The organism is Brevibacterium sp. Lmc1 (assembly GCF_057654315.1).
Map to the genome: position 1 here is coordinate 1,321,114 of NZ_CM172803.1, position 56,894 is coordinate 1,378,007.

General features: G+C 64.5%; 54 protein-coding genes and 4 tRNA genes (1 of these 58 running past the window's edge). 40 read left to right on the forward strand and 18 right to left on the reverse strand.

All coding sequences use genetic code 11. The features are described from left to right. Window positions 1-171 precede the first annotated feature (171 nt). Complete coding sequence (locus tag AC239G_RS05710) at window positions 172-576, reverse strand: helix-turn-helix transcriptional regulator (protein WP_487490108.1); 405 nt, start codon at window positions 574-576, stop codon at window positions 172-174. On the opposite strand from AC239G_RS05710, the gene AC239G_RS05715 reads away from it, so the two are divergent. Together AC239G_RS05715 and AC239G_RS05720 are read left to right on the forward strand one after the other, a co-directional pair. Beyond that, on the forward strand, window positions 562-1,176 hold the full coding sequence (locus AC239G_RS05715) for a helix-turn-helix domain-containing protein (protein ID WP_487489970.1): 615 nt from the start codon (window positions 562-564) through the stop codon (window positions 1,174-1,176). The genes AC239G_RS05710 and AC239G_RS05715 overlap by 15 nt on opposite strands. 3 nt (window positions 1,177-1,179) lie before the next feature. Further along, entirely contained in the window at window positions 1,180-2,328 is a 1,149-nt protein-coding gene (locus tag AC239G_RS05720) for a tyrosine-type recombinase/integrase (RefSeq protein WP_487489971.1), read from the forward strand. Between the two features lie 7 nt (window positions 2,329-2,335). On the opposite strand, the gene AC239G_RS05725 is transcribed toward AC239G_RS05720, so the two are convergent. After that, window positions 2,336-3,256: a 1,4-dihydroxy-2-naphthoyl-CoA synthase gene (locus AC239G_RS05725; RefSeq protein WP_062861280.1), complete on the reverse strand. Its 921-nt coding sequence runs from the start codon at window positions 3,254-3,256 to the stop codon at window positions 2,336-2,338. Between the two features lie 112 nt (window positions 3,257-3,368). Here AC239G_RS05725 and AC239G_RS05730 point away from each other — a divergent pair, with 112 nt between their 5' ends. After that, a complete protein-coding gene (locus AC239G_RS05730) occupies window positions 3,369-4,529 on the forward strand; it encodes an o-succinylbenzoate synthase (RefSeq protein WP_446655881.1) in 1,161 nt (386 codons plus the stop codon). 52 nt (window positions 4,530-4,581) lie between these two features. On the opposite strand, the gene AC239G_RS05735 is transcribed toward AC239G_RS05730, so the two are convergent. Beyond that, a complete protein-coding gene (locus AC239G_RS05735) occupies window positions 4,582-5,292 on the reverse strand; it encodes a hypothetical protein (protein ID WP_172173690.1) in 711 nt (236 codons plus the stop codon). A 15-nt stretch (window positions 5,293-5,307) separates the two neighbouring features. Beyond that, window positions 5,308-6,834, reverse strand: coding sequence for an alpha/beta hydrolase (locus AC239G_RS05740; protein WP_446655880.1), 1,527 nt, complete (start codon window positions 6,832-6,834; stop codon window positions 5,308-5,310). Between the two features lie 59 nt (window positions 6,835-6,893). Between AC239G_RS05740 and menD the strand changes: the two genes are divergently transcribed. Beyond that, window positions 6,894-8,666, forward strand: coding sequence for a 2-succinyl-5-enolpyruvyl-6-hydroxy-3-cyclohexene-1-carboxylic-acid synthase (gene menD / locus AC239G_RS05745; RefSeq protein ID WP_446655879.1), 1,773 nt, complete (start codon window positions 6,894-6,896; stop codon window positions 8,664-8,666). A 57-nt stretch (window positions 8,667-8,723) separates the two neighbouring features. Here menD and AC239G_RS05750 read toward each other — a convergent pair whose 3' ends face one another. Then, window positions 8,724-10,094, reverse strand: coding sequence for an isochorismate synthase (locus AC239G_RS05750; RefSeq protein WP_139468598.1), 1,371 nt, complete (start codon window positions 10,092-10,094; stop codon window positions 8,724-8,726). An 82-nt stretch (window positions 10,095-10,176) separates the two neighbouring features. Between AC239G_RS05750 and AC239G_RS05755 the strand changes: the two genes are divergently transcribed. From AC239G_RS05755 to AC239G_RS05770, 4 genes are all read left to right on the forward strand, one after another. Continuing rightward, complete coding sequence (locus tag AC239G_RS05755; RefSeq protein ID WP_139468597.1) at window positions 10,177-10,905, forward strand: demethylmenaquinone methyltransferase; 729 nt, start codon at window positions 10,177-10,179, stop codon at window positions 10,903-10,905. 2 nt (window positions 10,906-10,907) lie between these two features. Next, window positions 10,908-12,209 (forward strand): geranylgeranyl reductase family protein, encoded by a 1,302-nt coding sequence (locus AC239G_RS05760; protein ID WP_139468596.1) that lies wholly within the window; start codon window positions 10,908-10,910, stop codon window positions 12,207-12,209. Between the two features lie 94 nt (window positions 12,210-12,303). After that, window positions 12,304-13,314, forward strand: a complete 1,011-nt coding sequence (locus AC239G_RS05765) for a polyprenyl synthetase family protein (protein WP_139468739.1) — start codon at window positions 12,304-12,306, stop codon at window positions 13,312-13,314. Between the two features lie 69 nt (window positions 13,315-13,383). Beyond that, window positions 13,384-14,451, forward strand: a complete 1,068-nt coding sequence (locus tag AC239G_RS05770) for a permease (protein WP_434594370.1) — start codon at window positions 13,384-13,386, stop codon at window positions 14,449-14,451. 41 nt (window positions 14,452-14,492) lie between these two features. Here AC239G_RS05770 and AC239G_RS05775 read toward each other — a convergent pair whose 3' ends face one another. The 4 genes from AC239G_RS05775 to rarD all read right to left on the reverse strand — a co-directional run bounded on the left by AC239G_RS05775 (window position 14,493) and on the right by rarD (window position 17,655). Further along, window positions 14,493-15,236, reverse strand: coding sequence for a hypothetical protein (locus AC239G_RS05775; protein WP_139468594.1), 744 nt, complete (start codon window positions 15,234-15,236; stop codon window positions 14,493-14,495). After that, window positions 15,233-16,150, reverse strand: coding sequence for an ABC transporter ATP-binding protein (locus tag AC239G_RS05780; RefSeq protein WP_434594373.1), 918 nt, complete (start codon window positions 16,148-16,150; stop codon window positions 15,233-15,235). The genes AC239G_RS05775 and AC239G_RS05780 overlap by 4 nt, the downstream gene beginning before the upstream one ends. Before the next feature lie 3 nt (window positions 16,151-16,153). After that, window positions 16,154-16,555 (reverse strand): GntR family transcriptional regulator, encoded by a 402-nt coding sequence (locus tag AC239G_RS05785; protein WP_180345613.1) that lies wholly within the window; start codon window positions 16,553-16,555, stop codon window positions 16,154-16,156. A gap of 188 nt (window positions 16,556-16,743) precedes the next feature. After that, window positions 16,744-17,655, reverse strand: a complete 912-nt coding sequence (gene rarD / locus AC239G_RS05790; protein WP_139468592.1) for an EamA family transporter RarD — start codon at window positions 17,653-17,655, stop codon at window positions 16,744-16,746. Window positions 17,656-17,834: 179 nt separating this feature from the next. Between rarD and AC239G_RS05795 the strand changes: the two genes are divergently transcribed. Then, complete coding sequence (locus tag AC239G_RS05795) at window positions 17,835-19,253, forward strand: FAD-dependent oxidoreductase (protein WP_139468591.1); 1,419 nt, start codon at window positions 17,835-17,837, stop codon at window positions 19,251-19,253. Between the two features lie 230 nt (window positions 19,254-19,483). Further along, window positions 19,484-20,410: a GTP pyrophosphokinase gene (locus tag AC239G_RS05800; RefSeq protein WP_139468590.1), complete on the forward strand. Its 927-nt coding sequence runs from the start codon at window positions 19,484-19,486 to the stop codon at window positions 20,408-20,410. Between the two features lie 95 nt (window positions 20,411-20,505). On the opposite strand, the gene AC239G_RS05805 is transcribed toward AC239G_RS05800, so the two are convergent. Next, a complete protein-coding gene (locus tag AC239G_RS05805; RefSeq protein WP_167194552.1) occupies window positions 20,506-20,997 on the reverse strand; it encodes a YajQ family cyclic di-GMP-binding protein in 492 nt (163 codons plus the stop codon). A 160-nt stretch (window positions 20,998-21,157) separates the two neighbouring features. On the opposite strand from AC239G_RS05805, the gene AC239G_RS05810 reads away from it, so the two are divergent. Continuing rightward, window positions 21,158-21,239: transfer RNA gene (locus tag AC239G_RS05810), tRNA-Tyr, on the forward strand. Window positions 21,240-21,374: 135 nt separating this feature from the next. Then, the gene (locus AC239G_RS05815) at window positions 21,375-21,905 is read left to right on the forward strand and encodes a DnaJ family domain-containing protein (protein ID WP_487489972.1); all 531 of its coding nucleotides are present in this window, start codon (window positions 21,375-21,377) and stop codon (window positions 21,903-21,905) included. Here AC239G_RS05815 and AC239G_RS05820 read toward each other — a convergent pair. The 3 genes from AC239G_RS05820 to AC239G_RS05830 all read right to left on the reverse strand — a co-directional run bounded on the left by AC239G_RS05820 (window position 21,820) and on the right by AC239G_RS05830 (window position 25,797). Beyond that, complete coding sequence (locus AC239G_RS05820; RefSeq protein ID WP_487489973.1) at window positions 21,820-23,199, reverse strand: acyltransferase family protein; 1,380 nt, start codon at window positions 23,197-23,199, stop codon at window positions 21,820-21,822. The two genes, AC239G_RS05815 and AC239G_RS05820, sit on opposite strands and share 86 nt — an antisense overlap. A 139-nt stretch (window positions 23,200-23,338) precedes the next feature. Then, complete coding sequence (locus tag AC239G_RS05825; protein ID WP_139468586.1) at window positions 23,339-24,553, reverse strand: M20 metallopeptidase family protein; 1,215 nt, start codon at window positions 24,551-24,553, stop codon at window positions 23,339-23,341. Between the two features lie 71 nt (window positions 24,554-24,624). After that, on the reverse strand, window positions 24,625-25,797 hold the full coding sequence (locus tag AC239G_RS05830; protein ID WP_139468585.1) for a hypothetical protein: 1,173 nt from the start codon (window positions 25,795-25,797) through the stop codon (window positions 24,625-24,627). A gap of 149 nt (window positions 25,798-25,946) precedes the next feature. Here AC239G_RS05830 and AC239G_RS05835 point away from each other — a divergent pair, with 149 nt between their 5' ends. The 4 genes from AC239G_RS05835 to AC239G_RS05850 all read left to right on the forward strand — a co-directional run bounded on the left by AC239G_RS05835 (window position 25,947) and on the right by AC239G_RS05850 (window position 28,367). Further along, window positions 25,947-26,747, forward strand: coding sequence for a glycerophosphodiester phosphodiesterase (locus AC239G_RS05835; RefSeq protein WP_139468584.1), 801 nt, complete (start codon window positions 25,947-25,949; stop codon window positions 26,745-26,747). Window positions 26,748-26,881: 134 nt separating this feature from the next. After that, window positions 26,882-26,954, forward strand: a tRNA-Thr gene (locus tag AC239G_RS05840). Window positions 26,955-26,981: 27 nt separating this feature from the next. Further along, window positions 26,982-27,055 (forward strand) — tRNA-Met (locus AC239G_RS05845). Between the two features lie 121 nt (window positions 27,056-27,176). Further along, complete coding sequence (locus AC239G_RS05850) at window positions 27,177-28,367, forward strand: M20 metallopeptidase family protein (RefSeq protein ID WP_139468737.1); 1,191 nt, start codon at window positions 27,177-27,179, stop codon at window positions 28,365-28,367. Here AC239G_RS05850 and AC239G_RS05855 read toward each other — a convergent pair. Beyond that, a complete protein-coding gene (locus tag AC239G_RS05855; RefSeq protein WP_139468583.1) occupies window positions 28,353-28,532 on the reverse strand; it encodes a hypothetical protein in 180 nt (59 codons plus the stop codon). The two genes, AC239G_RS05850 and AC239G_RS05855, sit on opposite strands and share 15 nt — an antisense overlap. 280 nt (window positions 28,533-28,812) lie before the next feature. On the opposite strand from AC239G_RS05855, the gene AC239G_RS05860 reads away from it, so the two are divergent. From AC239G_RS05860 to AC239G_RS05880, 5 genes are all read left to right on the forward strand, one after another. After that, window positions 28,813-29,772, forward strand: coding sequence for a prenyltransferase/squalene oxidase repeat-containing protein (locus AC239G_RS05860; protein WP_139468582.1), 960 nt, complete (start codon window positions 28,813-28,815; stop codon window positions 29,770-29,772). A 94-nt stretch (window positions 29,773-29,866) separates the two neighbouring features. Further along, window positions 29,867-30,814 (forward strand): intradiol ring-cleavage dioxygenase, encoded by a 948-nt coding sequence (locus tag AC239G_RS05865; RefSeq protein ID WP_139468581.1) that lies wholly within the window; start codon window positions 29,867-29,869, stop codon window positions 30,812-30,814. Window positions 30,815-30,838: 24 nt separating this feature from the next. Beyond that, entirely contained in the window at window positions 30,839-31,012 is a 174-nt protein-coding gene (locus AC239G_RS05870) for a twin-arginine translocase TatA/TatE family subunit (RefSeq protein WP_139468580.1), read from the forward strand. After that, window positions 31,009-31,833, forward strand: coding sequence for a twin-arginine translocase subunit TatC (gene tatC, locus AC239G_RS05875; protein WP_487489974.1), 825 nt, complete (start codon window positions 31,009-31,011; stop codon window positions 31,831-31,833). Before AC239G_RS05870 ends, tatC begins: the two co-directional genes overlap by 4 nt. After that, window positions 31,821-32,276 carry a twin-arginine translocase TatA/TatE family subunit gene (locus tag AC239G_RS05880; protein ID WP_139468579.1) on the forward strand — a complete coding sequence of 152 codons (456 nt, stop codon included), beginning with the start codon at window positions 31,821-31,823 and terminating at the stop codon, window positions 32,274-32,276. Before tatC ends, AC239G_RS05880 begins: the two co-directional genes overlap by 13 nt. Before the next feature lie 24 nt (window positions 32,277-32,300). Here the strand turns inward: AC239G_RS05880 and AC239G_RS05885 are convergent, their stop codons facing one another. The 3 genes from AC239G_RS05885 to AC239G_RS05895 form a co-directional block, all read right to left on the reverse strand. Next, complete coding sequence (locus AC239G_RS05885; RefSeq protein WP_487489975.1) at window positions 32,301-32,897, reverse strand: hypothetical protein; 597 nt, start codon at window positions 32,895-32,897, stop codon at window positions 32,301-32,303. 203 nt (window positions 32,898-33,100) lie between these two features. Next, window positions 33,101-34,357 (reverse strand): serine hydrolase domain-containing protein, encoded by a 1,257-nt coding sequence (locus AC239G_RS05890; protein ID WP_487489976.1) that lies wholly within the window; start codon window positions 34,355-34,357, stop codon window positions 33,101-33,103. 151 nt (window positions 34,358-34,508) lie between these two features. After that, window positions 34,509-36,233 (reverse strand): biotin carboxylase, encoded by a 1,725-nt coding sequence (locus AC239G_RS05895; protein ID WP_258041904.1) that lies wholly within the window; start codon window positions 36,231-36,233, stop codon window positions 34,509-34,511. A 184-nt stretch (window positions 36,234-36,417) separates the two neighbouring features. Here AC239G_RS05895 and AC239G_RS05900 point away from each other — a divergent pair, with 184 nt between their 5' ends. The 17 genes from AC239G_RS05900 (at window position 36,418) to AC239G_RS05980 (ending at window position 52,315) form a co-directional block, all read left to right on the forward strand. Further along, window positions 36,418-36,867, forward strand: a complete 450-nt coding sequence (locus tag AC239G_RS05900) for an FAS1-like dehydratase domain-containing protein (RefSeq protein WP_487489977.1) — start codon at window positions 36,418-36,420, stop codon at window positions 36,865-36,867. After that, window positions 36,864-37,307: a MaoC/PaaZ C-terminal domain-containing protein gene (locus tag AC239G_RS05905; protein ID WP_487489978.1), complete on the forward strand. Its 444-nt coding sequence runs from the start codon at window positions 36,864-36,866 to the stop codon at window positions 37,305-37,307. The genes AC239G_RS05900 and AC239G_RS05905 overlap by 4 nt, the downstream gene beginning before the upstream one ends. Further along, entirely contained in the window at window positions 37,304-38,413 is a 1,110-nt protein-coding gene (locus tag AC239G_RS05910) for a UDP-N-acetylmuramate dehydrogenase (RefSeq protein WP_487489979.1), read from the forward strand. The genes AC239G_RS05905 and AC239G_RS05910 overlap by 4 nt, the downstream gene beginning before the upstream one ends. A 10-nt stretch (window positions 38,414-38,423) precedes the next feature. Further along, a complete protein-coding gene (locus AC239G_RS05915; protein ID WP_487489980.1) occupies window positions 38,424-40,073 on the forward strand; it encodes a metallophosphoesterase family protein in 1,650 nt (549 codons plus the stop codon). A 122-nt stretch (window positions 40,074-40,195) separates the two neighbouring features. Beyond that, window positions 40,196-40,268 (forward strand) — tRNA-Trp (locus AC239G_RS05920). A 95-nt stretch (window positions 40,269-40,363) separates the two neighbouring features. Then, on the forward strand, window positions 40,364-40,642 hold the full coding sequence (secE, locus tag AC239G_RS05925; RefSeq protein ID WP_101547325.1) for a preprotein translocase subunit SecE: 279 nt from the start codon (window positions 40,364-40,366) through the stop codon (window positions 40,640-40,642). An 82-nt stretch (window positions 40,643-40,724) separates the two neighbouring features. Continuing rightward, the gene (gene nusG, locus AC239G_RS05930) at window positions 40,725-41,558 is read left to right on the forward strand and encodes a transcription termination/antitermination protein NusG (protein WP_487489981.1); all 834 of its coding nucleotides are present in this window, start codon (window positions 40,725-40,727) and stop codon (window positions 41,556-41,558) included. A gap of 411 nt (window positions 41,559-41,969) precedes the next feature. Beyond that, window positions 41,970-42,407: a 50S ribosomal protein L11 gene (gene rplK, locus AC239G_RS05935; RefSeq protein WP_025776636.1), complete on the forward strand. Its 438-nt coding sequence runs from the start codon at window positions 41,970-41,972 to the stop codon at window positions 42,405-42,407. A gap of 64 nt (window positions 42,408-42,471) precedes the next feature. Further along, window positions 42,472-43,167 (forward strand): 50S ribosomal protein L1, encoded by a 696-nt coding sequence (gene rplA, locus AC239G_RS05940; RefSeq protein ID WP_101555448.1) that lies wholly within the window; start codon window positions 42,472-42,474, stop codon window positions 43,165-43,167. Window positions 43,168-43,395: 228 nt separating this feature from the next. Next, window positions 43,396-44,673 (forward strand): helix-turn-helix domain-containing protein, encoded by a 1,278-nt coding sequence (locus tag AC239G_RS05945; RefSeq protein WP_487489982.1) that lies wholly within the window; start codon window positions 43,396-43,398, stop codon window positions 44,671-44,673. Window positions 44,674-44,818: 145 nt separating this feature from the next. After that, window positions 44,819-46,342: an acetaldehyde dehydrogenase ExaC gene (exaC, locus tag AC239G_RS05950; protein WP_139468572.1), complete on the forward strand. Its 1,524-nt coding sequence runs from the start codon at window positions 44,819-44,821 to the stop codon at window positions 46,340-46,342. 128 nt (window positions 46,343-46,470) lie between these two features. Beyond that, window positions 46,471-47,490 carry an alcohol dehydrogenase AdhP gene (adhP, locus tag AC239G_RS05955; RefSeq protein ID WP_139468571.1) on the forward strand — a complete coding sequence of 340 codons (1,020 nt, stop codon included), beginning with the start codon at window positions 46,471-46,473 and terminating at the stop codon, window positions 47,488-47,490. Window positions 47,491-47,845: 355 nt separating this feature from the next. Then, window positions 47,846-48,379: a 50S ribosomal protein L10 gene (gene rplJ, locus AC239G_RS05960; protein WP_062244493.1), complete on the forward strand. Its 534-nt coding sequence runs from the start codon at window positions 47,846-47,848 to the stop codon at window positions 48,377-48,379. Between the two features lie 59 nt (window positions 48,380-48,438). Continuing rightward, entirely contained in the window at window positions 48,439-48,825 is a 387-nt protein-coding gene (gene rplL / locus AC239G_RS05965; RefSeq protein ID WP_101546927.1) for a 50S ribosomal protein L7/L12, read from the forward strand. A gap of 231 nt (window positions 48,826-49,056) precedes the next feature. Beyond that, complete coding sequence (locus AC239G_RS05970; protein WP_139468570.1) at window positions 49,057-50,292, forward strand: hypothetical protein; 1,236 nt, start codon at window positions 49,057-49,059, stop codon at window positions 50,290-50,292. Beyond that, window positions 50,289-51,101: a hypothetical protein gene (locus AC239G_RS05975; RefSeq protein WP_487489983.1), complete on the forward strand. Its 813-nt coding sequence runs from the start codon at window positions 50,289-50,291 to the stop codon at window positions 51,099-51,101. Before AC239G_RS05970 ends, AC239G_RS05975 begins: the two co-directional genes overlap by 4 nt. Beyond that, the gene (locus AC239G_RS05980) at window positions 51,098-52,315 is read left to right on the forward strand and encodes a hypothetical protein (protein ID WP_139468568.1); all 1,218 of its coding nucleotides are present in this window, start codon (window positions 51,098-51,100) and stop codon (window positions 52,313-52,315) included. Before AC239G_RS05975 ends, AC239G_RS05980 begins: the two co-directional genes overlap by 4 nt. 64 nt (window positions 52,316-52,379) lie before the next feature. Here the strand turns inward: AC239G_RS05980 and AC239G_RS05985 are convergent, their stop codons facing one another. Next, the gene (locus AC239G_RS05985; protein ID WP_487489984.1) at window positions 52,380-53,180 is read right to left on the reverse strand and encodes an MBL fold metallo-hydrolase; all 801 of its coding nucleotides are present in this window, start codon (window positions 53,178-53,180) and stop codon (window positions 52,380-52,382) included. A gap of 63 nt (window positions 53,181-53,243) precedes the next feature. Here AC239G_RS05985 and AC239G_RS05990 point away from each other — a divergent pair, with 63 nt between their 5' ends. Beyond that, window positions 53,244-54,338 carry a GNAT family N-acetyltransferase gene (locus AC239G_RS05990; protein WP_487489985.1) on the forward strand — a complete coding sequence of 365 codons (1,095 nt, stop codon included), beginning with the start codon at window positions 53,244-53,246 and terminating at the stop codon, window positions 54,336-54,338. Between the two features lie 229 nt (window positions 54,339-54,567). After that, a protein-coding gene (gene rpoB, locus AC239G_RS05995; protein ID WP_139468565.1) for a DNA-directed RNA polymerase subunit beta crosses the window boundary here: on the forward strand, window positions 54,568-56,894 show its 5' portion. It continues 1,153 nt past the right edge of the window; the window shows 2,327 of its 3,480 coding nt (coding positions 1-2,327); its start codon is at window positions 54,568-54,570; its stop codon lies off the right edge, out of view.

The following is a 56,894-nucleotide window of genomic DNA, read 5'->3' on the forward strand; positions in this document are numbered from 1 at the left end:
TGATTTGCTACCCGGTTGCGGGCTTTTTGTCCGACTCGGGGAGAGGTACCATTGACATAGAGGTCTCGATCCAAGTTCGCAACGGAGAGATGGTCTCGTATCTTTGGCAGCCGCTGCCACGGCAGCCAAAGGCTCGATCTTGAAGGGCGCGTCGGTTCTCCGACGCGCCCTTCAAGCTGTTTGGGTAATTCCGCTACCGCGCTCAGTGCGGGAGGTCTCCGCTTGCACGTAGGCGTTAACGTCATCACTGCGATATACGACCCGACGTCCAAGGCGAAGAGAGCGAGGTCCGATGCCTGCGTGTCTCCAGTAACGCAGCGTTCCTTCTGGAATACGGAGGAACGCGGAGACCTCGCTAGTTGTGAGGAAGGTGAACTCGCCTTCGATACCTGGGAGACCTGCAGGTGCGAAGTCGCCAGGGAAGACGGGGGATGCAATATCGCATCCAACCTCTTTCGATGGTGCTGAAGTTGTTCGTCTCATACCAACACAGTAGATCTTATTATCGAAAATCGCAAGTCGTGATTTGCGAACTTGCGTCAAGTGTATTAGTGTGGACGCATGACAACCAAACATGACAGCCAAACCACTGATCAGCGCTTCGGTGAGCTCATCCGTCGTCGGCGCGAAGCGATCGGGCTGACTCAGGAAGAAGTCGCAGTGGCTGTGGGCGAGGACGGTCTCTCTCTGTCGAACACGAGCCTGGCGAAAGCAGAAGCAGGAACTCGGGCCATTAAGATTACGGAGGCCGTCGCCATAGCCCGAGTCCTATCACTGCATGTTGACCTTCTGGAGTTGACCGATTCGGGCGACGAACTGACTGCACTAACCACACGGGCCTCGGCTGAAGCCGCGACAGCCGTCCGCTTGGCGTCGGAGGCCTCCGCGGACGCCGAACGTCAGCAACGACGCGCGACAGCTCTTGACGTTCTCAGTCGCTCACGGACTGAACCTGCAAATTGGCCACGAGACTTAGCCGACCTCCTCGAATCCGCGTTCGGGAACGAGCGGTCTGCCGCTCGTGCTGGTTTGCAATCGCTCGGTATAGGAGCTGAAGTTCTCGACAAGATTGAGAAAGAAGAGCACGTGGTTCGGGGTGGGCGTTGGGACTGGGCAACTTTTGTGTCGGGCTTTCAGGTTGCGAAAGTTCTTCCTAACCTCACAACTGGTGGATGAGCCGTGTCTAGTATCAAGAAGCGTCCGAACGGGAAGTGGCGAGCACGCTATCGCGATGAGGCCGGACGAGAACACGCGCGGCACTTCGAGCGAAAGGTTGACGCTCAGCGATGGTTGGACGAGGTCACGGCGTCAGTCATTACGGGGGCGTACGTCGACCCGGCGGCTGGAAAGGTAAGTCTTGGAAGGTTCTACGCTGACTGGGCAGACCGGCAGGTCTGGGTTGATTCGACCCGCTCCAACGCGGACCTGAGTATTGCGTCAACAGGACTTGCAGACTTTCCGATCAGGTCGATCCGAAAGTCGCACATCGAGTCCTGGGTGAAACGTTTGGTTGGCAACGGGCTTGCTGCATCCACGATCAAGACGAGGTACGTTGTCGTTCGCTCAGCCTTCCGGGCTGCCGTCGCCGACAGGTTCATTGTCGAAGATCCGTGTACCGGGGTTGCCCTACCGCGCCTCCGGAAGCGCGAGGCGGCTATGCGGATACCGACGCCCGAGCAAGTGGGCAGGCTGGTGGCTTGTGCTGACAGCGGGCGAGCCTCAACGCGGAAGGGCTTTGGCGCATATGTTCAATTAGCAGCGTTTGCGGGGCTGCGTCTGGGCGAGGCCGCGGGAATCCAGGTAGGGGACATTGACTTCTTGCGCCGAGAACTGCGGGTTCAGCGCCAGATTCAGCGTGACGGTTCAACGTTCGTCGTACGAGCGCCAAAATATGGCTCGGAGCGGACCGTCTACCTTCCTGACGCCCTGGTGCATGCCCTAGCGCAACACGTGGCCAAGCATGCACCAGGCGACAATCCTAAGAGGTGGCTATTTCCGTATCGTGACGGTCCACTCTACGACAATGCTGTGATCTGGCGGTGGCGGGCTACCAGGAAGTCAGCGGGACTCACCGAGGTCCGTCTACACGACCTGCGACATTTCTACGCCTCGGGGCTGATTGCCGCGGGGTGCGACGTGGTGACGGTCCAGCGTGCACTCGGCCACGAGTCGGCCAGTACGACGCTCAACACTTACGCGCACCTGTGGCCGAGGGCCGAGGACCGAACACGGAGCGCCGCAGCTAACCTCATGGAGTCAACTTCGGCCGATGTTGCGGACTCTCGGCGGACTCGACCTCGAAAATTAGGCTCTGACCAGGGGCTTTGACCTGTTCCTAGTAGTACCAGGGGAACGGCGACCAGTCGGGATCGCGCTTTTCGAGGAAGGCGTCGCGGCCCTCGACCGCCTCGTCGGTCATATAGCCCAGTCGGGTGGCTTCGCCGGCGAAGACCTGCTGGCCGACGAGCCCGTCGTCGACGAGGTTGAAGGCGAACTTGAGCATGCGCTGCGCGTTCGGTGACTTGCCCAGGATCTCCCGCGCCATCTGCAGGGCTGCGGTCTCGAGATCGGCGTGGTCGACGATTTCGTTGACGGCACCCATATCGGCCATCTCCTGCGCGGAGTAGGTGCGGCCGAGGAAGAAGATCTCGCGGGCTTTCTTCTGCCCGACCATCTTCGCCAGGTAGGCGGAACCGTAGCCGGCGTCGTAGGAGCCGACATCGGCATCGGTCTGCTTGAACTTCGCGTGTTCGCGTGAGGCGATCGTCATATCGCAGACGACGTGGAGGCTGTGGCCTCCGCCGGCTGCCCAGCCGGGGACGACGGCGATGACGACCTTCGGCATGGTGCGGATGAGGCGCTGGACCTCGAGGATGTGGAGGCGGCCGGCACGAGCCGGATCGACGCTTTCACGGGTCTCACCGGAGGCGTACTGGTAACCGGAGCGGCCGCGGATGCGCTGGTCGCCGCCGGAGCAGAAGGCCCAACCGCCGTCCTTCTCGCTCGGGCCGTTGCCGGTGAGCAGCACGGCGCCGACGTCGGAGGTCTGGCGGGCATGGTCGAGGGCGCGGTAGAGCTCGTCGACGGTGTGCGGACGGAAGGCATTGCGGACTTCTGGGCGGTCGAAGGCGATGCGCACACAGCCGATGTCGTTGCCGGTGGCGGGGTCGATGGCCCGATGGTAAGTGATATCGGTGAAGTCGAAGCCGGAGACTTCGCGCCAAGCAGAAGGGTCGAAGATTTCAGAAACCGTCATGACCCCAGCCTAGCGCTTGGTCGTTGAGGTCAGGTTCGGGGCCGGGCGGCGGACGGTGAGGTTCCGAACGGCAGACAGGAGTGGCAGGATCGGCGGAGGTTAGTCTGGGCTCATGGCCGATTTCGCACGTTCGCACCCTGGCGCACTGGACTCAGAGGCTCCGGCTGCCGCACTTCTTGATCTGCCGCGGCGCTTCGAGGAGGTCATCGAGGACCTGCATGTGGTGCGGCTGCCGATGGTCACCCGGTTCCGGGGGATCACGGAGCGAGAAGTGGCGCTCTTCACCGGCCCCTCCGGGTGGGCGGAGTTCTCCCCGTTCGTCGAATACGGCACCGAGGAGGCCAGCCGGTGGCTGCGTGCCTCCCTCGAATTCTCCGGGCTGATCCCGCAGAAGACCGGCCTCGCCGAGGCGGCCCCCTCCACCGTTCCCGTGCGCGGTTCCTTTCCGGCGCAGGTTGAGGCGGGGACGAGCGGTGAGACCGTCGACGTCAACGGCACCCTGCCCGCCTGTCCACCTGATCAGGTCGCACCGATCCTGTCGCGCTATGACCGGGTCGGCACCGTCAAGGCGAAGGTCGCCGAGTACGGATTCGCCTCCCTTGACGAGGATCTGACACGCCTACGGGAATTCCGCAGGCTCTACCCCGAGACGACGCTGCGCCTGGACGCGAATGCCGGTTACACGCTCAGCGAGGCCCTTGATGCCTGTGAGACATTTGCCGAGTTCGATATCCAATACTTCGAACAGCCGGTGCCCGAGGTCGAGCAGCTGGCCGAACTGCGCGCTGAGCTTGCCCGGCGAGGACTGCCGATCGTCATCGCCGCCGACGAATCCATCCGCAAAGCCGAGGACCCGCTGCGCGTGGCCGAACTCGGAGCGGCCGAGGTCATCATCGTCAAGGTCCAGCCGCTGGGCGGGATCGGCGCCGCCCTCGAAGTCATCGGCGCTTCGGGCCTGCCTGCTGTCGTGTCCTCGGCTCTTGAGTCATCCGTCGGCCTGGCCGCCGGAGCCGAACTCGCCGCCAGACTGCCTCGCACCGATCGCAGCCGGGACATCCTCGGCGATCGGGTGGCCTGCGGGCTGGGCACCGGGCGCCTCTTCACCGCCGATGTCGTCGCGGAGGAGGCGGCCCTGACTCCGGTCGACGGCGCCATCCCGGTCACGCGAATCGTCCCGGACCCTGACCGCCTGGAGCAGCTGGCGGTGGATCCGGGACGATTCGCGTGGTGGGCCGACCGGCTCCAGGATTGCTGGAGCGCCCTGCGAGACTGAGCCGATTCTGATTGAACTGATACCGCCTGAATCGACTCGCGGGCGAACCGGGTCAGCCTGCGTTCTTCACCGCGTCGACGAAGGCACCGGCGGTCTTCGTCACGGTGGCCTCTTCGACATCGGCGATATTGGAAACGGCCACGACATTGTTGCCGACGAGGGCGTAGACCATGCGCAGGTTCATGGCTGTCTGTCCGCCGGCCTCGACGGAGGCGACGATTCCATTGGTCTCGTCTGCCCCGTCGACTTTGGCGTCGAAGGTCTTGTACTTCATCGACATCTCGACGCCGGCGGTCTTGATCTTCACATCGCTGCATTCTTCTGCGATCTTCGAGGCGCCCTCGATCTGGGTCTGCGCGCCGTCCAGATCGTCATAGCTCGACAGTGCCGCGGAGAGGATGTTGTCGGTGGAGGTTCCAGCGACCGTGGTGCCTTTGGAAGCGAGGTTGGCGTTGAGGAGGTTCATGGTGATGTCTTTGCACTTGGCCGGTTCGAACTCAGAACTCTCCAGGGCCTTGACGGCCTCGCTGGAGGAATTGCCGGCACCGTCGACGGCCTTGAACGACTGACCCTCGGCCTTGGTCGACTCAAGGATCTCCTTGAGCTTCGCCTCATCGAGTTTGCTTGCCTGCGGGGTCTCTTCGGCTGACGCCTGCGAGGAGTCACCGCCGCCGTCAGCCTGGTCCGGCTTGTCTCCTCCACCCGTGCAGCCGACGAGGGAGAGTCCGGCGAAAAGAGCGATGGCTGGGAGTATGCGTTTCATGGTTGACCTCTCGAGTCAGCGTTCTGAAGAATCAGCGGCCGTCGATTCGCGACCGCTCTCAATATAGACGCCAGTGGGATCGTCCGTGGATTCTGTCTGTGACGGATCTGGAACATCGGCTGTGGACCTTTCGCCATCGACCGTTGCGTCGACCGGTGCCGAGGCGATCCTCACCGTGGTCACCTCGTCCTGTCCCAGCGTGGCGAAATGAGCGGTGCGCTTTCCGGGGATGATCGGATCGTGCATGGCCGCGGCCAGGCGGCCGGTGAATGTCAGCCGCCCTTTCTTGTCGGCCTTCTGCTGATAGGCATTGTCCCCGCTGGGACCGGACACGCTGATGTCGTAGCGGCGGCCGGGATCGAAGAGACCGGGAGTGCGCACACGGAAGCTGCCGGTCCCGGTCAGGGAGAAGCCGGCGGCGCTGACGGCGTCGAAGCGCACCACCTGCGCGCGACGACGGGAGATCTCCACCCGCCACCCATGGATGTCGAAGAGGGCATGGCCGGTGAGGAAGGTGAACTGTCCGCCATCGGCCACGCGATCTGTCCGACGACGATCCGAACTCGCATAGTTGCGCCGCCTGGCGAGGGTCTTCAGCCACGCCCCGAGTTCCCGTTCCCAGCTCGTCCAGTTGTGCAGGCCGCTGGTGCGCGGAAACCAGGAATGGCGGATGCCGAGGGAGTTGAGACGGGCAGAGAAGCGCTCGCCCTGCGAGCTGATCATCGACTCCAGAAGGTCGCGATCCTTCGCCCCTTCGAGGCTGCCGGAACCGGCGCTGAACCACAGGTCGAGGCCGCGGAGGTTCTCGGCCAGAGCGTACGGGGAATTCGCCAGCCATTCGCTGCGGTCGAGAGCGGGATCGCCGAACAGGCTCAGTGATCGCGCGCCTTCGCGCATCGCGATGATGTCGAAGGCGGGCACGGTCGACAGGGGATCCAGAGGAGAGGAGAACGCGGCGGCCGATCCGTACCTGTCGGGATGCCAGGCCGCGTACTTCATCGCCCCGTACCCGCCCATCGACAGCCCCGCCACCAGCTGGCTGGCAGGCGCCCAGTCGACGGAGAAGTTCGCCTTGAGGAACGCCGGGATCTCCTCGGTATGAAATCGCGGCCAGTCGTGGACCTTGCTGCCGACAGCCAGACGCGAATAGGTTCCTGCTCCGCCGTCGGGCATGACGACGAGGTACGGGGAGTCGAGGGTGAGCTCCTCGGCGGATCCGAAATCCGTCCACGACCGGAAATCATCGCCGCCTCCGTGGAAGAGGTGGATGACGGGGCTGACCTCGGCGGGAATCCCCGGCAGCAGCACACGCACGCCGACGGTGCGACCGAGCGCGGGGGAGTAGAGGAAGAATTCGCGCAGCCTCGGCGAGAGTTTCCGTTTGTCCCGGATATGCCAGGTCCGGGCGTCCTTCCCGCGGGGTTCGGGGCCGAGGAAGGAGGTGGTCTGGTCGCGGGCGGGATAGCGTCCGCGATGGGAGCGGGCCGCGGTCAGAGTGCGGATGGCTCGTGCTCCCATCGCAATGATCAACGAGCGGCGCATTTTTCGAGGTTAGAGGGCGGAGGTGAACCACAGGTGGTCAGGTGGTTGAATAACAGGTGATGTCGAATTCGAGCGCGGTGGCGCAGCAGATTGCCCGAAGCCTGGTCCATTCCGGGGTCAGTGATGTCGTCTTCGCCCCCGGTTCACGGTCCGCCCCCTTGGTCTATGCACTGGCTCCGCTCGCCGAGGCGGGGCTCATCCGCACTCACGTGCGCGTCGATGAGCGTGATGCCGCCTTCCTCGCCCTCGGCCTGGCCCGCGGTCTGCGTGCGCGCGGCTGTGAGTCCGCCGTGGCGGTCGTGACGACGTCCGGCTCGGCCGTGGCCAATCTCCATCCCGCCGTCCTCGAGGCCTCGTACGGGCACGTGCCGCTGCTGGCGCTCACCGCGGATCGTCCCGCTCGGCTGCGCGGCACCGGAGCCAACCAGACCATCGATGACCAGTCGCAGGTGCTCAGCGATGTCCGCGCCCGGTTCGATATATCCGCCGGTGAGACCGCGGAGGCGGTCCACCGAGCGATGTCAGACGCCGTGGCCGCAGCATTGGGATCACGCAGGGACACCGGCACCGAGGCGGCCGGCCCCGTCCAAATCAATGTGCAGTTCGACACCCCCTTGGTTCCCACCCCGAACGAGCTGGACACGTGGAAGAACGAGATCGTCGAACAGGTTGGGAACGGCGCCGGGCAACGTTCGACCACGACCACAACCGCGTCGGAGTCTCATCCGAACCTCGGTATCACCGTGACCGAAGGAACCGTCATCGTTGCCGGAGACGCAGGCGGGCATTCGGCCGAGTCCCTGCGCGCGCTCGCCGCTGATCATCATCTTCCGGTGCTGGCCGAACCCTCGAGCCCGCTGGCCCGCACCTCTGCCGATCATTCGAACTCGTCGGCCACAGAAGCGGCCGAAGCGTCGACCCTCGTGCCCGCCCATGCCCGCGTGCTCAGCGAACACTCCGAGCTGCGCGAGTCGATCCGCACCGTCATCGTCCACGGAAAACCGACCCTGACCAGGCCCGTCGCCGCTTTGCTCGCCGACGAAACCGTGACCGTGCAGCGCATTCCCGACGCCGTCGATGCATTCGACCTGACCGTCCGCGACGAGAGAACCGTCGCGGACGACGAGACGGCTGCGGGCGAGACGCAGGGCACCGCCGCCTCGGGGGAGACCTGGGTGCGCGCCTGGATCGACGCCGGGACGTCGCTTGTCGCAGCCGCACGAACAGAGCGGTCTGCGGAACGATCCCCGGAACCGGACAAGGGAGAGAACCCGGGTGCCGCCTCGGCGAAGGATTTCCAGGCGACGGCGCGGAGGGTCACTGAGCATTTGGCCGCCCAGGACATCACTCTCTTCGTTGCCAGCTCGAACTCGGTGCGCTATCTCAGCGACGCCACCGATATCCGCGCCCGCATCCACGCCTCACGCGGACTCGCCGGAATCGACGGACTGATCTCGACGGCGACAGGACTGTCGCTGGGCCTGGGGGAGCCGGTCGTCCTGCTCATCGGTGATATCGCCATGCTCCACGACATCGGAGGACTGCTCACCCCGAGCACCGAGGATGCCGGTGACGTGACGATCGTCGTGCTCAACGACGACGGGGGAGCGATCTTCTCCGGGCTCGAACATTCCCAGCCCCACCTCGAAGGTTTCTTGGAACGATATTTCACCGTTCCCCACGGTCGCGGTTTCGCCGACCTCGCTGCAGGGTACGGATGGGATCACGAACAGGTGACCAGCGCTGAGGAATTCGAAGCGGCTCTCGGCCGCATCGACGGACAGCGAGACGCCGGTGCCCGTCGCATCATCGAGGTGACGGCACCGCACTAGGCGACGGAACTCTCACCGGTCTTCCGACAGCAGGGGAGGTGCGGTGAGCGCGAGAAGTCAGTCTCGGTCGAGACCGAGCGCCCGGCGCATCGGGGCCAGCTTCGCGTTCGTCTCGGCCACCTCGGTGGCGGGATCCGAATCCGGCATGATCCCGGCACCGGCATACAGTCGGATGCGGTTGCGGTCCTCGAGCTGGCCGCAGCGCAGGGCGATGCCGAACTGGCCGTTGCCGCGCCCGTCCATCCATCCCACGGGACCGGAGTAGCGGCCGCGGTCGAGGGGTTCGAGCTCATCGACGCGGGCCACGGCGCTCGCCTGCGGGTAGCCGCCGACGGCGGCAGTGGGGTGGACCGCTGCGGCGACGTCGAGGGCGGTGAGCCCGGAATCGGGGGAGAGGTTCGCCTGCGCATCGGAGGCCGAATGGATGACATTGGCCAAAGGCAGCAGGTGGGGGCGCTCATCGACGGTGACATCCTCGGCGACCGAACCCAGACTGCGCTGTAGCGAGGCGATGGCGAACGCATGTTCGGTGCTGTCCTTGTGCGCGCTCAGCAGCTTCCGAGCCGCCGGCATCTCCTCCATCGGGTTCTTCTCCACCCGGTAGGTTCCGGCCAACACTCGTGAGGTCACTCTGTTGTTCTCGACCCCGATGAGCAGCTCCGGGGTCGACCCGATGAGACCGGCGATGTCGAAGGTCCAACAGCTCGGGTAGCTGCGGTTGAGCGCACCGAGCACCGCACGCACGTCGATGTCCTCTCCGGTGGTGACGACCTCGTCGCGGGCGAGGACGATCTTGCGCAGAGTCGGATCATCCGAGAATGCGTCCACCTCCGCCGAATTGTCGATCGGAGTGAGCATGGCGGCGACCTGCTCGACGAGCCGGGACCATTTGTCGGGATCGAGCTCGCCGGCTTCGGCATGGGCCGAGTGCACGCGCTGCAGCGGTTCGGCATGGAGGATCGGCGGCAGGGGAGGTACCTCGGCCGTCGAGATCGAGGTCAGCCACACGCGGCCGCCGCGGCGGCCGAGGACGAATTCGGGGACATGGATGATCGAATCGACCGCGGATTCCCCCGAATAGGCGACCGTGGCAAAGCACATGAGTCCGGAACCGAGCAGATCGACCTCATCCTCGATCTCAGCCGCCTCGGTGATGGCCTTCCACGCATCCGAGAGTTCGGTGAACCTCTCGGGGCCGCGGGCCCGTATGCGCAGAGTGCGGCCGAAGCCGATGAGGCCGGAGGTGTCACGGACCCAGCAGGAGAAGCCGTCGGTGGGCAGCAGTTCGAGCGTCTGCTCCACGGTCGTGGGCAGTCCCGATTCGAAGGGGAAGCCGGGCCCCGGATCGACATCGTCGACGAAACGGGACCGCACATGCAGGCGCGGAGGGGCGGAGAGGATGTCGGAAGTGCCGAAAGTCGTAGTCATGTCGCCTCGATTCTAGTTGAGGATCGCGAGTACCAGGGATCCGGATTCGCCCTCCCGGTTCGGGTGTTGAGAGAATATGGTCATGAACCGTGCCAAGCTGGACAAACAGCCCGCAGACGTCGCGTCGATGTTCGACGATGTCGCCTCCCGCTACGACCTCACGAACGACGTCCTCTCCTTGGGCTTCGCCCGTGCCTGGAGGCGCACCGTGGCCCATTCCGTGGCCGCCGGGCCCGGTGAGCGCGTGCTCGACCTGGCTGCCGGCACCGGCACCTCCTCGATGACGTTCACCCACCACGGCGCCGAGGTGGTGGCCGGGGACATCTCCACGGGAATGCTCGCCGAGGGACGCCGTCGGCACCCGCAGATCGACTTCATCTACGCCGATGCGATGGACCTGCCTTTCGCCGATTCGAGCTTCGACGTCGTCACGATCTCCTTCGGTATCCGCAACGTCCACGATGTCGACCTGGCGCTCACCGAGATGCTGCGCGTGCTCAAGCCCGGCGGACGCCTCGTGATCTGCGAATTCTCCACTCCGACGCTCGATGCCTTCAGCCTCGTGTACAAGGAGTACTTGATGAGAGCCCTGCCGCCGCTGGCCCGTGCCGTGTCGTCGAACCCCGAAGCCTACGTCTACCTGGCCGAGTCGATCCGTGCCTGGCCGAACCAGGACGCCTTCGCCCATCAGATCCTCGACGCCGGCTTCGACCAGGTGAAATACCGTAACCTCACCGGCGGAATCGTCGCAGTCCACCATGCCCTCAAACCCACCGAGGCGGCAGGCGCCACGGAGCCGGCCCAGCCTTGACGATGAATGAGTTCGATGCCGAAGTCGTCGTCGTCGGTGCCGGCCCGGCCGGCTCGGCGATCGGCGCCTACCTCGCCCAGGCCGGGCACGAGGTCATCATCCTGGAGAAGTCCGGATTCCCGCGCGACAAGATCTGCGGCGACGCCTTGACCCCGCGCGCGGTGAAGGAAGCCGGCTACCTCGGAATGGAGCTGCCGGAATCCGACGGCTGGCACCGCAACAGAGGGCTGCGCCTCATCGGCGGCGGCCACCGGCTCGAACTCGACTGGCCCGAGATCGACGGCACCCCGAACTACGGGGTGACTCGCCCCCGGATGAGCATGGACGAAGCCTTCGCTCGTCATGCCCAGCGCAGCGGGGCCCGGCTCTTCGAACAGGTTCGCGCCATGTCCCCGGACGTGGGCGACGACGGGTGGATCCGCGGCGTCCACGCCTCCGGAACAGATCACCGCGGTCGCCGAGTGGGCCCCGAAGCCCATTTCCGGGCACCGATCGTCATCGCAGCCGACGGAGTCTCCTCCCGCCTGGCCGTGTCGATGGGGTTGGAGAAGCGCGACGACCGTCCGATGGGAATCGCCGCCCGCGCCTATCACACGACGCCACGGCATGCCGATGACTACATCGAATCCTGGGTGGAGATGCGGTCGACGAACGCGGCCGGGGAATCCGAGACCCTGCCCGGATATGGGTGGATCTTCCCCCTCGGCGACGGCACCGTGAACATCGGTGCCGGACTGCTCGACTCCTCGCCCCAGTTCAAATCCGTGGATCTGCGGGGAATGATGAACCAGTGGATCGCCGACATGGGCCACGAGTGGGGCATCGACGAAACCACCTCCCTGGGTCCGATCAAGTCCGCGGCCCTGCCGATGGCCTTCAACCGCACACCGCACTTCCACCGTGGACTGCTGCTCGTCGGCGACTCCGGAGGAATGGTCAACCCGTTCAACGGCGAAGGCATCGACTACGCCCTGGAATCCGCACGCATCGCCGCCGAGGTGATCTCCACCTATTCGCGCTACCCGCAGTCCGTGATGCGTCGTCGGTTGGAGGAGTACCCGGCTCTGCTCGGAGATTCGCTGGGCGGCTACTTCACCCTGGGACGCGTTTTCGCCTCGATCATCGGCCATCCTGCGCTCATGCAGTTCGGAATCAAGTACGGTATGGGTGTTGACGTTGTGATGGAGTTCGTCGTCAAATTGTTGGCGAACCTCTACCGCGACCCGAAGGTCTCCGAGGCCGATCTCATCGACAGGATCATCTCGGCCCTGACCCGAATCGTCCCGGCCACCAGCAATGTCTGAGCGCAAGGACCACGGTGAGACCACAGTGAAGAACTCTGAGCGCAAGGGCTGCGACAACACCATGCCGACACCGACTACGACGAATGACGAGGACATGAGCCACCCAGCCTCTCCGGCCACCTTCACCGGTGACGACGCCCAGCTCGCGGCAGAGCTCTCGACTCAGTTGGAAACCGTGGAGGCCCGTCTCTACGAGGTCACCGAACAGACGCGGAGACTGCCGGACGAGACATCGAAGCACCTGCTGGCCGCCGGCGGTAAACGCGCCCGCCCGAACCTCGTGCTGCTCACCGCCCGCCTCGGCGATGCGGAGAACGACGACATCATCGATGCGGCCGTCGCCGTCGAACTCATCCACCTCGCCTCGCTGTACCACGACGACGTCATGGACGATGCTCCCGTGCGCCGCGGTGCGAAGGCCGCCCATGAGGTGTGGGGCAATTCGGTGGCGATCCTCACCGGCGATCTGCTGTTCTCCAAGGCCTCCGGCGTCACCGCGAAGCTCGGTCCCGAAGCCGTGCGCATCCAGGCCGAGACGTTCGAGCGCCTCGTCCTCGGTCAGCTCAACGAATTCGCCGGCCCGCCCGAAGGCGCCGACGAGATCGAGCATTACATCCAGGTACTCGCCGACAAGACCGGATCGCTCATCGCCACCTCGGCGCGCTTCGGCGTCATGTTCTCCGGAGCCGATTCTGCCCTGGCCGAACCCGTCCGGGTCTTCGGCGAACGCGTCGGTGTGGCCTTCCAGCTCGCCGATGACATCATCGACCTCACCACCACATCCTCTGAGTCGGGAAAGACCCCGGGCACGGATCTGCGCGAACGCGTTCCCACCCTGCCCGTGCTCTACGTTCGGGCTGCTGCCGCCGACGGGGATGCCGCCGCCGCCGAGGTGGTCGGCCTCCTCGACGCGGATCTGACCTCCGATGACGCTTTGGAGACCGCCCGTGCGGCGCTGGCAGCGCATCCGGTGACGGAGAAGGCCCGAGCAGAGGCTGCACGCTGGGCCGATGAAGCCAAGGCGGCTCTGGCGCCGCTGCCGGAGGGCCAGATCAAGGAATCGCTGTTCGCCTTCGCCGACTCCGTCGTCGCCCGCACCTCCTGAGCTCCCACCCCTCACCGTTTCTCTACTGTCTCTCAGCCGTTTCGGCACAGGCACAAAGGACATACCGCGATGACGCATACCTCGGCTTCGGTACCGATTCGGACTCCGCAGAGGCTCAGCGCCGCCGACTGGATCGGACTCGGCATACTCGCGGTGCTGCTCGTCGTCGGCCTGAGCTGGTCGAAATGGCTGCCGTACTGGGACAAGGCCTGGACGATGAGCCGGACGTCCCTGTGGGACGGTACCCCGCTGTTCGACGCCGCCGGAGACACGGTGTCGCTGTCGGGCGCGTGGGACTTCACGCTCGTGTACTTCACCGCCGTGTGGAAAGCGCTGCTGGTGGCACTGCTCGTCGCGGCGGCAATCGACGCACTGGTGCCGCGTGACTGGCTGCTGAGGCTGCTCAACCGCCGCAGCCACACAGGTCAATCCCTCGTGGGTGCCGCCTTGTCGATGCCGTCGATGATGTGCACCTGCTGCGCGGCACCGGTGGCCGCAGGCCTGCGGGACTCGGGTGTGCGCCGTTCGGCAGCTCTTGCCTATTGGGTGGGCAATCCGCTGCTCAACCCCGCGGTCATCATCTTCTTGGCCCTCGTCCTGCCGTGGCAGTACATGGCGGTGCGCATCGTCTTCGCGCTCCTCGTCGCGGTCGGTGCCGCCGCGCTCATCGGACGGTGGGTGAACGGCCCCGCCGAGGCGGCACCCGAGCCCGCACCCGCCTCGGCGAATCTGCTGTCTCTGCCCACGCGCTATCTGCGGTCCTTGGCCAGGTTCACCCTCATCCTCGTGCCCGAACACCTCGCGCTCGTCTTCGTCATCGGACTCATCGCACCGTGGCTGACCGGTGTCTTCGGGCTCGAAGCCCAATTGGGTGCCGGTGCCGTCCTCATCGTGGCGGTTGTGGCGACCCTATTGGTCATCCCCACCGGCGGAGAGATCCCGATCATCCTCACCCTCGTTCCCCTTGGGGTCGGGGCCGGTGTCACGGGTGCTCTGCTCATCGCCCTGCCGGCGCTGAGCATCCCGTCGATGGTCATGGTCGGACGGGCCATGGGGTGGAAGACGACAGCAGCGATGGGTGCGGCCGTGGCGGTTGCCGCGATACTGGCCGGGGGAGCACTGGCCCTGCTCAGCTGAGCTGCCGACCGCGGCGCCGCCTCGGTGAGGGCGATAGCGGACTATGTCGTCAGGCGGCGCAGGGTGAGGTACGAGCCCAGGGCGAAGATCACTGTCAGCCCCAGCGCCCACAGGGCCAGGCCGATCGCCTGCGCACCCACGATCGCTGCCCACACTTCGGGCCAGGCCCGATTGACGTTGATCCACGCAGCCCCGGCCAACAGAGCCAAGGCGATGCCGGTGAGAGAGATCGTAAGGATGAGGGCGCCGGCGCGTTTGTAGAAGATCGCAAACCAGAAGCCGAGGACGAAGCACAGCATCGTGAGCACGAAGTAGACGAACCCGGCACCGAGCGGGCCGTGTTCCCACACCCACGACAGGTAGGCGAAGTAGCCGCCTATGCCATAGCCGTCGGTGGCCTGTTCGATGAGTCCCAGGAGGACGAACACGGATGAGACGCCCGCGGCGCTGATCGCCGCGGCGGTGAGGGAGCCGAGGCAGAATTCCCGTCGGGTGAGGCTCATCGCCTGGGAGAAGTAGAACGTGAGGTTCACCGCCTGTGCACCGACGACGGCGAAGTACCACAGCGGCGCTTGCGAACCACCGCTGTATTTGGGGGAGTCCACGCCTGCGGAGGCGATGATCCAGTGGATGATGAGCGTGATGAGCCACGCGGCGACAAGAATGAGCAGAGGCACCCAGACGAAGGTCTGCGTGTTCGTGAACTGCAGACGGACGACGCCGAGGATCCGGTTCTTCGGTCGCGATGTGCGGGATCCGGGCGGATGGTCGATGACGGCGGTCATGATTGCAGGCTCCTTGAGTCGGTCTCCGCTGCCGCTGTCTCGGCGAGATCTGCCTGGGTGCTGCGGACGACGAGCTGTTGCAGCGAGACGGGAGTGAGGTCGAGGTTGGCGTCGGCGATGAGTTCGCGATCGGCATTGCTGAGGTGGCCGAGCATCGTCACCGAGGCGACTCGGCCGAGTGATTCGCGGTGGATGACTTCGCGACCGGCGACGAGCCGATTGATCGAGTCGGCATCCCCGACGACGTTGACCGCGCGACTGCGGACCTCCTCGGTGGTCTCATCCATGATGATCCGGCCGCGGTCGATGACGATGACCTTCTCGATGAGATCGGCGACCTCGTCGATGAGATGGCTCGAGAGCACGATGGTGCGCGGGTGCTCGGCGTAGTCGGCGATGAGACGGTCGTAGAAAGTCTGCCGGGCAACGGCGTCGAAGCCGAGGTAGGGCTCATCGAAGAACGTGATCTCGGCCCGGGAGGCGAGGCCGATGATGACTCCGACGGCCGACTGCTGACCGCGGGAGAGCTTCTTGATCGGCGTCTTCAGCGGCAGATCGAAGTCCGAGACGAGTTGGTCGGCGAAGTCCTGATCCCAGTGGGGGAAGAACAGGCGGGCGTTGGTCAGAGCATGCCGGGCGTTCGAGTCGTCCGGATACTTCTGGCTCTCACGGACGAAGCACATGCGATTGAGTACGCGGGCGTTCTCGTACGGGTCCTCCCCGAAGACCTCGACGTCGCCGCTGGTCGCGAAGTTCTGGGCCGTGAGGATGGACATGAGGGTGGTCTTGCCGGCGCCGTTGCGTCCGAGCAGGCCGTAGATCGAGTCCTCGTCGATGCTCAGGCTGACATCGTCGAGGGCGGTGGTGGTCTTATACGTCTTGGTGAGGCGGCGGACCTCGACGACGGCGTTCATGGGTCATCCCTTCGCTGCGGTCGGATCGAGTGCGGTGGTCAGGTGGAGTTCTCGGGAGCGCTCTTCGATGAGCGCGATCACGTCCTTCGACCCCAGCCCGAGGCGATTGGCCTCGTTCAGCAGGGGGCTGATGAAGTTCTCGGAGAAGGTGGTCCGGTGTTCGTTGATGAGCAGAGCGCGGGCCCCCTCGGTGACGAACATTCCGATGCCGCGGCGCTTCTCGAGCACGCCTTTGTCGACGAGTCGGTTGACGCCTTTGGCGGCGGTGGCCGGATTGATGGAGTAGAAGGTTGCGAGCTCGTTCGTCGATGGTGCTCGGGAGAGTTCAGGCAGGGTGCCGTTGAGGATCGAGTCCTCGACTTTCTCGGCGATCTGTGTGAACAGGGGTTTGGCGTCGTCGATCACATTCGCCTCCATGTAGGTTGGTTAGTTACTTAACTAATGAACCATGGTGCCAATGGTGGTGTCAAGGGCCGGAGACGATTCGATCGGGTAATCCTGGAACCCGCCCCAATTACTACCTGACGGCGGCCCAGCAACCTCGCGCGAGGTTGCTGAGCCGCCGTCAGGTAGCAATAGAGAGGTGTCGGGGGTCAGCGGCGCCGGCTGTGGCGGATCATGTCCGTGCACAGCAGGATCACGGCGATCCAGATGACGAAGAACCCGATCCAGCGGGTCGTCGACATCATCTCGCCGAGCACCGTGACGCCGAGGGTGAATTGGATGGTCGGAGTGAGGTACTGGAGCATGCCCACCCAGGACAGCGGGATGCGGCGGGCGGCGGCGCTGAAGAGGATGAGCGGGATCGCGGTGGCGGGCCCGGTGATGATGATGACGAAGACGTGCCAGCCGCCGAAGCCGGTGAACGTCTGCAGTCCCAGCGAGCCGAGGGCGATGAGGTAGATCGCCGAGGGAACAGCGAGGACGAGACTTTCGACGGCCATGCCTTCGAGCGCGCCGACTCGGCTGCCGACCTTGTTCTTCACCAGCCCGTAGAGGCCGAAGGACAGGGCGACGGTGAACGCGAGGTAGGGGACTCGGCCGAGGCCGATGCCGACGATGATGACCGCGAGCAGACCGAAGCCCACGGCAGTCCACTGCAGCGGGCGCAGCTTCTCACCGAGGAAGATCACGCCCAGGCCGATGGAGATGAGCGGATTGAGGTAGTAGCCGAGTGAGATCTCGACGAGCTGGTTGGTTTCGACCCCGTAGATGAACGTCGTCCAGTTGATGGCGATGAGCACCGAGGCCAGAAGCAGCAGGCCGAAGAGGCGTGGTGAGCGCAGAATCTGCCAGGTGCGCAGGAATCCGCCGGTGAAGACGAGGAGGATGGCGCAGAAGACCAGTGACCAGATGACGCGATGGGAGACGAGTTCGAGGGCGCCGGTGGGAGCCGCGGCGGCGAAGAGCAGCGGCATCACACCCCACAGCAGGTAGGCGGAGAATCCGTTGATCAGGCCGGCACGGCGGATTGCGCTCTCATCGGGGGCAGGGTTCTGGCTCACATGTTTCAGTCTAGTGAGGGTTGGGTTCGGGGGAGCCGGCGGGATCGCCGGTGAGATGGCAGGGCGGTGAGGGGTGCAGTCTGCCGACCGGGCGGCGGTGATGCGAGTTTGGTCACGTCATTGTAAGGATGACCTACATTGACGATAGACTCGATGGGACTGAATAGAGAGGTGTGAGAATGACTCGTCCCTTCCGGGTGGCCATCGTCGGCGCCGGTCCTGCTGGGATCTACGCGGCCGATCTCATGACAAAGGCGGAACGTGATTTCGATCTGAGCATCGATCTCTTCGATCGTCTGCCGACTCCCTTCGGGCTCGTCCGCTACGGCGTCGCTCCCGACCACCCGCGGATCAAGGGCATCATCAACGCCCTGATCAAGGTCCTCGACCGAGGCGACATCCGCCTGTTCTCCAATGTCGAGTACGGAGTCGACCTCCACCTCGAAGAGCTCACCGACCGCTATGATGCGGTGATCTTCTCCACCGGCTGCTTCGTCGACGCCGCCCTCGACCTGCCCGGCATCGATCTGCCCGGATCCTACGGCGCCGCGGACTTCGTCAACTGGTACGACTCGCATCCCGACGTCCCGCAGTCCTGGCCGTTGGACGCCGAACGCGTCGCCGTCATCGGCAACGGCAATGTCGCTCTCGACGTCGCCCGCGTGCTGGCGAAGCAGGCCGACGATATGCACACCACGGAGATCCCCGATCACGTGTACGAGGGGCTGAAGTCCTCGAAGGTCACCGATGTCCACATCTTCGGCCGTCGCGGACCGGCTCAGGCGAAGTTCACGCCGCTGGAGCTGCGCGAACTCGGCGCCGTCAAGGACGTCGACCTCATCGTCTACCCGGAGGACTTCGAGTTCGACGAAGGGTCGATGCAGGCGATCGAGTCGAGCAACCAGACCAAGCAGGTCGCGAAGACGCTCACGGACTTCACCATGCGCGAACCCACCGGAGCGAAGCGGCGTCTCCACCTGCACTTCCTGCACTCACCGGTCGCCATCCTCGGCGAGGACAAGGTGACGGGGCTGCGCACCGAACGCATGGAACTCGACGGCTCCGGCGGAGTCAACGGCACCGGCAGCTTCCACGATTGGGAGCTCGATGCCGTCTACCGTGCCGTCGGCTATGCGGGCACTCAGCTGCCGCAGCTGCCCTTCGACGATCGCAAGCGTGTGATCCCGAACCACGAGGGTCGCGTCGTCGACTCCGATGATCAGACCACGGCCGCCGAAGCCGATGTCGTTCAGGGCGTGTACACCACCGGGTGGATCAAGCGCGGACCCGTCGGACTCATCGGCCACACAAAGGGCGATGCGCTCGAGACCATCGGCCACATCCTCGACGACCGTGCCGCCGGTGTGCTCACCGAGCCGGTGTACCCGGACGAATCGGCCATCATCGAGCTCCTCGAATCCAAGGGCGTCGACTTCGCCGATTGGGAGGGCTACCACCGCGTCGAGGCCGCTGAGAAGGCGGCCGGCGAGGTCGAGGGCCGTGAGCGCATCAAGCTCGCCACCCGTGAAGCCATGCTCGCCGAGGCGCGTGGACACGTCACCGCCGAATCCGTCGGCCAGCCGTCCGCAGGCAGCTGAGCCTGCGGAGCATTTCGCGACATTTCCTCCACTCCTGGGTCATCTGGCACCGGCAGTGACTTCTCGCCTCGTTGCAACGGGGAGACGAGTCGCTGCCGGTGCCTGATGCTTCCACCACGTAGAGTCGGAGACGTCCAGATCACGCCAGCGCACACCAAGTCATGCCCGCGTGCAGCAGATCGCACCAGCGAGCGTGGACCATTGCACCGAAGGCCGGCAGGGGAGACCGCGTGAGAAACGAATCGCAGCTCAAGACGATCGTCGAACGTGCCTATGTCGAACGGCTCAACGCCTGGCAGACGGCGGCGGTGCGGATCAAACACTGGCTGACCGAACAGCAGAAGGGCCTGCTCAAGGACAAGGACATCTCCCGCCTCGACGTCGATGGCCATCGGATCAAGGACGCGGCACGGACCCTGGCGAAGCTGACGGAGAAGACCGACGACGATCCGGATCTGACGATCACCTCCACCGAGGATGTCGAAGACCAGATCCGCGACATCGTCGGCGTCAAGGTGCTGTGCAAATCACCGCGCGATCAGTCGATGATGTTCGCCGCGCTGCGCGACCCCGATCAGTTGGGCGCCTTCGAACTCATCGAGTGGAAAGACTATACGGACCCGCCGAAGGCCAGCGGGTACCGCGCCTGCCACGTCATACTGCGCATTCCTTCCGACCAGGGGCCTCCTGTCTTCGCCGAGATCCAGGTCAAGACCCGGCTCCAGGACGCCTGGAGCGAACTGACACACGAGGACATGTACAAACCCGGCGCGGCGATGAAGCCGAGCAAGCTGCACGGCGAATTCGCCCGTGCCATGGCGAACATGCTCGCGACCGTCGATGACATGGCCGATACCCTGGCCGTCGAGCTCACCGCGCTGACGAACCCGGAACCCGTCGTCGAACTCGACGAACTGCGGGAACAGGACACGGGCATCGACGTCCGGGTCCGCGCGACCGGCCCGAAATACGCGCTCGCCGTCGACGGTTCGGGACGGCAGGGGCTCATCCCAGCCTTCGCCATCCGTCGCCTCAGCGGCCAGAAGGGCACCATCAAGGTCAACGATTTCATCCACCTCGACGATCGCCTCCGGGCCAGCGTTGAAGAAGACTCGAAAGGTCTGTACTACATCCCGCTCGAGCTCCCCGTACACTGACCAGCCTCTTTCGGGGCACAGCGTTACGGGCGAATACGATACCGGCCCGGTCCGCACTCAGCAGTGCGGACCGGGCCGGCGTGGTGCGCTGGCGATCAGCGGTAGTTCGTGAACTGCAGGTCGACGTCGAGGTCCTGTCCCTTGAGCAGAGCGATGACTTCCTGCAGGTCGTCACGCTTCTTCGAGCTCACGCGCAGCTCGTCGCCCTGGATCTGGGCTTTGACGCCCTTGGGGCCCTCGTCGCGGATGATCTTCGAGATCTTCTTCGCATTGTCCTTGTCGATGCCCTCCTTGAGGGACGCATCGATGCGGTACTCCTTGCCGGAGGGGTACGGTTCGCCGTCTTCCAGGGACTTCAGCGAGATTCCGCGCTTGACCAGCTTCGACTGGAAGACGTCGAGAATGGCCTTGACCCGGTCCTCGCTGTTGGCTTTCAGCTGCACGGCTTCGCCGCTCCAGGCGATCGACGCATCGGTGCCGCGGAAGTCATAGCGGGAGTTGATCTCCTTCGCGGCCTGGTTGAGTGCGTTGTCGGCTTCCTGGCGGTCGACCTTGCTGACGATGTCGAATGAGGATTCGCTGGCCATGAATGCTCCTTTGTCTGCGCTCGTTGATGCCCGTCGGAAACGGGCGTGGCTGTTGCCCCCGAGTCTAGTCGAGGCCCCGAACTGTGATCTGCGTCTACCGAGTTGGAGATTCGGGTCCGAGCCTTGTATTCTTTTCAGGTGCTCATCGAGCGCCACCTGCGGCAGATTGCCCGAGCGGCCAAAGGGAGCTGACTGTAAATCAGCCGGCATTGCCTTCATAGGTTCGAATCCTATATCTGCCACGCAGAACGGAGAAGCTCCGTGACCGAGAGGTCACGGAGCTTTTCTCGTTTTCCGCGCTTTCCCTTGCCCGGCGCCCGGCCGACGCCTACCGTGTGAGGACAGGGTGGAAATGCTCCGCCGAGGAGGGCGAACCGATGAGCGATGACACGGATGACACGCAGTCGCCTCGGCGTCTGAATTCGCTCGAGGACCGAAACGCTGTCGTCGAATCCGTTCTCGACCGAGCCATCAAGCGTGGTGATTTCGATGATCTGCCGGGTCTGGGCAAGCCGTTGTCCGGGTTGCACAGCTCATCTGATCCTGATTGGTGGATCAAGCAGAAGATGGATACCGAAGGCATCAACGGCGTCGCTCCGGAGGCGTTTCAGCTGCGCAAGGAGAACGCCGTCCTCGAAGACACGGTCGACGCTTTCTCCACCGAGTCCGAGGTCCGCGACTACCTCGCCGGCTTCAACGCCCGGGTGCGCGAGGCCGTGATGGATCTGCGCGACGGCCCGCCCGTGTTCACTCCGCCCCGCGATGTGGAGAAGGAGATAACCGCATGGCGGCGGCGTCGGAATGCGAAGAAGAACGACACCGTCACCGAGGCGGAACCGGGGGACCAGCCCGCCGCTCCGGAATCGGTGGGTTCACCTCGGCGATGGTGGCATCGTTTCCGTCGCTGATGCGGGAACGAGCGGTGGCGCTGTCTTCAGTGAGGTTGACTGCGATCGTGGTGCACACCAGGCCGAGGATGGCCAGTGGCAGGTCGAGTCCGTAGCTCGAGATCGCCAGGGATTGGACGACGAAGAGGGCAACGGCGGTGACGGTGACGGCATCGGAGGGCCACCTCGGGGAGAGAAACGGGCGGGGGCTCTCCCAACGTTTCGTGATCGTCGAGATCGCCCACACGACGAGCAGGACGGCGATGACGAAGACCGGACGCGTCAGCCACCAGGCTCCGGTGCCGGGATCGGGCATCGGCAGCCACAGCAGCTGGACTCCGGTGAGCAGGACGATCGCCGGCACGTGCCATAGGTAGACGGACATGAGTCGGCTGCCGAGGAAGAACACGATGGCCTGGGCGAAGCGACGGTCCATGATCGCTGTCAGCGGTCGGTGGAGCAGGGTCAGCAGGGCGGCTTGGATGACGGCGAGGACGGCCAGCGGCAGGGTCGGCGGCCATTGGTTCGTGAGCATGGACGCCGAGTACTCCCCGAGGATGACGAGCAGTCCCAGGCAGGCGAATCCGGCGACGATCATGACGAGGTTCCACCAGCGGAGACGGGAGAACCAGCCGTCGCGCAGGCAGAAGCCGATCTGCTGGGCGAAGAGCCAGACGAAGGCGACGTTGGGCAGTCCGAAGAGTTCGTCGCCGATGCCGTAGCCGTCGGCGGGGATCCGATCGAGTCCGAGGCTTTGGATGCCGACGACGAGGCGGACGACGTCGACGAAGAACGCTCCGGCGAAGAGGACGACGAGGGCCAGCCACGGATTGCGTTCGTGCCAGCGGATCATCCAGGGTGCCAAGGCCTGGGCGAGAGCGTACGCGGCGAGGAACCACAGGACGGAACCGACGGGGACAGCGATGGCATCGGCCAAGTCCGGGTCGACGCCGAGGACTAGGACGGCGGTGAGAGCAGCGGTGAGGACGATGAATAGCGGCAGCGCCGGAAGCGCGAGGCGTCGCAAGCGGGTGCGGACGAAGGTCGAAGCCGATTCGCCGCGACGTTGTGCCGATTCCCAGCCGACCTTGGCCGCGAATCCACCGACGACGAAGAACATCGGCATGATCTCCGCGATCCAAGTGGCTGGGGCGAACCAGCGCTCGCCGGAGACCGGGTTGATGATGAAAGGTGAGCCGTCCGGGTTGCGGCCGACCCCGACGAGCAGGAGGTGGACGAACACGACGACGAGCACACAGACGACGCGGGCGAGGTCGAGGGTGAGATCACGGTGGCGGGGGATCGAAGTGGTCACAGTGTCTACGGTAGGTGGGTTCGCGCCTTGGCGGGTGGCGACGATGTGTCAGATCAGTTGCATCGCTGCGGCGGGGGAGTGCGGGCCTGCAAGCGTGTTGTTCGCCGGCAGCCGCACAGCGTCGTGCTTCCCCGCGCGGCTATGACATTCGCGTCGCCTTCGCCAGTCGTTCGATCGCGAGGTGAGCAAGAAGCGCCGCTTGATCGCCGAGAACCGAATCGTCGAAGATGACGAAGGGGGAGTGGTTGTTGCCCTGGCGCTCTGCTGGAACGTCCGTGCGCTCGGCGCCGAGCATGAGATACGTGCCCGGCACCGCGGCTAAGACGAAGGAGAAGTCCTCACTCGGCATGATCGGCTGTTCGAGGAGCTTCACCCGATCCTCGCCGAGAAGGACTCGGAGTTCTTCCATGGCCCATGCGGTCTCGTCATCGTCGTTGACCGTGACCGGGTACTGGACATCGAAGTCCACTTCGGCGCTGCATCCATGGGCGGCGGCGATGCCGTCGGCAAGCTGCTTCGAGCGGGTGCGGACGATGTCGAGTGATGAGTCCGACAGTGTGCGCACAGTCGCACCCAAGGTGGCCGAGGCGGGGATGACGTTGATCGCGTCCGAGGCGCTCAACTGGGTCACGGACAGCGCGATGGGGTCGAAGGCGTCGATGCGGCGGCTGACCATATTCTGCAGGGCCGTGACGAGTTCGGCCAGCGCCGGCACCGGATCGACGGCGGTCTGCGGTTGGGAACCGTGACCGCCGCGTCCGTGGATCGTCACCCGCAGTGTGTTCGAACCCGCCTGGAGGGTGCCCGGGCGGGTGGCGACCACGCCGCGCGGACCGGGGAGCACATGCGCCCCGAATGCAGCGATCACCCGCGTCCCGGCTGCGTCGAGCACGCCTTCGTCGATCATCACCGACGCTCCGTTCCAGCCCTCTTCCCCGGGCTGGAACATGAGGACGATGTCCCCGACAAGCCGGTCGCGCAGAGCGTGAAGGAGTCGCGCGGCTCCGACGAGTCCGGCTGTGTGCAGGTCGTGGCCGCAGGCGTGCATGCATCCGTTCGTCGAGGCGAAGGGCTCATCCGTCTCCTCTGTCACTGGAAGGGCGTCCATGTCTCCGCGCAGCAGCACCGCTGGAGCGTCGGCCGGTCTGTTCGGATGGGTTCCGCGCAGAACGGCGATCACCGAGGTGGTGCCCTCACCCGTGGTCACCTCGAGGTCGAGGCCGGACAGGGCGGCCAGGACCGCCGCCTGCGTGCGGGGCAGGTCGAGACCGATCTCCGGGTCCGCATGGAGGGAACGCCGCAAGTTCTGGAGCTCAGGGAGCAGGGTCTGTCCTTGTGCGATGAGATCGTGCATGGGGTCCTTTCGTATGAGAGCCCGGGGTGTGCCGAGGGCCTGGGGCTGGCGGGAATTGGGGCCGGTCGGGATCAGAGCATACTGACGAGGACACTGGCAATGACGACGGACCCGGCGCTGACCGAGGTGAATCCGCCGACGAGCATCGGCGGGAGCATGACATTGAGCAGCGCTTCCTTTTCGTCGTCGTCACGGGCAATGGAACGTGCTACCTCGTTGGTGAGCAGATAGTCGGCAGGGAAGCCGTACATCGCCGTCAGCGCCACTGACACTCCCAGTCCAGACTTCCAACGCAGAAGCTTCGTAGCGACGAATCCGCCGAGGACGATGCCGGCGCCGCCGACGATGAGGATCGTGATGGTAGGGACGAATGCGTTGATGACGTCCTGCACCGAGGCGGTCACCAGCGGGGCCATGACGATGGCGATGACGCCGGCCATGGCGATGCCGAATGAGTTCGACCGTTCCATGGCCTTATCGGGGGACAAGCCCACCGCGGTGGCGAGAATGCCGAGGACCAGTGCGAGGATCGACGACGGAATATGGGTTGGGACCGCCAGCAGTGTCGCTGCCGATCCGCCGACGAGAATGAGGAAGAGCATGAAAAGCTGATTGTCGACGAGGAAGTCGGGAAGGTTGACGAGTTTCTTCTTCTTGGCGGCTTCCTCCTCTTCCTGGCTGTGGGCGCGCGCGAGTTCCTGAAGTTCTCCGCTGTCGCGCAGCTTCTTTGCATAGCGACGCAGAAAGTAGTTCGTCAACGGCATCGAGGGCAGTGATTGGAGCATCAGAACAAGCGCGGGAAGAACGATGATCGACGAGGCGGCGCCGTGCGCCGTCAGCCCTTCCGTCGTCAAGCTGGTGGCGACGATGCCGCCGGCCAACGGCCCGGAACCGGCCACGAAAGTTTCGAAGCCGAAGAGCGGGGCCACGACAGCCAGGATGAGCAGGACCGCCACGAGCATGCCCGAGACTGCGATGATGACCGAACGCCATTGCTTGAGCATCACGCGCAGAGGGATGAGCGACCCCATATGGAAGAGCAGCGGCGCGACGAGGAACGAGTAGGCCTGAAGCAGCAGAGAGTCATCGATGACAGTCTCTGGGACTACGCCGATCTTGGCGAAGATGAAGATGCCGAGCATCGCAACCAGAAGGCTGGGGACACGCGCCTTCGACCAGATCGATACCAGCTCACCGAGCGCGATGAAGGCGAGGACGATAGCGGCAGCGTAGACAGCTTCCATGGTGTGCCCTTCGAGTTGGGAGTGTGATGCTTCCCACAACCTATCCGTTCAGAATCGGTCTGTGTGGGATTCGACTGGAGTTTCCGATAGTTGGGACTTCTGACGTTGTGCAGGCAGTGGAATGAGGGCTCAGGGCATAGGCTGAAGCCATGAGTTTTCTGCAGTTCCTCCACGAACGGGGCATCGTCGAGCGCCCCGGATCCGGAAGCCGCCCACTGGTGATCGCGCACCGCGGCTATTCGGCTGTTGTGCCCGAGAACAGTCTCGCCGCTGTCGACGCCGCGCGTGCCCTGGGTGTCGACTTCATTGAGGTCGACACCTCGACCAGCGCCGACGGTGTCCCTGTCATCCTCCACGATCCGGATCTGGACCGAACCACGAATCGCAGAGGTCCCGTCGTCAATCTCACCGCAGAAGAGCTGTCGTTCGTCGACGCCGGCTCGTGGATGGGTCCGGGATTCAACGGAGTGCGCATCCCGACCCTGTCGGCCGTGATGAGGGATATCCAGCACCGAGGCGGCGAACTCCTCCTCGAGCTCAAGGGCGAGTGGTCGTCGGGTGCGGTGGCGAGGATCTCGGAGCTGGTGGTGGAGACCGGCATCGCCGACCGGATGATCGTCCAGTCGTTCAACATCGAGACGCTGGAGACCTGTCGGGACATGCTGCCGATGGTGGCTCGCTTCCTTCTGCGCATGGTGCCCAAGCCTGAAGACATCGAGATCGCTCGCGAACTCGGTGCGGTGGCGATCAATCCCTCGTACAAGGGATTCTCGATGCGCAAATCGGTCGTCACCGAGATCATGGACAACGACCTCGGTGTCTTCGTCTGGACTGCCGACGAGATGAACGAATGGCGGGAACTCCTCGGTGCCGAGGTCGATGGGATCATCACGAACCACCCAGGTCGACTGCAGGGATTCCTCGCAGGGCGATTCGACCCGGTGAAATAGACATCTTCGCTGGTGACAGTGATGCGGGGCAGGGCCCGGTGGGAGTTTTCGCCTCCGGCTCCAGGGCGTGTGAGTGACGTCACTGATATCCGATTTGCCCAGAGCGAGCGAACCCGTGTAAATTCTTACCTGTTGCCCCGATAGCTCAGTCGGCAGAGCATCTCCATGGTAAGGAGAAGGTCAAGGGTTCGATTCCCTTTCGGGGCTCTCGTGCCGCCTAGAATGCGGTGCTGGGGCGGGGTAGCTCAGCTGGTTAGAGCGCACGACTCATAATCGTGAGGTCGGGGGATCGAGTCCCCCTCCCGCTACCGATCAACTCCCTCATCAGGATGACGAATCCGATGGGGGAGTTTCTGTATTCGGGAACTCCCCGAGACGGTATTGCGCGACTCCTTCCGGCCGTGCCAGTCTTGCCGAGTGAAGCACACAATGACTCCCGATTTCACCAGCGAATCCCACGCACTTGCCGATGACCTGCGCGAACTGCGCCGCGACCTGCACCGGGACCCCGAAATAGGACTCGATCTGCCGAAGACCCAACGTCGGATCCTCGACGCTTTGGAAGGTCTGCCGCTTGAGATCACGCTCGGTCAGGAGCTCAGCTCGATCGTAGCCGTCCTGCGCGGAGCGCTCCCCGGCCCGACGGTGCTCCTGCGCGGGGATATGGACGCTCTGCCCGTCGACGAGGCGACCGGACTCGACTTCGCGTCGACGAATGGGAACATGCATGCCTGCGGGCATGATCTCCACGTTTCAGGACTCGTCGGAGCCGCGAAGCTGCTGTCCGCTCATCAGTCCGAGTTGAAAGGCACGGTGGCCTTCATGTTCCAGCCCGGCGAGGAGGGGATGGGCGGGGCGAAGATCATGCTCGAAGAAGGAATGTTCGACACCATCGGCCAGAAGCCCGATGCGGCTTACGCGATCCATGTGGCACCGGGGGTGCCGGGAACCTTCGTGACCAGACCGGGCACGATCATGGCAGGGGCGAATACTCTGCACGTGACGATGCACGGCAGCGGAGGCCACAGCTCGCGACCGGAGGATGCTGTCGACCCGGTGCGTCCGATTCTCGAACTCGGACAGGCGCTGCAAACGATGGTCACCGGATCATTCAGCGTGTTCGATCCCATCGTCGCCCAGGTGACGCAGTTGGAAGCGGGGGAGGCCGTCAATGTCATCCCCGCCTCGGCGAAGCTCGGAGCCTCTGTGCGCACGCTCTCCCTCGAGTCGACGCGAAGGTTCCCCGAGCGCGCCACACAGTTGGCGGAGTCGATTGCGGCCGCACACGGGTGCACGGCCGAGGTGGTGTGGACCGAGCAGTATCCCGTCACGGTCAACGACGGCGCCGAAGCCGACTTCGCTCTGAGAGTTCTGGCCGATCGTTTCGGTGCCGAGCGGGCGGTGCAGGTGCCGGACCCGCTCATGGGTTCCGAGGACTTCTCCTTCGTGCTCGAGCAGGTGCCCGGTGCTTTCATGTTCTTCTTCGTGACGCCCGAAGGCATCGATCCGGGGTCGGCGGCAACGAACCACTCGCCGGAAGTCCAGTTCGACGATGCGCACCTGCCCGACCAGGCTGCGGCGCTCGCAACCCTGGCCTGGGAGCGGTCACTGCGCGGATGATCGGGTCGGTTCCGCCTCATCGGTCGAGCCTGTGGGAAAGCCGGAATCCTCAGGTTTCGGAGTCGACCGGAGCGCAGTGACGATCATCGCGATGAATAGGATCAGTCCGATGAGCACCGCGAGGCCGAGGAGGATGAGAAGAATGATTCCGATTGAGAGGGTCATTTCACTCCTTCGCTGTGTAACAGCTTGATGCGATCAACACCGCCGACGATACTGCGCTTGGGACTGCCCTTCCATGGGGATATCCCGAAGAATTCGTTCTGTGCCACTGCCGGTCGCAGCTCGCAAGGGTGATCGGGCGTGCTCAGCGGTGTCAGCACGGCACCAAGCGCCGCCTCGGCGATGAATCATTCATCTGTCTTCCACGGACCCGGGGTATGGTCTTCACGCGATTCGGCGCCTACTCTCGAAGTGACTGTTCGACCGACGTGGGAGACCGACGATGATCAGCACAGAACTGTCCGATTGGCTCCTCGACTCGGACCCGGCCCTGCGCTGGCAGGTCGAACGTGACCTGCTCGGAGCAGAGGAGACGACCTGGCAGGAGACCCGCGCACGCGTGGAACACGAAGGCTTCGGCGCAGAGCTGCTGGCCTATCAAGACCCGGACGGACAATGGGCAGGCGGGGCCTTCTTCCCCTCCGACTTCGCATTCGACGACGAGGGATCACAGCCGTGGACTGCGACGACGTGGGCTCTGAAGGACCTGCGCGAGTGGGGACTGACCTCCTCGGCGTTGGAGGGAACGGCAGAGAAACTCGAATCCGCACGTTGGGAATACGAGAACCTGCCCTACTGGGGCGGTGAAGTCGACGTCTGCATCAATTCCTGGACGCTGTCGAACGGCCTGTGGCTCGGCGCCGATGTCGACGGCATCGTCGACTGGTTCCTGGGCCACCAGCAGCCCGACGGCGGATGGAACTGCGAATGGGTCGAAGGCTCGAAGGTCTCGTCGTTCCACTCCACCCTCAACGCCCTCGTCGCGCTGCTCGACTATCAGCTGGCTACGCGCGACGCCGCCCGTGTGCAGGAGGCCCGAGCCAGGGGAGAGGAGTACCTGCTGTCGCGGGACCTGTTCCGCACGCGCAGCACCGGTGATCCTTTCGACGGCCGTGCCCTCGCTCTCTTCCACCCCCGACGCTGGTTCTACGGAATCCTGCCCGCACTCGACTACTTCCGCGAAGCGACGAGCGCGGACGGAAGCGCCCCTGACCCGCGAATGGAAGAGGCAATCGGGAAGGTCCGAGCCAGACGCTCCGACGACGGCACCTGGACTCAGGACCACCGCCTTGACGGCGACGTCTGGTTCCACGTCGACGCTCCGGTCGGCGAACCCTCGAAATGGGTGACCCTGCAAGCCCAGCGAGTCCTCGACTGGTGGGACGGAACACAAACCGACTGAGCATCCACAGCCGCGGCCCAGAAACGCCACAGTCCCACGCCAGAGCCGGTCACCACGATGGTGTCATCACACATCATCGAAGGAAGGACAGCTCATGGCTCGCGTACCCGAACCGGACCAGACCCCCAACGGACCCGCCTACGAAGGCAGGCTCCTCGACCGTCCCGACGAGGAGGTCGTCGACCAAGGCGCCTCCTTCGACATCCGCACCCTCTTCAGCCGACGAGGAGTACTCGGGCTCGTCGGCGCCGGTGTCGGCACCATGGCCCTGGCCGCCTGCACCTCCGGGGCCGCGGGATCGACGAAATCGAGTTCGAGCGGCAGCGGATCGGTCACCGAGATCCCCGACGAAACGGCCGGTCCGTATCCGGCGGACGGATCGAACGGACCGGACATCCTCGAAGACTCCGGAATCGTGCGTTCGGACATCCGCTCGAACATCGACGGGACCGACACCGTCGACGGTGTGCCCCTGACATTCACCCTCAAGGTCACCGATATGGCCGGTGACAATGCTCCATTCGAAGGCGCAGCCGTCTACGCCTGGCACTGCGACGCTCAGGGCCGTTACTCGATGTACTCCGACGGCGTCGAAGACGCGACCTGGCTGCGCGGCGTCCAGGTCGCCGACTCAGCAGGAGAAGTCACCTTCACCTCCGTCTTTCCCGGCTGCTACTCCGGTCGTTGGACCCACATCCACTTCGAGGTCTACCCGGACGTCGATTCGATCACCGATGCCGAGAACGCCATCGCCACCTCGCAGATGGCCCTGCCCGAAGACGCCTGCAACGCAGTCTTCGCCCTCGAGACCTACGACGGATCGGCGAAGAACCTCTCTGCCATCTCCCTCGACGACGACAACGTCTTCGGTGACGACGGAGGAGAGCACCAGCTCGCCACGATCAGCGGCGACACGGACTCCGGATACACCGCCACGCTCGATGTTCCCGTCGACACCGACACCGAACCGACCGGCGGCGCAGCCCCGGGAGGCGGCGGTGAAGGACAAGCTCCACCCGACGGCGCCCCCGAAAAGCCCTGACAACTCCGAGAAAGGCTCACCATCATGCTGCACAACCTCACGGGCTGGCACGCCCTCGTCATCCTCGCCATCATCATCCTCGTCTTCGGCGCAGCCAAGCTGCCTGCACTCGCCAAGAGCCTCGGGCAGTCCGTGCGCATCCTCAAGGACGAATCATCCGACTCACGGGCGGGTGATGAGACGGAACCCCACTCATGAGCACCGCCGCGGAGAAGATGCCGCTGTCCGCGCACCTGCGGGAGGCGCGGACACGGGCGGTGCGCGCGGCGGTGGCGCTGCTCATCGGCACGGTCATCGGATATCTCACCTCGGATTTCGTGATGGACGTCCTCCGGGCCCCGATCACCGAGCTCGCCGAGTCCCGCAGCGCTTCGCTCAACTACGACAGCGTCACCGGCGCCTTCGACCTTCAGCTGCGCATCGCCGTGTACTCCGGGATCGTCCTCTCCAGCCCGGTGTGGCTGGGAGAGATCTTCGGATTCCTCACCCCGGGACTGACGGCGAAGGAGAAGAAGGTGACGTTCGGCTTCCTCGGTGCCGCAGTACCCCTCTTCGTCGCCGGCTGCCTCACCGGCCTTTACGTCTTCCTCCGGATGGTCGCAGTGCTCACTTCGTTCGCCGCGAGCGAGGACAGCACCATCCTGCAGGCGTCCTACTATTTCGACTTCGTGTTCAAGATCGTCATCGCCACCGGCGTCTCCTTCGTCCTCCCGGTCTTCCTCGTCGTCCTCAACTTCATCGGCCTGCTCCCTGCACGATCGATCGCGAAGGCCTGGCGAGCCGCCATCGTGGCCATCGTGATCTTCGCCGCACTGATCACCCCGGCCGCCGACGTGCTCTCCATGTTCTTAGTCGCGGCCCCGATGGCGCTGCTCTTCCTCGCTGCGCTCGTCATCGCGTGCATCCACGACCGGACCCGAGGCTACGGCCGGATGGTCGGTGATCCGCACGTGGAGGAGGAACGGTCCGGGCGAGTGCCGATCCCGCCAACGGAAAGGACCCGGACATGTTCGGCCTGAGTTTCGAGAAACTGATCATCGTCGGCATCTTCGCTGTGATCGTCATCGGCCCACAGCGGCTGCCCCACTACGCGCAGAAGCTCGGCGAGTTCGCCCGCCTGCTCCGTGCCCAGGTCGATACGGCGCGGACTCGGGCCGCCGAATCGATGGGCGCCGAGGACTGGAGAACTCTTGATCCGCGACAGTACGATCCGCGCCGGATCATCCGAGAGGCGCTGGACGAACCGGGCAGCGCCCGGAGCTCGGAGACTGCTGCCCCGGGTTCGACTGAGCATTCCGAACGTGCCCCGGGCGGGAACACTCGATCCCTCGCCGAGGCGGCCGGCAGCGTTGTCATCACCGGTTCGTCCGGACATCCGCGGAGACGATTCGTCGCCCGCACGGCCGAAGGTCGTACGGGCGACGATGAGCGTGCAGTCGCAACCTCAGGAACCGATCGATGACCAGGGGAGGGGCCGCCCCGGTGATCAGTCCTTGAAGTCGAAGTCTTCCTTGTCGATGCCGGGGAACATGAGTTCGTACTTGATCATCTGATCCTTGTGATCGACGATCTTCACGGTGCCGAAGTACTTCTTCCTGCCTTTGTACGCGTCCTTGTCTTTGACGGTGACCTGGCACGATTTGAAGCCGTACCACTCGCGGAGCTCCATATCGGAATCGCACTTGGCTTCTTTGACCTTCCAATCGAGCTTGTTCTCGAACAGGTCGATGAGGTCGGCCTCGATTGACGAAGCGGGCACGATGCCGTTGCCCTTCTTGTCGATCTTCATCCCGTCGTCGCTGGCCCAGTTCGTCGTCTTCGCGGCATCGGCGAACGGATCGGTCGATTTCGTGTCGGTCGGCTCCGCCTCGGCTGGTTCGGATCCCGGGGCCTCGGCCTCTTTCGATTCGACAGCTCCTCCGCCGAATCCGCCTTCTTCGGTCTGCGGGGCCTCGGACTTCTGATCCTCGGCGGGCTTGTCCCCTCCGGAGCCTCCGCAGGCGGTCAAGGACAAGGCGAGAACGGTTCCAGCGGCCGCCGTCAGCAGGCGGGGCATCCAGGTGGACCGGCGAATCGGGGTCATCGTGTTTCTCCTTCGCGCTCAGGCGATCACAAGCGTTGTCGATACACCACGATTCTGCCACGGCCGGTTGCCGCGAACCCGGGGTCGGTGTGCGGATCCGGCGACACCTGTGGCGATTCGGGCACATCCGCACCGGGAGATGGCCCCGGGTCCGGTGGCGGGAGGGAGCCAGATCCGGCCCGCTCCACGGCGACTGGCTCCGGCTATTCCGCGGCGGGGGAGTTGACGGCCTTCGCGAGAGCCTCGAACGCGCGGATCGTCGGGAACAGCTTCGTCGCGTCCTGCGGCAGCCCCCAGCTCGAGAGCTTGACGCCGAGGACGTTGGCACCCGGGTTCATATAGATCATCTGCCCGTGGATGCCGAGGGCGAGGAACGCATGAGAATCGGGGAACGGGAACCAGAACTGGTTGTGATACGCCCCGCCCGGCATCCGATTGTCCCCGGGCCCATCGGCAAACGCCTGACGCACATCCTCGGAGGTGGTCAGCGTATCGCCGATCCACGTCGTCGGCGCCACCTGCTGTCCGGTCAGCGACTGCCCGCGGTTGGTGTAGACGTAGCCGAATCGGGCGAGATCACGCAGAGTCGTATTGATTCCGCCATCGAACATGCCGACCCCGTACTGGTCGGTGGCGATGATCGCGTCCTGTTCGGCGCCGATCCGAGACCACAGCACCCGCGACATGAGCGACTGCATGCGCTCGCCGGCGATCTTCTCGCACACCCATCCGAGCACATCGGTCTCGCACGACCGGTATTCGAAGACCCCGCCGTGCTCGGACTTCGCCTCCAGGGTGGTGAGGAACTCGTACATGCCGATGCCCGGGTTCTCCCGCTTCGCCTCGGACCAGCCGATCGACTCTTCGATCTGCCGGACCTCGGACTTCGGGTCGAGATAGTCCTCGGAGAAGCGGATGCCCGAACGCATATCGAGGACATGGCGCACTGTGGCACCGGCGTAGCCGGACTCGGCGAGTTCGGGCACGTAATCGGTGACGAGGCGGTTCGGGTCGAGGTCACCCGAACCGGCGAGGACACCGGCGACGGTGCCGACGAGCGATTTGGACACCGACATGTGCAGATGCTCGGTCGACGCGGTCATCTCCCCGAAGTACTCCTCGGTGAGCACGGTCCCGTTGTGCATGAGCATCCAGGCATCCGTGTCGGTGGATTCGATGACGCTGCGGACGCTGCGTGCCTCCGAGTACTCTGTCGCGGGAACCTCGACCTCGCCGAGATCCTGCGGATCGGCGGGCAGCTCGGCCACCGGACCGGTGCCCCGGGGAATCGGCGTCGTGGGAAGGACCCGTGCGACGTTCTGGAACGACCAGCGCACATTGTCGGGATCCTGCCAATTGTCCCGGTCGATTCCGGCCGCCGGATCGACGGGAGCCGATGGGGCCACGGGCTGGTCCGCCGGGGGAGTGGCCGCGGTCTGGTCCGGTGACGGTTCGATCACTCTTCACCTCTGATTCTCGCATCGGTCTGTCCGCGGAACGGCTCCGCGGACGGCAGCTGGGAGCCGCCTCGGGTCGTGTTGAGATTATCACCGAGGCGGCTCCGCGCTTCGCGTATATCTGCCCTTCGCGTACAAGGGGGCGGCGCCGGGCTCAGTCGCCTTTGGCTCCGGGTCCGCCGAGGGCCGGCGACGGATCGTCGGCGACGACCGGAACTCCGGCGTACATCGCCCTGATCGAATCGATGAAGTGCTTGGCCCGGATGCTCAGCGCATCGGGTCCGCCGACGTTCGTCTGCAGCGGATTCTTCGTCACCAGGACTCCGAGGTCCGCGCCCTTCCACCGGTAGTCCCCGGCCCCGAAGATACGCAGGAAGAACACCTCGCTGCCGTTCTGCAGGGGGTGCCAGTCGAGTGCCGCACGTTTGTACGTCAGCGTCCCGTACTGGTCGAGATAGTACTGACCGGTCAGCGGGGAATGCGTGATGTACTCGGTGATCGGAGCCGTCTCCTTGATGATCATCTGGCTCCACTCGTCGGCGCCGGAGAGTTCCTCCCACCGCTCATTGATCTCGGTGACATCGAGATCGAATTCGACGTCGAGATATTCGAGCAGGTGGAACAGGAACAGGGGCACATCGGCATAGGCGCCTGCCGTGACGTTCGTGATCGCCGAGGCCCCGGAGATGCGCGGATTGAGCTCACCGAGGTAGCAGTCGTCGTTGTCGAGATCGACGAGGACATCGACTTCGAAGAACCCGCGATAGCCGCGTTTGCGCAGGCCTTCGCCCATCTTGCGCACGAGCTCACGGGTCTGCGCCCGCTGCTCTGCGTTGAGGACATCGGGTTTCATCTCGTTGCCGCACCAGCCACCCTTGTACGGGGTGAGCTCGGCGAAGCCGGCCAGCTCTGTCAGATACGGACCGACGACGACACCGCTGGAGGTGATGACCGCCTCGACGGCGACCGGAGTGTTGTTGATCCGCTTCATCACTTTTAGCTGCTCGCCGATGATGTCGTCCTTGTGCGCCTCCCAGCCCGAGGCATCGGAGATGAAGAACGTCGTCTTCCCGGAATCGCCATACGGAGTCTGCACGACGAGATCCGTGCCCAGCCCCGCCTCGGCGGCCCGCTCATTGAGCTCTTCATAGGTGTCGGCGGTGGTCAGCACGTTCGGGACGGAGAACGCACCGGCCTCATTGCCGAGTTTCGTCGTCTCGATCTTCGAATCGAGCTGATTGCGCAGGGCTGCCGACGGCAGGATGAGGTCGTAGCCGAGCTCTCGGCAGATCCGCTCGGTCTCCTCGTCGAAGAAGACCATCGCGACCTTGACCCGCTCACCATGGGGGACGTTGCGCGTCATATGGGCGCGCACCTCGGCGTTGAGCAGCAGCCAGTTGTTGATCGCCTCACCTGATTCGAACTCGACATAGGGCTTGTAGCGCGGGGAGAAGACACGCGGATGTCCGCCGTCCCAGCCGTCGTAGTAGGTGATGTACGAGAAGTTGCGCACCCACCGGTCGAGACCGAGCAGGTTGAACGGAGTGGCTCCGACGAAGAAGATCGGGGTCTGATTCGTGCGGAAGAAGTGCCGGACCTCGGAGACGTTGCGCAGCGGTCGACGCAGCTGAACTCTGTCGGCTTCTTTGCCGGCGTAGGCGGCGTCGGTGGCCACCGCCACTTCGACCTGCGGCGGGTCGACGTCGGCGGGTGCCGGTGCCGGATCAGAACCGCCGGCTGCTGGTGCAGGCGCAGCGGGGGCGCCGGGGCCAGGTGTGTGCGGTGAGGGGACCGCGACTGCGTCTTTGACTCGTGCGCCGGGCGTCACCGTCTGTGCCTCGGGACTCTTCGGGTCAGCGCTGGGGGATTCGTTCGTCATCGCACTACTCCTTACCAAATGTGATGTGGACAACATATACCAGTTTCGAAGCCATGAGCCCGATGGTGCAGCAATTGTGTGAACCGGATACGAACGCGCGATCAATTCTTCGCCGGTGAGCCTCATCCTGAGGCCGTGCTTTAGGCTGGTGTCGATACCGACCCCAGTGGAAGAGAGAGCGCATATGCCGGTGAATACGGAGAAGCAGGGGGCCACGTTCTCCCTGCCTCAGCCCTATGAGGTCTCCAGGGAGGCGATCGCGGAATTCGCGCTCGCCACCGGAGCGAAGGCCGATTACCATTTCGACGCCGAGGCGGCCACCGCGCTGGGCTACCGCGACGTCGTCGCCCCGACCACCTTCGCCGTGATCATCGCGCAGAAATCGGAAGCCGCCTATATCTCCGACCCGGATTCGGGCATCGACTTCTCGAAGGTCGTCCACGGCTCCGAGCAGTTCTCGTTCACTCGACCCATCGTCGCCGGTGACTTCCTGTCGGCAGTCACCCATGTCGACGGAGTCCGGGCCGCCGGGAACAACGCCATGATCACCACCCGCACCGAGATCACCGATGTCGCGGAGCAGCCCGTCGTCACCGTGACCTCGACCATCGTCGTGAGAGGAGACGGAGAATGAGCGCCATCGACTTCTCCACACTGACCATCGGAGACACCGTCGTGGAATCCGAGATCCCACTGTCGCGCGCCTCCCTCGTCGACTATGCCGCAGCCTCGGGCGATCACAATCCGATCCACTGGAACGAACGTTTTGCCCGCGAAGTCGGCCTCGACGATGTCATCGCCCACGGGATGCTCTCGATGGCGGCGGTCATCGCTCCGGTGGCCGAATGGCTCGGCGACCCGGGTGCGATCGTCGACTACCGGACCCGCTTCTCCGCCCCCGTCGTCGTCCCCGATGCCGATTCCGGATCACCGGCCGCCCCGACGACCTCGCTCAAGCTCACCGCCACCGTCGGCGCCGTCGACCCTGCCGTCGGCACGGCCCGCATCGACATCTCCGTGAAGTCCGGCGAGGCCGATGTCCTCAGCCGCACTCAGGTTCGGATCTCGGCGTGACCGAAGCCCACCCGCAGGAACTCTCCAGCTTCACCACCTTCCGCCTCGGCGGACCGGCCCCGCAGGTCACGGTTGCGAACACCCGAGACGAACTGCTCGATTTCTGCGCCGCCCACCCGCTCGAACTCAACGGTCAGGAACGGTCCCGCGTCTTGTTCATCGGCGGCGGATCGAATCTGCTCATCGCCGATGCCGGATTCGACGGTGCGGTCTGCGTGGTCCGAACCACCGGAGTGGAGACGACCCAGACCACGACGACCGACACCCGGGTCACCGCCGAGGCGGGGGAGGACTGGGACGCCTTCGTCGCCCACACCCTCGACCTGGGGCTGTCCGGGCTCGAAGCACTGTCCGGGATCCCCGGGTCAGTCGGTGCGACCCCGATCCAGAACGTCGGCGCCTACGGCACGGAGGTCGGCGAGCTCATCTCCTCCGTCGAGGTCTTCGACCGGGTGTCCGGTCAGACCCGCCACCTCACCGCAGTCGAACTCGAATTCGGCTACCGCACCTCGGCGCTCAAGCGCGCCCAGATCGCAGCCGGAACCCCGCAGTACGTCGTGCTCTCGGTGACCTTCGACCTCCAGCGCAGCGACGAGTCGCTGCCCGTGCGCTACGCCCAGCTCGCCTCGACCCTCGACGTCGAGATCGGCAGCCGCGTCCCGGCCGCACGAGTGCGCGAGAACGTCATTGCGCTGCGCAGGTCGAAGGGCATGGTCCTCGACGCCGCCGACCACGACTCCTGGTCGGCGGGATCCTTCTTCACCAACCCCATCGTCGAGAACGCCGAGATCCTGCCCGCCGAAGCTCCTCGCTACCCGGTGACCGACCCGCTCAGCGGAGCGAAGATCGAAGGGAAGACGAAGACCTCAGCGGCCTGGCTGATCGAGCATGCGGGATTCTCCAAGGGGTTCAGCCTCGGTGAGGGACTGGCGTCGCTGTCGACCAAGCACACCCTGGCGCTGACGAATCGGGGACACGCGAGCACAGCCGATGTGATCGATCTCGCGTCGACCGTCGTCGCCGGCGTCGAGGACGCCTTCGGCATCACCCTCGAACCCGAACCGACCTTCATCGGCTGCTCCATCGACGACGGGAAACGTCCCTAGACTGGTGGCCGTGTCATCACGACGGAGAATCACCGCACTCGTCATCACCCTGACTGCGGTTGCGCTTGTGACCCTGCCCTGGGCGCTGTTCACCTCGCGCGCCGATCTCACCTTCGGCCCGCATGAGGCGCAGTACCGGATCACCGCGGATTCCCGACTCACCGTCGACTTCGGCCCCCTGGGCAGACTGCTCGTCCCCACCGAGGACGTCATCCCACTCGGACTGGGACTGCACGTCGACATCGGAGAGATCCCCGTATCGGGTGATTCCGGTGACGACGAGCGACCTGCGGCCGATCCCGCGGAGGTGGCGGACCCCGGCGGGGGAAGCGTCGACGCCCTCGGCGGCGACATCGCCTCCTATGCCTCGCTGTTCTCGGCCCCGCAGGCGCAGATCGACCAGGTCATCGACGGACTCAGCCAGGAGATCTTCACGCGATGGGCGCTGGCCGTATGCATCATCACCGGGGGACTCGTCGGTCTGGCCCTCTTCCTCGGGCCCGCCCGGGTCGACACCATCATCCGCGCCTTCGTCGGCAAGGAACTCCTCGCCATCGGACTGGTGCTCGTGCTCGTGCTCACCGGACTGGGCGCCGTCGTTCTCAATCGTCCGAAGCCGATCGCGGCCGATCCGGCATTCGAGGGCACGCCACTGGCCGGATCCCAGGTCACGGGCCGCCTCGGCGGCATCATCGACACCGCATTCGGTGCGGTGCAGGACTTCGCCGACGACAACGACGCCTTCTACGACGAGGTGCTCGCAGCCCTGCGGGCGCAATGGAACGACCGCCCGATCACCGGGAACTGGACCGATCGGGGACTCGTCCCGACTGCCGGAGTCGGCGCACCCGCTGCCGACGGCGGCGAGGGCGAAGGGCAGAAGGGTGTGTCCACGTTCGTCTACGGCTCCGATATCCACTGCAATATCGGAATGGCCCGCGTCGTCGGTGCGGTGGCGGAGATGAGTCGGGCCGATGCCTATATCGACGGCGGAGACATCTCCATGACGGGCACCTCGGCCGAGAACTACTGCCTCGACGTCGTCGACGACGAACTGCCGGAGAACCTGCCGCGCATGATCGTCAAAGGCAACCACGATTCCATGGAAACGACGCGGCACGCGAGGGCGCGCGGGTGGAACGTGCTCGAGGACTCCAGCGCAGAGATGGCCGGGGTGACCTTCTTCGGTGCCGCCGACCCGCGCCGGACCGTGTTCGGGTCCGGTCCGCAGTTGGAGACCGACCTCACCGCCGACCAGTACGCGCAACGGCTGCGCGACGAAGCCTGCCGGGCCGATTTCGACATCATGCTCATCCACGATCCCGCCGTCGGCGGACCGAGCCTGCGCTCGGGCTGCGCCGACTACGCTCTCAGCGGACACTGGCACCGACGGGTCGGACCGGAGAACTTCGGTTCGGGAACCCGCTACGTCAGCTCGACGACCGGGGGTGCACTGGCGAACGCCCTGACACCGGGACCGCTGAAGATGAACGCGGAACTGAGCATCATCCGCGTCGACAATGAGACGAAGCGCCCCATCGACGTGCAGATCATCACCGTCACACCCGACAGACAGGTGCAGATCGACCCCTGGGTGCGATTCCCCGAACCCAGGCCCCTCGTGGGCCAGCCGCCTGTCGATGAGCCGGTGGGTGAGTGAGCGTCGACACGTTCGAGACATTGCTTCGACACTCGGTTCGACGAATAACGGTCGAGCACGGTATGCTCGTTTCTCGTGGTCGGACACCACAGGGATCGACACGATCGCTCAAGTCCGATCAGAGGGGTGTGGCGCAATTGGTAGCGCAACGGTCTCCAAAACCGTAGGTTGCAGGTTCGAGTCCTGTCACCCCTGCGCAGTTGACTCTGCCGAAGTCTCATCGGCCAGGCGCCGTCCTCGACCGGCACGAACAATTGTGAAGCCAAACGAAACCGACCGAGTGAGGATGTGTGAGCGACACACCGGCAAAGCAGACTGGCAGCGCACCCAACAGTGCCTCCGGTCCAAAGAAGCTCGGATTCTTCGGACGAATCCTGCAGTTCTTCCGCGAAGTGGTGGCAGAGCTCAAGAAGGTCGTCACTCCGACCCGGAAGCAGCTGCTCAACTACACGCTCGTCGTGCTGGGCTTCATCCTGTTCATGATGCTTCTCGTCACGGGCCTCGACCTGGTCTTCGGCAAGCTCGTCGGCTGGGTGTTCGGCGGAACTCCGCTGTGGCCCCTGTGGTGATACGGCCTCAGCCGTGAACCACCCCAAGCTCAAACTTCACTCCCTACCGGGAATCACAAAACGCGAAGCGAGGAATTGATCGGTGTCGGATACCAACTCACCTGAGCAGGAGACCCCTGAGCCCCAGGACGTCACTCCCGAGGAGTCGGGTGCCGCTGTGGTGCCCGAAACCGAAGAGGCGGCCATCGACGCCGAGGCGACCGCCCCCGTCGAGTCCGCTGACGAAGCCGATTCCGCTGACGCAGCCGAGGGCGAGCAGGACGATGCTGCCGAAGACGTCGCCGCCGCCGACGAGGTCGACCCGGCCGAAGAATTCAAGGCCGAGCTGCGCATGCAGGAGGGTGACTGGTACGTCATCCACTCCTACGCAGGCTACGAGAACCGCGTGAAGCAGAACCTCGAGAACCGCACCGTCAGCCTCAACCTCGAAGAGTTCATCTTCGAGTCGCAGGTGCCGATGGAAGACGTCGTCGAGATCAAGAACGGACAGCGCAAGCAGGTCCGTCGTGTGCGTATCCCCGGATACGTGCTCGTACGCATGGAACTGACCGACGAGTCGTGGGGCGCCGTCCGCCACACTCCGGGTGTCACCGGATTCGTGGGCAACGCCTACGACCCGACTCCGCTGTCGATCGACGAGGTCTTCTCGATGCTCGCCCCGATCTTCGAAGAGCGCCAGGCCGAAGCCGCCGCTGCCGAAGGCCCCGCCGCCGAGGCCGCTGCGAAGTCCGCCCCCATCACCGAGGTGGAGTTCGAGGTCGGCGAGTCCGTGCTCGTCAAGGAGGGCTCCTTCGAGGGCCACCCCGCGACGATCCAGGAAATCCGTCCGGAATCGCAGAAGCTCACCGTGCTGCTGTCGATCTTCGAACGCGATGTTCCCGTCGAACTCGGCTTCGACCAGGTTTCGAAGCTCTGATCGCCACATAGTTTCGCTGATCGCCTCGGCGCGATCGTGACCGAAGGGGCCCGGAATTCTCCGGGCCCCTTCGGCGTTCCGGCGGTCCCTGGTTCGGCCGCCTCGGCGAGGGGGTTGTGTCGTTGGGGAAGGGGTTGTGTCGATCAAGGCTGAGCGCAGTTGTCGAACCGTCTACGGGGCGATATCCGGGCCCGCGCTTGAACGACGGCGCCGAGGCGGTCTCATCAGCCGACGACGCTGTCCCGCCTCGGCGAGGGAGTGATCGGGTGATGCCCCTCACGAGCATTTGCCCGCGGGTGGGCGCGCATGGAATACTGGTGTGGTTTGATTGCGGCCCTTATCGGAAGGCCGCTGTCGAACGATGTGCTGTATATGTCTGGCACATCGAAACCTCAAGATTAAGGACCGTACATGCCTCCCAAGAAAAAGGTAGCCGGCCTCGTCAAGCTCCAGATTCAGGCAGGTGCCGCTAACCCGGCTCCTCCGATCGGTCCGGCGCTTGCCCAGCACGGCGTCAACATCATGGAATTCTGCAAGGCCTACAACGCCGCCACAGAATCCCAGCGCGGAAACATCGTTCCCGTCGAGATCACCGTGTACGAAGATCGTTCGTTCGACTTCGTGCTCAAGACCCCGCCGGCAGCCGAGCTGATCAAGAAGGCCGCCGGAGTGAAGTCGGGTTCGGCTACACCGCACACCGTCAAGGTCGCTCACCTGAGCGCCGACCAGGTGCGCGAGATCGCCACCACGAAGATGCCCGACCTGAACGCCAACACCCTGGATCAGGCCGACCGCATCGTCGCCGGAACCGCGCGTTCCATGGGCATCACCACCGACATCGAGGTCTGAGACCTCACCCCACACAGTGGCAGGGCCCACGCAGCCCACACCACGACTGCAAGGAGTAAAGCAGATGGCAAAGCGTTCGAAGGCCTATCAGGCCGCGGCTGAGAAGATCGCCGCAGATGTGAACTACGAACCGGCTCAGGCGATCGCCCTGGCCAAAGAGACCAACGTGGCGAAGTACGACGCCACGGTCGAGGTCGCTCTCCGCCTGGGTGTTGACCCCCGCAAGGCGGACCAGATGGTGCGCGGCACCGTCAACCTTCCGCATGGTACCGGTAAGACCGCTCGGGTCCTGGTGTTCGCTGCCGGCGACCGTGCAGAAGCTGCCCGTGAAGCAGGTGCTGACTACGTCGGCTCCGATGACCTGCTGGAGAAGGTGGCCGGAGGGTTCACCGACTTCGATGCCGCTGTTGCGACCCCCGACATGATGGGCAAGGTCGGTCGTCTCGGTAAGGTGCTGGGTCCCCGTGGCCTGATGCCGAACCCGAAGACCGGCACCGTGACCATGGATGTCGCCAAGGCCGTCAACGACATCAAGGGCGGAAAGATCGAATTCCGCGTCGACAAGCACTCGAACCTGCACTTCATCATCGGAAAGGTCTCCTTCTCCGAGGAAGCTCTGCAGGAGAACTTCGATGCTGCGATCGAAGAGATCCTGCGTCTGAAGCCGTCCTCCTCGAAGGGCCGCTACATCAGCAAGGCCACGATCACGACCTCGAACGGCCCTGCCGTTCCGGTCGACCACTCGGGCCTGCGCATCTGATCTGATCGATGCACCGGCAGAGGGCGGGAAGCGATTCGTTCGCTTCCCGCCCTCTCTCTTTCCCAATTACTACCTGACGGCGGCCCAGCAACCTCGCGCGAGGTTGCTGGGCCGCCGTCAGGTAGTTCGGGGAGTGGACGGGCTCTTGTCCACGGACGGGTTCGCGATTAGATTATGAGCAGTTGAGGCTCTCTTCCGACACCCGCCGATGGAGGTGGACCGTCCGCTATGGATTCGACGCTGCTGCTCGAAGACACCTATCAGCGTGCCGTTCGCCGCGCACATGAGCGTCTGGCCGGGCCATCGGATCCTCTCCTCCCTGCACCATCGTCGGAGCCTGGTGTGCGCGCCTCGGTGTTGGAATCCTGGGACCGGTCTCTTGCCCGGTTGCGCGACCCCGACAGCGTGGAGGTCCAAGTCCCGTTCGAAGCCGATCGCCTCGCCGAGGTGCGCCGGCGCCATCCTTTCCACGCGATCATGCCGCTGCTGCGATCCCACCTCATCGAACCCGCCAAGGATGCCGGTCTGCTCGCCGCCCTCGGCGACGAACAGGGGCGATTGCTCTGGGTCGAGGGGGAGCGAGGCGTCCGGAACCGCGCCGAAGCCATGGGATTCGTCTCCGGCTCGGACTGGTCCGAAGAGGTCATGGGCACTTCCGCCCCGGCGCTGGCCCTGCGCTCGGGCCGTCCGGTGCAGGTCAGCCGCGCCGAGCATTTCGCCCCCGACGTCCATTCCTGGAGCTGCAGCGCGGTCCCCGTCACCCACCCTCTGACCGGGCAGGTCATCGGCATCATCGATGTCACTGGGGGAGACGACGCTGTGTCCTCGATCGTGCTGCCGCTGCTGTCCTCGACAGCCAAAGCCGCAGGTGCCCAGCTGTCCCAGCTCTTCACCCCGCAGCAGATGCACACCGACACCGAGGCGGCCGGAACCAGACTCACCGTGCTCGGTCCCAGCCCCGCCCTGGAAGGCCCGGACGGCACCCGGATCCCGCTGACCCGCAGGCACGCCGAGATCCTGCTTCTGCTGCACCGGTATCCCGACGGCATCAGCGGAGCCGGGCTGGTGGAGCGGCTGTGGACGGTCGGCGGCAGCGAAGTCACGGTCCGGGCGGAGATCAATCGTCTGCGCAGAACGATCGACAGCTTCGGCGATCTGCGCATCGACGCGCGCCCCTATCGACTTCGCGGGGACGTCGATTCGGATCTTGAGCGAACCGTTCAGGCGCTGGCCAACGGTGACGCGGATTCGGCCCTCGAACAGTTCATCGGAACCGTCCTGCCGGACTCCGATGCTCCGGGAGTGCGGGAGATCGGAGCGGAAGTCAACGCACTCATGCGCGAGACCCTGCTGCAGGACGGAACCTGGCAGCAGTTGTGGCGGTTTGCAAATCTCCCGGACTTCCGTGACGACGTCGAAGTCCTCATGACCGTGCTGCGTCTGGCCCCGCCCGAGGCTGCCGAACGCAACGCCGCGGTCGTGCGTCTGGAGGCGCTGGGTCTCTGAACTCGGCGAACCCATCGCGGTTCGGCGTGCGGGACGGTTCGACCGCCTCGGCGATATGATGCAACCCACATGCAACGTTGCGCTCGGTAGCGTCGTGGTCACACGGAGACAATCCGGTGGAATCAGACGCATCAAAGGAGTTGCAATGACTGTCTACGCACAGCCTGGTCAGGACGGGTCGCTCGTCACGTTCAAGTCCCGCTACGAGAACTTCATCGGCGGTCAGTGGGTGCCGCCGGTCAAGGGCAACTATTTCGAGAATCCCAGTCCGGTCACCGGCAAGACCTTCACGGAGGTCCCGGCCAGCACCGCCGAGGATATCGAACTCGCTCTCGACGCCGCGCACAAGGCGGCTCCGGCATGGGGCAAGACGGCAGTGGCCGAACGGGCCAACATCCTCAATCGGATCGCCGATCGCATCGAGGAGAACCTCGAGACGCTCGCCGTCGCCGAGACCTGGGACAACGGCAAGGCGATCCGCGAACCCCTCAACGCCGACCTGCCGCTGGCAGTCGACCACTTCCGCTACTTCGCCGGAGCGATCAGGGCGCAGGAGGGCGGACTCTCGCAGATCGACGAGGACACGGTGGCGTATCACTTCCACGAGCCGCTCGGCGTGGTCGGTCAGATCATTCCCTGGAACTTCCCGATCCTCATGGGCGTGTGGAAGATCGCTCCGGCGCTGGCCGCGGGCAATGCGATCGTGCTCAAGCCCGCCGAGCAGACTCCGGCGTCGATCCTCGTCCTCGTCGAACTCATCGCCGACCTGCTGCCCGAGGGCGTGCTCAACGTCGTCAACGGCTTCGGTCTCGAAGCCGGCAAGCCGCTGGCGTCGAACAAGCGGATCTCGAAGATCGCGTTTACCGGGGAGACGACGACCGGTCGCCTGATCATGCAGTACGCCTCGCAGAACATCATCCCGGTCACCCTCGAACTCGGCGGAAAGTCGCCGAACATCTTCTTCGAGGATGTTTTGGCCAAGGACGACTCGTACGCGGACAAGGCCCAGGAGGGCTTCACGATGTTCGCCCTCAACCAGGGTGAGGTCTGCACCTGCCCGTCGCGTGCGCTCATCCAGGAATCGATCGCCGATCCCTTCCTCGAGAAGGTCGTGGCCAGGACGAAGAAGATCGTCCAGGGCAACCCGCTCGACACGGACACGATGATGGGCGCCCAGGCCTCGAACGACCAGTTCGAGAAGATCATGTCCTACCTCGACATCGGCCGCCAGGAAGGCGCCGAGGTGCTCACCGGCGGCGCCAAGGCCGAGCTTGACGGAGATCTGGCCGGCGGATTCTACGTGCAGCCGACGATCTTCAAAGGCACGAACAAGATGCGCATCTTCCAGGAGGAGATCTTCGGGCCCGTCGTCTCGGTCGCGACGTTCTCCGACTACGCCGACGCGTTGGCCACGGCCAACGACACGCTCTACGGCCTCGGAGCCGGAGTCTGGTCCCGTGACGGCAACACTGCCTACCGGGCCGGTCGTGAGATCCAAGCCGGGCGTGTGTGGGTGAACAACTACCACGCCTACCCGGCCCATGCGGCCTTCGGTGGGTACAAGGCTTCGGGCATCGGACGCGAGAACCACAAGATGATGCTCGACCACTACCAGCAGACGAAGAACCTGCTGGTCAGCTACTCGGAGAACGCCCAAGGCTTCTTCTGACCCCAATTGCTACCCGATGGCGGCGCAGCAACCTCGCGCCAGGTAGCTGCGCCGCCGTCGGGTAGTTCTTCCACCTCAAGTTCAAACCCCGCATCGCTTCGTGAACCATCATCACAAAGGAGAGAATGATGTCCGCAATGAAAGCTGCAGTAGTCGAGGGTTTCGGCCAGGAACTCGTCGTCGGGGACAATGCGATTCCCGACCCCGGCCCGGGCCAGGCCTTGGTCAAGCTCGTCGCCTCCGGCGTCTGTCACACCGATCTCCACGCCGCCCATGGTGATTGGCCGGTCAAACCGAAGGTGCCGCTCATCCCGGGACACGAAGGAGTCGGCATCGTCGAAAAGGTCGGCGAGGGCGTCACCGATGTCGAGGTCGGACAGATGGTCGGCAACGCTTGGCTGTGGACCGCGTGCGGAACCTGTGAGCACTGCCGTCAGGGCTGGGAGACCCTCTGCGAATCCCAGGTCAACGGCGGCTACGGCGTCGACGGCTCCTTCGGCGAGTACATGCTCGTCGACACGAAGTTCGCCGCCATCATCCCCGACGGTGCCGATCCCTATGAGATCGCCCCGGTCCTCTGCGCCGGCGTCACTGTGTACAAGGGACTCAAACGCACCGAGGTTCAGCCGGGCCAATGGGTCGTCATCTCCGGAATCGGCGGACTCGGACACATCGCCGTCCAGTACGCCGTCGCTATGGGCATGCGCGTCGTCGCCGTCGATGTCGCCGACGACAAGCTGGCGCTGGCGAAGAAGCACGGTGCCGAAATCACTGTCAACGCCTTCGCCGAGGATCCGGCCGAGATCATCCAGGACAAGATCGGCGGCTCACACGGAGTCCTCGTCACCGCCGTCCACCCCGCGGCGTTCGGTCAGGCGATCGGAATGACTCGCCGAGGCGGCACCATCGTCTTCAACGGACTGCCGCCCGGTGACTTCCCGGCACCGATCTTCGACATCGTGCTCAAGGGCCTGACGATCCGAGGTTCGATCGTCGGCACCCGACAGGACATGGTCGAGGCGTTGGAATTCTATGCCGCCGGCAAGATCCACCCGACGTTCACGAAGCGACCTCTCGAGGACATCAACGCGATCTTCGACGAGATGGAACACGGCAAGATCGACGGCCGTGTCGTCATCGAATACTGACGAACCTGCACACCCGCGCCCAGAACTACCTGACGGCGGCGCAGCAACCTCGCGCCAGGTTGCTGCGCCGCCGTCAGGTAGTGTGGGAGGGGTCTCGGTGGTCGGATTGGACTTGCCGGGACGGACTTCGTTAGACTTGAACCACCCAAGACCGTCGGTCTCTGTGGAATCATCGGAATTCGCCATCGAATCCCGGTGCCCGCAGACGAAGACTCCTAGTGAGTGACCCGCGCAGGTGAGCCGAAATCCTTCCGTCGGATTCTTCTGGAATCGACGGCCAAGCGTTTCACGCCTTCCTGCGTGGAGCGCTTTTTCTGTTGTCGGGACAGACCGGACGACTTATGAAAGGAACACCATGGCGAGGCCAGACAAGGCAGCCGCAGTCGAGGAGATCAAACAGCAGTTTGAGAACTCCGACGCTGTGTTGCTGACCGAGTACCGCGGTCTCACCGTCGCGCAGATGAAAGAACTGCGCGTCTCTCTCGGTGAGAACGTCAGCTACGCCGTGGTAAAGAACACGCTGACCAAGATTGCAGCCAAGGAAGCCGGAGTCACCGGTCTCGATGAGCACCTCAATGGGCCCACCGCGATCGCGTTCGTCAACGGCGAACCACCTGAGGCTGCCAAGGCTCTGCGTAACTTTGCCAAGGCGAACGACAAGCTCGTGGTGAAGGGCGGCTACTTCGATGGAGCCGCGCTCAGCCCCGAACAGGTCAACCAGCTCGCCGACCTCGAATCCCGCGAAGTGCTGCTTGCAAAGGCAGCCGGTGCCATGAAGGCAAGCCTCCACCAGGCGGCTTACCTCTTCACCGCTCCGCTGGTCAAGGCCGTGCGCACTGTCGATGCCCTCCGCGAGAAGCAGGACGACGCTCCTGCCTCCGACGCCTGAGCATCACCACAAACCGAACCGGTCGCTGATCGTGACCAAAACAGGAAGGACTAGCCACCATGGCTAAGCTCACCACCGACGAGCTCCTCGAGGCTTTCAAGGAGCTCACCCTCATCGAACTGTCCGAGTTCGTCAAGAAGTTCGAAGAAGAGTTCGACGTCGAGGCTGCCGCTCCGGCCGCCGTCGCCGCTGCTCCTGCCGCTGGCGGAGCTGGCGAAGCCGCTGCTGAAGAGCAGACCGAATTCGACGTCATCCTCGAATCGGCCGGCGAGAAGAAGGTTCCCGTCATCAAGGAAGTCCGTGGACTCACCTCCCTCGGACTCAAGGAAGCCAAGGACCTCGTCGACGGAGCTCCCAAGGCCGTCCTCGAAGGCGCTTCGAAGGAAGACGCCGAGAAGGCCAAGGAGACCCTCGAGGCTGCCGGCGCCACCGTCACCCTCAAGTGATCTTCTGCGCAGCAGCCTGACTGCTGCATAGGCTTCGAACCCCCACGGTCCGCCGTGGGGGTTCTCTGCATCCCCACCGGGTATGCCCACCCCACCGGGAATGCCCACTCCAGCAGGAATGCCCTAGGAATGCCCTCATTCGCCGAGGATGTTCGCCCGTCCCATGTCGATGTGACCGATTCGGAACACCGATCGACAGGGGCCGGGCAGAAGCTGAACTATTCTTGACTGGTGACTGAGACGACGAGCTACGCCCGCGCACAGCAGCAGCTGCGCGAACGCATCCGCGGAACTTGGGCGCAGCATCCCCTCTACATCGACGAGATCATCAGGCCCGGACTGACCGAGAGCCAGATCAAGGCCATTCGGCAAGCCTCACAGCAGACCGAGGACACCGGCCTCACCCACTATCTCGCGATCGTCCCCGGACTCCTGACCATGGGCTACGGCGATTGGGCGAAGTTCACCTCCGACTTCGCCTTCGACATGCATCAGGAATCGGAGGAGAAGCAGACCCTCGTCCTCTTCAGTGAAGGCGAGACCTCCGCCCGCTCGTTCGCCTACCTCGTCACCGACAACGGACCCGTCGTCCCCACGGGTGCCCCGGAACTCATGAAGTCCAGCAGCGACGACTTCATCCCTGTCGAACTCGCCGTGCCCTACTATCTGCAGGTCCTCGTCGCCGCCGCCAAGGGCACCGAACCTCCCCAGGCACCGGATTTCGACACCCGCGACGTCGGTGACCGCGATGAGGACTACATCGAACGCTTCGGCCTCGACAACTCCGACCCCGATGCGCTCGTCTTCGGTGCCACGGCGGTCGCAGCCCTCGGTGCGACCCTGTGGCTGCTGCATCGCCGTCATCGCTATTCCTGGCGGTCTGAGCTGACCACGAAACCCGAACTGGTCACGTCGCACAAGCTGAAGAAGGCCGTCACCGAGGCGGCCGCCCCGATCCCCGAACCCGACCATCCCGATGACGACACGTGGGCCCTGCATGACCGAGGCAGACGAATCCAGGATGCGCTGGCGGCTCTGACTGCGGCCCACCCGGATTGGGCAGAATCGGTCGACTTCGCCCACCGCAACGGCGTGTTCGTCCTCGTCGCCCTCGACCGTTGGCTGCGCCGACAGCTGCGCAGGCGCTCCAGCCGAGTCGAAGACGAACCGCGCTTCTGCTTCCTCTTCCCGCATCATCGCAAGGACATTGAGGACCATGTGCTCAAACAGTCGGGCCGCAGCCTCACCGTAGGGCTGTGCGCCGACTGTCGTCAGGAGCTGGCGACCGGCCACGACCCGGAACGACTGATGGTGCCCAAACGTCCCGGCTCCACCCGTGCAGTTCCGTACTTCCAACGCGATGACGCCTACGCACTCTCTGGTTTCGGCAGCTTCCAACCTCTCGACGAGGCGGTGCTGGATGAAATGAGCCCTCAGCGCTCCGCCGCTGTCGGAAGGAGCCGATGATGGCCGCCAGAAGCGTGCGTTCGAAGACCCCACTCGACTGGCTCATCGCCGTCGTCGCGGTCGCTGCAGTGTCGATCGGCGCCACTCTGCTGAGCACACATCTGTTCGATCAGGCGAAGGCCGAGAGGATCACCGCAGCCGACAGTGACGCGATCGTCGTCGACTCGATCTACGACGACCGCATCGAAGGCGCCCATGATCCGAACTACGCAACAGACCGCTACCAGGCGATCGCGACGTCCTTCGCAGCAGATCCCGTCTACTTCGACGGCTACCCGGAGTTCGAGATCGACGAGGGCGATGTCGACTCCATCCGCGCGGAGATCGCCGAGGCCGACAGCCCGATCTATGTGGCGTTCCTCAACGTCTCGGATCTTGACGACGCCGATGGAGACCTCGATCTGTTGGCGGCTCGGATCGTCACCGAGATGGATGACCCCGAGGCTGCAGTGCTCACGGTCGATGCCACCGGGCGCATGGGACTGGCGGAGAAGGGCCTCATCCGACCTTCGCTGCTGACTCTGTCGGGGGACTTCGACGACAGCGACTCCGATGCCGCGCTCGCGGGAGTGCGTAAGATCAGTGCTGCCGAGACCGAGAACGTCGAATCGCGCTACTCGCACCGTCATGATGACGACGGGAACCCGGAGGTGACCTCCGAGGACACGACGAAGGACCCGCACACGCTGTCGTACAGCACCGGCGGCGCTGTGGCCGGAGCCGTCTTCGGCATCCTCGTCGGCGCGGGAATCGGCGTCGGAACATACTTCATCCGCCGCGCACTGAAGAAACGGACAGCGAAGCAGTGACCCAACAGGCCCAGACGATCGCCGAGGCGCTCAACACCGATCCCGTCTACGTGACGAATGCCGCGAAGGGGGAGATCAACGAAACGCTGCTGCAGAAGGCGGAGACGAAGATCGACAGCCTCGACTTCGATGTCTACGTCATCATCACCGGAGGCGAGGGTGCCGATAGGGATCTGCTCGAGCAGGTCAAGGTCTTCAACGGCGATGAGGGTGCGTTCATCATGATCGATACGAACACCGACCTCGCCGTCGACTACACCTTCGAGGACCAGCACGATCTGCAGATGCAGGTGATGGAGCAGATGTCCGTCGGGCGCGAACAATGGAGCCACAGCACTCCGTCGCAGACGAAGCTGAACATGCTCCTCGACCTCTACGCCGATCCGCAGGAGGCACCCGAGTACGAAACCGGACAGGAGGCCTCGGGCAGCGAGGTGCAGACGGTCGACGGTTCGAACTCGACAGCCACTCTGTTCCTCGGGGGAGCGGTTCTGGTGCTGGCGCTGGTCATCGCCGTCATCTGGTTCGCCAGGTCACGGCGAGAGCGGGCGAAAGCCGCCCGCACCCGCCGCCGCTTCGAATTGCCGGCACGACTGCTCGACCGAGTCGATGACCTGCAGCGGAAGACCCTGCGAGAAGGACTGAACGAGGACACGACAGAGCTGGCCGACGAGATCACGCAGCTGCAGACCCAGGACCTCAGCACCACAGATGCCGAGGGAGTGGAAAGAGCGCTCGACGCCTACCAGATGGCCAGATCCATCGTCGACGACACCGAGGCCGAACGCATCGACCTCGCCGGGGCCATGGTGCTGCTGCGTCAGGCCGGACGCGAGATCGCCGAGGTGAAGCTGCACAGATCGACCAAGCGCGGGGCGAGGACCGGAAAATCCGATTCTGCCCGTTCTGCTGGCTCGACGAAGTCAGCAAAGACGCGGGGACTCCCGCAGAGTCTGTGCACGGTCAACCCTCTCCACGGAGAGGCGCGATCGAATCAGCTGGTGAGCACCGAGCGCAAGGGACACTTGGCGGGAAAGAGCGTTCGCGTCCCCGTCTGCAGCAGCTGCCTGTCCGATCTGCACTCCGGCCGCGAACTGCAGTGGATCTTCGACGGCGACCGACCCTACGTCGAGGGCCGCAGCGTTTGGGCACAGACGCTGTTCGGAGCGATCGGCGGCGATCTCGTTACCGCCCTGCACCGGCACGGCTCCTAGGGAACCGGCCGGCTGAGTCCACTCAGTCAGTGCACGTCCGACCGTTGCTCAAGCGGGTCCGGAATCAGACCAGGTGGTGCTCCCGGGGAATCGTCCGATCATGATCACCCGGCATGGAGCGGGCGGGCAGAGCCACCTCGGCGTCTCCCTGATCGACCCTCATCCCCTCGATATCGGCGAGCTGACGGGAAACGAAATCACGGTCGACCGGGGTCCCGTGACCGGGAACGAAGGTCCTCGCCTCAGGAAACGCCAGCAGGGTGTGCAGGCTCGATGCCCATTCGCTCAAGGAAGCATCGGCCCCGGCCTGAGGTGCATCCGCCTCTTCGACGAGGTCGCCGGTGAAGACGATGCCGAGCTCGGGCAGTCGGACGACGAGGTCGGCCGTCGAATGTCCTCCGAGCACATGGAACTCGACCGGACAGCCACCGAGGTCGAGGTGCCACACATCACCGGGTGTCGGATCGACGGGCGAGACGTCGACGATGAGCTCACCGGGATCCGTGGGTAGGCTCGATCGATATTCAGCCGGGAAGTCACCGACCGCGACTCCGTCGAGAGCGATCCAGGCCGTGGCCTCTTGATCGGCGGCGAACGATGACGATGCGTACACGGCGGTGACCCCGGCGGAGACGGCTGCGGCGGCGCCGAAGAAGTGATCCCAATGATCATGGGTGATCGCGAGCTCGATCGCGCGGGGATGGCTGCCTCCGATCTCCTCGCCGAGGCGGCCCGCCCGCTCCACCAGATGTGCGGCGGCCGCGGGGCCGGGGCCCGCGTCGACGAGCAGAGAGCGATCGGTGCCGACGATGATTCCGCAGTTGACTGCGGCCGGATCGAAGCTGAGGATACTCACTCGTGTCATGGTCGCAGTCTAGAATGTCTCCCACCGGCTGTCAGCGCGACGATGCGCGAAGGAGACATTGCAATGCGAGGCGGCCATCAGCGACGACAGAGGCCACAGATGGAGATCACTCGGATCAGGTCCGGACACGGCAACCCGGCGGCAATCGAGGCATTGATACCCGAGCTGCTGGCTTTCGACACTGTCATCAATCGAGCATCCGGGCTGGGGGAGGACTTCGACCCGATTCCCGAAGAACTGCGGCACTCGCTGACCAGCAGGAGCGAGTACCGGGCCACGCTCACCTGGATCGGTCGCAACCACGGAGACATCGTCGCCAGGGGCACTGCCGACTTGCGTCTGACGAGCAACACCGACACTGCAGAGCTCTGGTGCGCGGTCCGACCCGATCTGCGCCGACGAGGACTGGGCGCGGCCCTGCTCGAGCAGATGGAGTCCGATCTGGCGGCAGACGGACGGACCGCGCTGTCGACCTATTGTGAGATCCCGGAGTCTGTCAGAACTGCCGATCTGCGCGGGGCCCATCTTGCCGCCGAGACCGGTGCCGGGACGCTGCCGGTGGCTCTGCCTGAAGTGTCGTTCCTCAGCGCTCGCGGATACGGGCTCGCCCAGATCGAACGCTGCTCGGTCGCTCCGACCGCCACTGCGGCCGAGCTCGACCTCGGTGCCAAGGCCGACGGCTACGTCATCGAGACATGGCGAGGTCCGGTCCCGGAACAGCGGCTCGAGCACATCGCACTGTGCAAGCGCCGGCTGAGCACCGACGTGCCGGGAGCAGCGAAATTCGGGGGAGAGGAGACCTGGGACGGTGAGCGGGTGAGGGCCCTCGACGCAGAGAAGGAAGCAAAAGGCGAAACCATGGCCACGGCGCTCGCCCTCCTCGACGGGGAGCCGGCGGGATACACGCAGGTCGGACACTCGGCCGATCGGTCGACCGTCGGGTGGCAGGGCGGAACTCTGGCGCTGAGCGAGCATCGTGGCCACCGCCTCGGTGCCAGGCTCAAGATCGCCAATCATCGCAGTCTCGCCGAGAACACGGCGGTCGACCGGGTGTACACGTGGAACGCGGTGGAGAATTCGTGGATGCTGGCGATCAACGATCAGGCGGGATTCGCCACGTGGGCCTGGGTGGGGATGTGGACGAAGAATCTGCACTGAAACCGTCGTCTTGCCAGACTTGACCAGATGCTATAAGCTTGATATTTGCATCGTTCTGCCTGTGGTGTGCCTTCATATAGCGGTGGGCACAGCATTTCCACTCAAGTGAACCATGCCGACGCCGGGAGTCGAAATCTGACACACCCCGTATATGTCGTGGATGTCCGGACGTCGCCGGAGCGAGTGGGCAGACGAAGTATCAGATGGTGAAGCACTCGGAAGGAACCAATTGGCCGCCGCCAACGACAACACCAGGACCGCTAATCCCCCCAAGAGAATTTCCTTCGCGAAGATTCGCGAGCCCCTCGAGGTTCCCGATCTGCTCGGTCTGCAGACGGACAGCTTCGACTGGCTGATCGGATCGGAGGCGTGGCAGGACCGCGTCGCCGAGGCCATCGAGATCGGGGACGACTCAGTCGCAACCACCTCGGGACTCGAAGACATCTTCGAAGAGATCTCGCCGATCGAAGACTTCGGCGGATCCATGTCGCTGTCGTTCCGCGAGCACCGGTTCGAAGCTCCCAAGTACTCGATCGATGAGTGCAAGGAACGCGATATGACCTACTCGGCGCCGCTGTACGTCACCGCCGAGTTCATGAACAACAACACGGGCGAGATCAAGAGCCAGACCGTGTTCATGGGTGACTTCCCCCTCATGACCGACAAGGGCACGTTCATCGTCAACGGCACCGAGCGCGTCGTCGTCTCCCAGCTCGTGCGTTCGCCCGGCGCCTACTTCGAATCCAGCGTCGACAAGACCACGGACAAGGACATCTTCACCGCGAAGATCATCCCGTCCCGCGGTGCCTGGCTGGAGTTCGAGGTCGACAAGCGCGACCAGGTCGGTGTTCGCCTCGATCGCAAGCGCAAGCAGTCCGTGACTGTTCTGCTCAAGGCCCTCGGCTGGTCCGAAGCGAAGATCCTCGAAGAGTTCGGCGAGTTCGAATCGATCCGCGAGACGATGGCCAAGGACACCGTCACCACGCAGGACGAAGCGCTGCTCGACATCTACAAGAAGCTGCGCCCGGCAGAGCCTGCGACCGCTGAGGCCGCTCGCAACCTGCTCAACAACCTGTACTTCAACCCGAAGCGCTACGACCTGGCCAAGGTCGGCCGCTACAAGGTCAACCGCAAGCTCGGCGTCGAAGCCCCGCTGTCGGACTCGGTGCTCTCCACCGAGGACGTCGTCGCCACCATCCGCTACCTCGTGTCTCTGCACGCCGGAGTGGACACGGCCAAGGGCACCCGCGACGGCGAAGAGGTCGAGATCAGCGTCAAGCTCGACGACATCGATCACTTCGGCAACCGCCGCATCCGTGCCGTCGGCGAGCTCATCGAGAACCAGATCCGCACCGGTCTGTCCCGGATGGAGCGCGTCGTGCGTGAGCGCATGACCACTCAGGACGTCGAGGCGATCACCCCGCAGACCCTGATCAACATCCGCCCCGTGGTGGCTGCGATCAAGGAGTTCTTCGGCACCTCGCAGCTCTCGCAGTTCATGGATCAGAACAACCCGCTCGCGGGTCTGACCCACAAGCGCCGTCTCTCCGCACTGGGACCCGGCGGTCTCTCGCGTGACCGTGCTGCCATGGAAGTCCGTGACGTGCACCCCTCGCACTACGGCCGCATGTGCCCGATCGAGACCCCCGAAGGCCCGAACATCGGTCTGATCGGTTCGCTGGCGTCCTACGCCCGCATCAACCCCTTCGGCTTCATCGAGACGCCTTACCGCAAGGTCGTCGACGGTGTCGTGACCGATGAGACGCAGTACCTGACCGCCGATGACGAACTCGAGTTCAACATCGCCCAGGCCAACGCACCGCTGACCGACGACCAGCGTTTCGCTGAGGTCGAGGTCCTGGCACGCCCGAAGGGCGGCGGCGGTGAGGCCGAACTGGTCCAGCATGACCAGATCGACTTCATGGACGTCTCCGCACGTCAGATGGTGTCTGTGGCTTCGGCTCTGATTCCGTTCCTCGAGCACGACGACGCCAACCGCGCCCTTATGGGTGCGAACATGCAGCGTCAGGCCGTGCCGCTGGTGATGGCCGAATCCCCGGTCGTTGGCACCGGCATGGAATACCGTGCCGCCGTCGACGCCGGCGATGTCATCACCGCTGAGAAGTCCGGTGTCATCACCGAGGTCTCGGCCGACTACGTCACTGTGCTCGCCGACGACGGAACCCAGCTGACCTACAAGGCGGCGAAGTTCAAGCGGTCGAACCACGGCACCTCGTACAACCAGCGCATCCTCGTCGACGAAGGCGACCGCGTCGAGGCCGGCACCGTCCTCGCCGACGGACCGTCCACCGAGAACGGTGAGATGGCTCTGGGCAAGAACCTCCTCGTGGCGTTCATGTCCTGGGAAGGCTACAACTACGAGGATGCGATCATCCTCTCGCAGCGTCTCGTCCAGGACGATGTGCTCTCCTCGATCCACATCGAAGAGCACGAAGTCGATGCGCGCGACACCAAGCTCGGTGCCGAAGAGATCACTCGGGACATCCCGAACATCTCGCCCGATGCCCTGGCCGACCTCGACGATCGCGGAATCAT

Coding starts and splice junctions, on each gene's coding strand:
- AC239G_RS05715 (WP_487489970.1), top strand. CDS start 562: ATGACAACCAAACATGACAGCCAAACCACTGATCAGCGCTTCGGTGAG.
- AC239G_RS05710 (WP_487490108.1), bottom strand. CDS start 576: ATGTTTGGTTGTCATGCGTCCACACTAATACACTTGACGCAAGTTCGC.
- AC239G_RS05725 (WP_062861280.1), bottom strand. CDS start 3,256: ATGACGGTTTCTGAAATCTTCGACCCTTCTGCTTGGCGCGAAGTCTCC.
- AC239G_RS05730 (WP_446655881.1), top strand. CDS start 3,369: ATGGCCGATTTCGCACGTTCGCACCCTGGCGCACTGGACTCAGAGGCT.
- AC239G_RS05735 (WP_172173690.1), bottom strand. CDS start 5,292: ATGAAACGCATACTCCCAGCCATCGCTCTTTTCGCCGGACTCTCCCTC.
- AC239G_RS05740 (WP_446655880.1), bottom strand. CDS start 6,834: ATGCGCCGCTCGTTGATCATTGCGATGGGAGCACGAGCCATCCGCACT.
- menD (WP_446655879.1), top strand. CDS start 6,894: ATGTCGAATTCGAGCGCGGTGGCGCAGCAGATTGCCCGAAGCCTGGTC.
- AC239G_RS05750 (WP_139468598.1), bottom strand. CDS start 10,094: ATGACTACGACTTTCGGCACTTCCGACATCCTCTCCGCCCCTCCGCGC.
- AC239G_RS05755 (WP_139468597.1), top strand. CDS start 10,177: ATGAACCGTGCCAAGCTGGACAAACAGCCCGCAGACGTCGCGTCGATG.
- AC239G_RS05760 (WP_139468596.1), top strand. CDS start 10,908: ATGAATGAGTTCGATGCCGAAGTCGTCGTCGTCGGTGCCGGCCCGGCC.
- AC239G_RS05765 (WP_139468739.1), top strand. CDS start 12,304: ATGAGCCACCCAGCCTCTCCGGCCACCTTCACCGGTGACGACGCCCAG.
- AC239G_RS05770 (WP_434594370.1), top strand. CDS start 13,384: ATGACGCATACCTCGGCTTCGGTACCGATTCGGACTCCGCAGAGGCTC.
- AC239G_RS05775 (WP_139468594.1), bottom strand. CDS start 15,236: ATGACCGCCGTCATCGACCATCCGCCCGGATCCCGCACATCGCGACCG.
- AC239G_RS05780 (WP_434594373.1), bottom strand. CDS start 16,150: ATGAACGCCGTCGTCGAGGTCCGCCGCCTCACCAAGACGTATAAGACC.
- AC239G_RS05795 (WP_139468591.1), top strand. CDS start 17,835: ATGACTCGTCCCTTCCGGGTGGCCATCGTCGGCGCCGGTCCTGCTGGG.
- AC239G_RS05805 (WP_167194552.1), bottom strand. CDS start 20,997: ATGGCCAGCGAATCCTCATTCGACATCGTCAGCAAGGTCGACCGCCAG.
- AC239G_RS05815 (WP_487489972.1), top strand. CDS start 21,375: ATGAGCGATGACACGGATGACACGCAGTCGCCTCGGCGTCTGAATTCG.
- AC239G_RS05825 (WP_139468586.1), bottom strand. CDS start 24,553: ATGCACGATCTCATCGCACAAGGACAGACCCTGCTCCCTGAGCTCCAG.
- AC239G_RS05830 (WP_139468585.1), bottom strand. CDS start 25,797: ATGGAAGCTGTCTACGCTGCCGCTATCGTCCTCGCCTTCATCGCGCTC.
- AC239G_RS05835 (WP_139468584.1), top strand. CDS start 25,947: ATGAGTTTTCTGCAGTTCCTCCACGAACGGGGCATCGTCGAGCGCCCC.
- AC239G_RS05850 (WP_139468737.1), top strand. CDS start 27,177: ATGACTCCCGATTTCACCAGCGAATCCCACGCACTTGCCGATGACCTG.
- AC239G_RS05855 (WP_139468583.1), bottom strand. CDS start 28,532: ATGACCCTCTCAATCGGAATCATTCTTCTCATCCTCCTCGGCCTCGCG.
- AC239G_RS05860 (WP_139468582.1), top strand. CDS start 28,813: ATGATCAGCACAGAACTGTCCGATTGGCTCCTCGACTCGGACCCGGCC.
- AC239G_RS05865 (WP_139468581.1), top strand. CDS start 29,867: ATGGCTCGCGTACCCGAACCGGACCAGACCCCCAACGGACCCGCCTAC.
- AC239G_RS05870 (WP_139468580.1), top strand. CDS start 30,839: ATGCTGCACAACCTCACGGGCTGGCACGCCCTCGTCATCCTCGCCATC.
- tatC (WP_487489974.1), top strand. CDS start 31,009: ATGAGCACCGCCGCGGAGAAGATGCCGCTGTCCGCGCACCTGCGGGAG.
- AC239G_RS05880 (WP_139468579.1), top strand. CDS start 31,821: ATGTTCGGCCTGAGTTTCGAGAAACTGATCATCGTCGGCATCTTCGCT.
- AC239G_RS05885 (WP_487489975.1), bottom strand. CDS start 32,897: ATGACCCCGATTCGCCGGTCCACCTGGATGCCCCGCCTGCTGACGGCG.
- AC239G_RS05895 (WP_258041904.1), bottom strand. CDS start 36,233: ATGACGAACGAATCCCCCAGCGCTGACCCGAAGAGTCCCGAGGCACAG.
- AC239G_RS05900 (WP_487489977.1), top strand. CDS start 36,418: ATGCCGGTGAATACGGAGAAGCAGGGGGCCACGTTCTCCCTGCCTCAG.
- AC239G_RS05905 (WP_487489978.1), top strand. CDS start 36,864: ATGAGCGCCATCGACTTCTCCACACTGACCATCGGAGACACCGTCGTG.
- rplK (WP_025776636.1), top strand. CDS start 41,970: ATGCCTCCCAAGAAAAAGGTAGCCGGCCTCGTCAAGCTCCAGATTCAG.
- rplA (WP_101555448.1), top strand. CDS start 42,472: ATGGCAAAGCGTTCGAAGGCCTATCAGGCCGCGGCTGAGAAGATCGCC.
- AC239G_RS05945 (WP_487489982.1), top strand. CDS start 43,396: ATGGATTCGACGCTGCTGCTCGAAGACACCTATCAGCGTGCCGTTCGC.
- exaC (WP_139468572.1), top strand. CDS start 44,819: ATGACTGTCTACGCACAGCCTGGTCAGGACGGGTCGCTCGTCACGTTC.
- adhP (WP_139468571.1), top strand. CDS start 46,471: ATGTCCGCAATGAAAGCTGCAGTAGTCGAGGGTTTCGGCCAGGAACTC.
- rplJ (WP_062244493.1), top strand. CDS start 47,846: ATGGCGAGGCCAGACAAGGCAGCCGCAGTCGAGGAGATCAAACAGCAG.
- rplL (WP_101546927.1), top strand. CDS start 48,439: ATGGCTAAGCTCACCACCGACGAGCTCCTCGAGGCTTTCAAGGAGCTC.
- AC239G_RS05975 (WP_487489983.1), top strand. CDS start 50,289: ATGATGGCCGCCAGAAGCGTGCGTTCGAAGACCCCACTCGACTGGCTC.
- AC239G_RS05985 (WP_487489984.1), bottom strand. CDS start 53,180: ATGACACGAGTGAGTATCCTCAGCTTCGATCCGGCCGCAGTCAACTGC.
- AC239G_RS05990 (WP_487489985.1), top strand. CDS start 53,244: ATGCGAGGCGGCCATCAGCGACGACAGAGGCCACAGATGGAGATCACT.